This is a genomic window from Caulobacter sp. GW822-FHT01G02, from assembly GCF_058802865.1.
The window spans coordinates 1-56662 of sequence record NZ_JBXAON010000008.1; the positions used below are offsets into that span (position 1 = coordinate 1).

General features: G+C 65.7%; 52 protein-coding genes (1 of these 52 cut by a window edge). 25 read left to right on the forward strand and 27 right to left on the reverse strand.

The features are described from left to right. Positions 1 to 196: 196 nt before the first annotated feature. Entirely contained in the window at positions 197 to 1411 is a 1215-nt protein-coding gene (locus AC1RNC_RS21420) for a glycoside hydrolase family 27 protein (protein WP_492888272.1), read from the reverse strand. Between the two features lie 674 nt (positions 1412 to 2085). On the opposite strand from AC1RNC_RS21420, the gene AC1RNC_RS21425 reads away from it, so the two are divergent. Continuing rightward, positions 2086 to 2289 (forward strand): hypothetical protein, encoded by a 204-nt coding sequence (locus tag AC1RNC_RS21425; RefSeq protein ID WP_062097789.1) that lies wholly within the window; start codon positions 2086 to 2088, stop codon positions 2287 to 2289. Between the two features lie 36 nt (positions 2290 to 2325). Here AC1RNC_RS21425 and AC1RNC_RS21430 read toward each other — a convergent pair whose 3' ends face one another. Beyond that, on the reverse strand, positions 2326 to 2586 hold the full coding sequence (locus AC1RNC_RS21430) for a S1/P1 nuclease (RefSeq protein ID WP_231737527.1): 261 nt from the start codon (positions 2584 to 2586) through the stop codon (positions 2326 to 2328). A 46-nt stretch (positions 2587 to 2632) separates the two neighbouring features. On the opposite strand from AC1RNC_RS21430, the gene AC1RNC_RS21435 reads away from it, so the two are divergent. The 3 genes from AC1RNC_RS21435 (at position 2633) to AC1RNC_RS21445 (ending at position 7061) form a co-directional block, all read left to right on the forward strand. Next, complete coding sequence (locus AC1RNC_RS21435; protein WP_099582479.1) at positions 2633 to 3037, forward strand: helix-turn-helix transcriptional regulator; 405 nt, start codon at positions 2633 to 2635, stop codon at positions 3035 to 3037. Between the two features lie 29 nt (positions 3038 to 3066). Next, positions 3067 to 5391 carry a TonB-dependent receptor gene (locus AC1RNC_RS21440; RefSeq protein ID WP_492888273.1) on the forward strand — a complete coding sequence of 775 codons (2325 nt, stop codon included), beginning with the start codon at positions 3067 to 3069 and terminating at the stop codon, positions 5389 to 5391. A gap of 398 nt (positions 5392 to 5789) precedes the next feature. Then, positions 5790 to 7061, forward strand: coding sequence for a GntR family transcriptional regulator (locus AC1RNC_RS21445; RefSeq protein WP_492888274.1), 1272 nt, complete (start codon positions 5790 to 5792; stop codon positions 7059 to 7061). A 141-nt stretch (positions 7062 to 7202) separates the two neighbouring features. On the opposite strand, the gene AC1RNC_RS21450 is transcribed toward AC1RNC_RS21445, so the two are convergent. Then, positions 7203 to 8882, reverse strand: coding sequence for a tannase/feruloyl esterase family alpha/beta hydrolase (locus AC1RNC_RS21450; protein WP_492888275.1), 1680 nt, complete (start codon positions 8880 to 8882; stop codon positions 7203 to 7205). A 230-nt stretch (positions 8883 to 9112) separates the two neighbouring features. Further along, complete coding sequence (locus tag AC1RNC_RS21455; RefSeq protein ID WP_492888276.1) at positions 9113 to 11203, reverse strand: hypothetical protein; 2091 nt, start codon at positions 11201 to 11203, stop codon at positions 9113 to 9115. 363 nt (positions 11204 to 11566) lie between these two features. Here AC1RNC_RS21455 and AC1RNC_RS21460 point away from each other — a divergent pair, with 363 nt between their 5' ends. Next, positions 11567 to 12463: a bestrophin family protein gene (locus AC1RNC_RS21460; protein ID WP_492888277.1), complete on the forward strand. Its 897-nt coding sequence runs from the start codon at positions 11567 to 11569 to the stop codon at positions 12461 to 12463. On the opposite strand, the gene AC1RNC_RS21465 is transcribed toward AC1RNC_RS21460, so the two are convergent. The 3 genes from AC1RNC_RS21465 to AC1RNC_RS21475 form a co-directional block, all read right to left on the reverse strand. Further along, positions 12460 to 12945 carry a universal stress protein gene (locus AC1RNC_RS21465; protein WP_492888278.1) on the reverse strand — a complete coding sequence of 162 codons (486 nt, stop codon included), beginning with the start codon at positions 12943 to 12945 and terminating at the stop codon, positions 12460 to 12462. The genes AC1RNC_RS21460 and AC1RNC_RS21465 overlap by 4 nt on opposite strands. 172 nt (positions 12946 to 13117) lie before the next feature. Then, positions 13118 to 13891 (reverse strand): SDR family NAD(P)-dependent oxidoreductase, encoded by a 774-nt coding sequence (locus AC1RNC_RS21470; protein ID WP_492888279.1) that lies wholly within the window; start codon positions 13889 to 13891, stop codon positions 13118 to 13120. Positions 13892 to 13919: 28 nt separating this feature from the next. Then, entirely contained in the window at positions 13920 to 15131 is a 1212-nt protein-coding gene (locus tag AC1RNC_RS21475; RefSeq protein ID WP_492888280.1) for a CynX/NimT family MFS transporter, read from the reverse strand. A gap of 102 nt (positions 15132 to 15233) precedes the next feature. Here AC1RNC_RS21475 and AC1RNC_RS21480 point away from each other — a divergent pair, with 102 nt between their 5' ends. Beyond that, complete coding sequence (locus tag AC1RNC_RS21480; RefSeq protein ID WP_492888281.1) at positions 15234 to 16262, forward strand: amidohydrolase family protein; 1029 nt, start codon at positions 15234 to 15236, stop codon at positions 16260 to 16262. Between the two features lie 109 nt (positions 16263 to 16371). Here the strand turns inward: AC1RNC_RS21480 and AC1RNC_RS21485 are convergent, their stop codons facing one another. Then, a complete protein-coding gene (locus tag AC1RNC_RS21485; RefSeq protein ID WP_492838795.1) occupies positions 16372 to 17064 on the reverse strand; it encodes a helix-turn-helix domain-containing protein in 693 nt (230 codons plus the stop codon). Between the two features lie 331 nt (positions 17065 to 17395). Here AC1RNC_RS21485 and AC1RNC_RS21490 point away from each other — a divergent pair, with 331 nt between their 5' ends. Then, entirely contained in the window at positions 17396 to 18235 is an 840-nt protein-coding gene (locus AC1RNC_RS21490; protein WP_492888282.1) for an SDR family NAD(P)-dependent oxidoreductase, read from the forward strand. A 16-nt stretch (positions 18236 to 18251) separates the two neighbouring features. Here the strand turns inward: AC1RNC_RS21490 and AC1RNC_RS21495 are convergent, their stop codons facing one another. Further along, complete coding sequence (locus AC1RNC_RS21495; RefSeq protein ID WP_492888283.1) at positions 18252 to 19628, reverse strand: MFS transporter; 1377 nt, start codon at positions 19626 to 19628, stop codon at positions 18252 to 18254. Between the two features lie 285 nt (positions 19629 to 19913). Between AC1RNC_RS21495 and AC1RNC_RS21500 the strand changes: the two genes are divergently transcribed. The 3 genes from AC1RNC_RS21500 to AC1RNC_RS21510 all read left to right on the forward strand — a co-directional run bounded on the left by AC1RNC_RS21500 (position 19914) and on the right by AC1RNC_RS21510 (position 22388). Further along, positions 19914 to 20990, forward strand: a complete 1077-nt coding sequence (locus AC1RNC_RS21500; RefSeq protein WP_099582468.1) for an amidohydrolase family protein — start codon at positions 19914 to 19916, stop codon at positions 20988 to 20990. An 86-nt stretch (positions 20991 to 21076) separates the two neighbouring features. Next, positions 21077 to 21523 (forward strand): hypothetical protein, encoded by a 447-nt coding sequence (locus AC1RNC_RS21505; protein ID WP_492888284.1) that lies wholly within the window; start codon positions 21077 to 21079, stop codon positions 21521 to 21523. Between the two features lie 19 nt (positions 21524 to 21542). After that, positions 21543 to 22388 carry a fumarylacetoacetate hydrolase family protein gene (locus AC1RNC_RS21510; RefSeq protein ID WP_492888285.1) on the forward strand — a complete coding sequence of 282 codons (846 nt, stop codon included), beginning with the start codon at positions 21543 to 21545 and terminating at the stop codon, positions 22386 to 22388. A gap of 7 nt (positions 22389 to 22395) precedes the next feature. Here the strand turns inward: AC1RNC_RS21510 and AC1RNC_RS21515 are convergent, their stop codons facing one another. Beyond that, a complete protein-coding gene (locus AC1RNC_RS21515) occupies positions 22396 to 23070 on the reverse strand; it encodes a TetR/AcrR family transcriptional regulator (protein WP_492838790.1) in 675 nt (224 codons plus the stop codon). A gap of 164 nt (positions 23071 to 23234) precedes the next feature. Between AC1RNC_RS21515 and AC1RNC_RS21520 the strand changes: the two genes are divergently transcribed. Beyond that, positions 23235 to 24098, forward strand: a complete 864-nt coding sequence (locus tag AC1RNC_RS21520; protein ID WP_099582464.1) for an SDR family oxidoreductase — start codon at positions 23235 to 23237, stop codon at positions 24096 to 24098. Positions 24099 to 24171: 73 nt separating this feature from the next. On the opposite strand, the gene AC1RNC_RS21525 is transcribed toward AC1RNC_RS21520, so the two are convergent. Genes AC1RNC_RS21525 through AC1RNC_RS21555 form a run of 7 tightly spaced genes read right to left on the reverse strand, consistent with a single transcriptional unit; the run spans position 24172 to position 29847 of the window. After that, positions 24172 to 24885: an SDR family oxidoreductase gene (locus AC1RNC_RS21525; RefSeq protein WP_099582463.1), complete on the reverse strand. Its 714-nt coding sequence runs from the start codon at positions 24883 to 24885 to the stop codon at positions 24172 to 24174. After that, a complete protein-coding gene (locus tag AC1RNC_RS21530) occupies positions 24876 to 25703 on the reverse strand; it encodes an SDR family NAD(P)-dependent oxidoreductase (protein ID WP_062097830.1) in 828 nt (275 codons plus the stop codon). The genes AC1RNC_RS21525 and AC1RNC_RS21530 overlap by 10 nt, the downstream gene beginning before the upstream one ends. A gap of 22 nt (positions 25704 to 25725) precedes the next feature. Continuing rightward, complete coding sequence (locus tag AC1RNC_RS21535; protein WP_492838786.1) at positions 25726 to 26538, reverse strand: SDR family NAD(P)-dependent oxidoreductase; 813 nt, start codon at positions 26536 to 26538, stop codon at positions 25726 to 25728. Next, positions 26538 to 27452, reverse strand: coding sequence for a VOC family protein (locus AC1RNC_RS21540; RefSeq protein ID WP_492888286.1), 915 nt, complete (start codon positions 27450 to 27452; stop codon positions 26538 to 26540). The genes AC1RNC_RS21535 and AC1RNC_RS21540 overlap by 1 nt, the downstream gene beginning before the upstream one ends. Positions 27453 to 27479: 27 nt before the next feature. After that, entirely contained in the window at positions 27480 to 28238 is a 759-nt protein-coding gene (locus tag AC1RNC_RS21545) for an SDR family NAD(P)-dependent oxidoreductase (protein ID WP_492888287.1), read from the reverse strand. Next, positions 28235 to 29632 (reverse strand): MFS transporter, encoded by a 1398-nt coding sequence (locus tag AC1RNC_RS21550; RefSeq protein WP_492888288.1) that lies wholly within the window; start codon positions 29630 to 29632, stop codon positions 28235 to 28237. Before AC1RNC_RS21550 ends, AC1RNC_RS21545 begins: the two co-directional genes overlap by 4 nt. Further along, complete coding sequence (locus tag AC1RNC_RS21555) at positions 29629 to 29847, reverse strand: ferredoxin (RefSeq protein ID WP_062097838.1); 219 nt, start codon at positions 29845 to 29847, stop codon at positions 29629 to 29631. The genes AC1RNC_RS21550 and AC1RNC_RS21555 overlap by 4 nt, the downstream gene beginning before the upstream one ends. 149 nt (positions 29848 to 29996) lie before the next feature. Here AC1RNC_RS21555 and AC1RNC_RS21560 point away from each other — a divergent pair, with 149 nt between their 5' ends. The 3 genes from AC1RNC_RS21560 (at position 29997) to AC1RNC_RS21570 (ending at position 32993) form a co-directional block, all read left to right on the forward strand. Then, positions 29997 to 31373, forward strand: coding sequence for an aromatic ring-hydroxylating dioxygenase subunit alpha (locus AC1RNC_RS21560; protein WP_062097840.1), 1377 nt, complete (start codon positions 29997 to 29999; stop codon positions 31371 to 31373). A gap of 31 nt (positions 31374 to 31404) precedes the next feature. Beyond that, positions 31405 to 31983, forward strand: coding sequence for a 3-phenylpropionate/cinnamic acid dioxygenase subunit beta (locus AC1RNC_RS21565; protein ID WP_492888289.1), 579 nt, complete (start codon positions 31405 to 31407; stop codon positions 31981 to 31983). Positions 31984 to 32066: 83 nt separating this feature from the next. After that, complete coding sequence (locus AC1RNC_RS21570; RefSeq protein WP_492888290.1) at positions 32067 to 32993, forward strand: quinone oxidoreductase family protein; 927 nt, start codon at positions 32067 to 32069, stop codon at positions 32991 to 32993. A 47-nt stretch (positions 32994 to 33040) separates the two neighbouring features. Here the strand turns inward: AC1RNC_RS21570 and AC1RNC_RS21575 are convergent, their stop codons facing one another. Next, a complete protein-coding gene (locus tag AC1RNC_RS21575; RefSeq protein WP_492888291.1) occupies positions 33041 to 33589 on the reverse strand; it encodes a glutathione peroxidase in 549 nt (182 codons plus the stop codon). Positions 33590 to 33603: 14 nt separating this feature from the next. On the opposite strand from AC1RNC_RS21575, the gene AC1RNC_RS21580 reads away from it, so the two are divergent. Both AC1RNC_RS21580 and AC1RNC_RS21585 read left to right on the forward strand, forming a co-directional pair. After that, a complete protein-coding gene (locus AC1RNC_RS21580; RefSeq protein ID WP_492888292.1) occupies positions 33604 to 34143 on the forward strand; it encodes a limonene-1,2-epoxide hydrolase family protein in 540 nt (179 codons plus the stop codon). A 67-nt stretch (positions 34144 to 34210) separates the two neighbouring features. Next, a complete protein-coding gene (locus tag AC1RNC_RS21585) occupies positions 34211 to 35491 on the forward strand; it encodes a cytochrome P450 (protein ID WP_492888293.1) in 1281 nt (426 codons plus the stop codon). Positions 35492 to 35663: 172 nt separating this feature from the next. On the opposite strand, the gene AC1RNC_RS21590 is transcribed toward AC1RNC_RS21585, so the two are convergent. After that, positions 35664 to 38099 carry a TonB-dependent receptor gene (locus tag AC1RNC_RS21590; protein ID WP_492838781.1) on the reverse strand — a complete coding sequence of 812 codons (2436 nt, stop codon included), beginning with the start codon at positions 38097 to 38099 and terminating at the stop codon, positions 35664 to 35666. Between the two features lie 257 nt (positions 38100 to 38356). Here AC1RNC_RS21590 and AC1RNC_RS21595 point away from each other — a divergent pair, with 257 nt between their 5' ends. After that, a complete protein-coding gene (locus tag AC1RNC_RS21595; RefSeq protein WP_492838780.1) occupies positions 38357 to 39130 on the forward strand; it encodes an SDR family NAD(P)-dependent oxidoreductase in 774 nt (257 codons plus the stop codon). Here AC1RNC_RS21595 and AC1RNC_RS21600 read toward each other — a convergent pair. From AC1RNC_RS21600 to AC1RNC_RS21615, 4 genes are all read right to left on the reverse strand, one after another. Continuing rightward, on the reverse strand, positions 39127 to 40017 hold the full coding sequence (locus tag AC1RNC_RS21600; protein WP_492888294.1) for a fumarylacetoacetate hydrolase family protein: 891 nt from the start codon (positions 40015 to 40017) through the stop codon (positions 39127 to 39129). The genes AC1RNC_RS21595 and AC1RNC_RS21600 overlap by 4 nt on opposite strands. 91 nt (positions 40018 to 40108) lie before the next feature. Further along, complete coding sequence (locus tag AC1RNC_RS21605; RefSeq protein ID WP_492888295.1) at positions 40109 to 42403, reverse strand: TonB-dependent receptor; 2295 nt, start codon at positions 42401 to 42403, stop codon at positions 40109 to 40111. 175 nt (positions 42404 to 42578) lie between these two features. Next, complete coding sequence (locus tag AC1RNC_RS21610) at positions 42579 to 44201, reverse strand: AMP-binding protein (protein ID WP_062099286.1); 1623 nt, start codon at positions 44199 to 44201, stop codon at positions 42579 to 42581. A 208-nt stretch (positions 44202 to 44409) separates the two neighbouring features. Further along, positions 44410 to 45432, reverse strand: a complete 1023-nt coding sequence (locus AC1RNC_RS21615; protein WP_492888296.1) for an NADPH:quinone oxidoreductase family protein — start codon at positions 45430 to 45432, stop codon at positions 44410 to 44412. 242 nt (positions 45433 to 45674) lie between these two features. Here AC1RNC_RS21615 and AC1RNC_RS21620 point away from each other — a divergent pair, with 242 nt between their 5' ends. From AC1RNC_RS21620 to AC1RNC_RS21650, 7 genes are all read left to right on the forward strand, one after another. Further along, positions 45675 to 46955 carry an MFS transporter gene (locus AC1RNC_RS21620; protein WP_492888297.1) on the forward strand — a complete coding sequence of 427 codons (1281 nt, stop codon included), beginning with the start codon at positions 45675 to 45677 and terminating at the stop codon, positions 46953 to 46955. A 76-nt stretch (positions 46956 to 47031) separates the two neighbouring features. Then, complete coding sequence (locus tag AC1RNC_RS21625; RefSeq protein WP_156447815.1) at positions 47032 to 47826, forward strand: enoyl-CoA hydratase/isomerase family protein; 795 nt, start codon at positions 47032 to 47034, stop codon at positions 47824 to 47826. Positions 47827 to 47861: 35 nt separating this feature from the next. Next, positions 47862 to 48260: a Zn-ribbon domain-containing OB-fold protein gene (locus AC1RNC_RS21630; protein WP_062099292.1), complete on the forward strand. Its 399-nt coding sequence runs from the start codon at positions 47862 to 47864 to the stop codon at positions 48258 to 48260. Continuing rightward, positions 48260 to 49450, forward strand: coding sequence for a thiolase family protein (locus AC1RNC_RS21635; protein ID WP_062099299.1), 1191 nt, complete (start codon positions 48260 to 48262; stop codon positions 49448 to 49450). Before AC1RNC_RS21630 ends, AC1RNC_RS21635 begins: the two co-directional genes overlap by 1 nt. A gap of 50 nt (positions 49451 to 49500) precedes the next feature. Beyond that, entirely contained in the window at positions 49501 to 50469 is a 969-nt protein-coding gene (locus AC1RNC_RS21640; RefSeq protein WP_062099301.1) for a VOC family protein, read from the forward strand. 2 nt (positions 50470 to 50471) lie between these two features. Further along, positions 50472 to 50993, forward strand: a complete 522-nt coding sequence (locus AC1RNC_RS21645; RefSeq protein WP_062099303.1) for a carboxymuconolactone decarboxylase family protein — start codon at positions 50472 to 50474, stop codon at positions 50991 to 50993. Continuing rightward, positions 50990 to 51961, forward strand: a complete 972-nt coding sequence (locus tag AC1RNC_RS21650; protein ID WP_231737574.1) for a DMT family transporter — start codon at positions 50990 to 50992, stop codon at positions 51959 to 51961. The genes AC1RNC_RS21645 and AC1RNC_RS21650 overlap by 4 nt, the downstream gene beginning before the upstream one ends. Before the next feature lie 12 nt (positions 51962 to 51973). On the opposite strand, the gene AC1RNC_RS21655 is transcribed toward AC1RNC_RS21650, so the two are convergent. From AC1RNC_RS21655 to AC1RNC_RS21670, 4 genes are read right to left on the reverse strand one after another with little or no spacing between them, the layout of a single operon-like run. Beyond that, positions 51974 to 52642, reverse strand: coding sequence for an SDR family NAD(P)-dependent oxidoreductase (locus AC1RNC_RS21655; RefSeq protein ID WP_062099305.1), 669 nt, complete (start codon positions 52640 to 52642; stop codon positions 51974 to 51976). 18 nt (positions 52643 to 52660) lie between these two features. Next, positions 52661 to 53302 carry a glutathione S-transferase family protein gene (locus AC1RNC_RS21660; protein WP_082749719.1) on the reverse strand — a complete coding sequence of 214 codons (642 nt, stop codon included), beginning with the start codon at positions 53300 to 53302 and terminating at the stop codon, positions 52661 to 52663. Then, a complete protein-coding gene (locus AC1RNC_RS21665; RefSeq protein WP_062099309.1) occupies positions 53299 to 54495 on the reverse strand; it encodes a thiolase family protein in 1197 nt (398 codons plus the stop codon). Before AC1RNC_RS21665 ends, AC1RNC_RS21660 begins: the two co-directional genes overlap by 4 nt. Further along, entirely contained in the window at positions 54492 to 55382 is an 891-nt protein-coding gene (locus AC1RNC_RS21670; protein ID WP_082749720.1) for a 3-hydroxyacyl-CoA dehydrogenase, read from the reverse strand. Before AC1RNC_RS21670 ends, AC1RNC_RS21665 begins: the two co-directional genes overlap by 4 nt. Before the next feature lie 253 nt (positions 55383 to 55635). On the opposite strand from AC1RNC_RS21670, the gene AC1RNC_RS21675 reads away from it, so the two are divergent. Beyond that, positions 55636 to 56662 carry the 5' portion of an acyl-CoA dehydrogenase family protein gene (locus tag AC1RNC_RS21675; protein ID WP_295106404.1) on the forward strand. It continues 125 nt past the right edge of the window, so the window shows 1027 of its 1152 coding nt (coding positions 1-1027); the start codon lies at positions 55636 to 55638; its stop codon lies off the right edge, out of view.

Genomic DNA, 56662 nt, shown 5'->3' on the forward strand with positions numbered 1-56662 from the left:
GCCGCCCGTCTTCCGACAGGGCCGCGGCCTCGATCTTCGTGCCGCCAAAATCGATGCCGATCCGAACCATGGCGCGCCTCGCCTCCCTAAGCTGGACGCGCGGCCGATGGCCAACGGTCTCTTGCCCTGGCTTACCCGTGCGAAACCGGGCCGCCAAGGGATTTAGAAAAATATTTTTGCTTATTTTACACCGAGGTCACGGCTGGACTTTTAACATGACGACGCCATGCGACGCCGCGGTCGCCTGGTACCGGCCCGTATGGATCCCGACGTCCTTGCCCGCCCAGAGATCGCGAACCTTGGCCTGCAGCGTCGCCGGGTAATCCATCTGGCTCCAGTCGAGGCTGATCTGGGCCGGCGCCGCGCCGCGATTGAGCAGGACGACGGCCCTGCCCCCGCCCTGCAAAGGCCGGATCCAGACTTCCAGGTCGCCTTCCTTGGACACCCGTCGCGCCTGTTGGCCGAGCGGATCCTGATCCACCGCGATGACCTCGCGGTTGGTGAGGATCGCCTGGGTCGAGGCGTCCATGCTGACGATGTCGTTGCCGGCGATCAGCGGCGCGGCCAGCATCGCCCAGAGGCTGAAGTGCGAGCGATACTCCTCGGCGGTCATGCCCCCGTTGCCCACCTCCAGCATGTCCGGGTCGTTCCAGTGGCCAGGACGGGCGTAGGGATAGAGTTCGGCCTGCTTGTCGACGATGTTCATCACGCCGGAGCTGTAGTCGCGCACACCCTCCCACTTGTCGTAGATGTCGCCGGTGGTGCGCCAGAGATTGCCGACCTTGTCGGCCCACAGCCAGGGCTTGGAAGTCCCCCACTCACAGATCGACAGCACGATATCGCGGCCGCTCGCCTGCAGGGCCGCCGACATGATGTAGTAGGCCGAGCGGGCGTCCTGCGCGCCGGCCATGCACCAGTCGTACTTCAGATAGTCCACGCCCCAGGCCGCATATTGCTTGGCGTCCTGATACTCATGCCCCCAGCTGCCGGGGCGGCCGCCGCAGGTCTTCAGGCCCGCGTCCGAATAGATGCCGAACTTCAAGCCCTTGGCGTGGATGTAGTCGCCCAAGGCCTTCATGCCGCTGGGGAAGCGCTTGGCGTCGGGCTGGATATCGCCGTGCGCGTCGCGCGCGCCGTGCCAGCAGTCGTCGATCACCACGTACTGATAGCCCGCCTCGCGCATGCCGGAACTGACCATCGCGTCGGCGGTCTTGCGGATCAGCGTCTCGTCGACATCGCAGGCGAACCTGTTCCAGCTGTTCCAGCCCATCGGCGGCGTGCGCGCCAGACCATTGTCCTTGAGCGGCGGCGGCGGATCGTCCGCCCGCGCCAAGCCGGCGGCCGCCAGGAGGGAAAGCGCCGCGATCCCTGGGACCACCCAACGACGTTTAGGTCTCAACTGGCGATCCATGGCGATGATCCTCCCCGCTTTTTTGACGCTGACCACAAGCCAGAGCCACGAAATTCACCTCAATCCACGCTTAGTGGCAATTATAAAAATAACTTCATTTTATTATCATGCCGACCGAACGCCTTTGATCTCGTGGACACCAACCGTTCCGACGCCAAGCTGCGTTGAAGCAGCCGCTGATCGCCCCAATGGTCCGCCCGCTCTTGCGGCGCCAAACCCGCTTTCGAATCCGATTGACTTTCTTGCCTCGCGGGATGAGAACAATTCAAGAACTCGAAGTCGCCATGTCCGCTTCACGCGCCTTCAGCGCGCGCCCCAACCCCGAGCGGATCATCCGCCGCATGACCGTCAAGCTGCAGCGCGTGCGCCAGTGGCGGCGCCGCTTGGCCGCACCCTAATGTTCACCTTCGAGGCGGCACGCGCCGCGCCCGTGATCTGCCGCGACAGGATCGCGTCCCCCCCCGTGCGCATTGGTAACAGCCGCCTATCGACAGTATTTTCCAGGTCGATGGCGCGCAGCATGCTCCCCCGAAGCTTGAGCTTTAGAGCTAGAAGTGTTCCCGCCTGAATTGCAAGTTTTGAAAACTCAAAACCAGGAGGTGCTCATCGTGGGTCGCCTTGAAAGCGTCACCAATCGGGCGCGACGTCGCGCTCTCGCGCTGACAGGAGGAAACATGCGCAAGTCCCTCGCTCTCGCCGCCGCCATGGTCATGGCGCTTTCCGCATCCAGCGCGGCCCTGGCCGCCGCCCCGTGCCGCGACGCCAAAGGCAAGTTCATCAAGTGTCCGGCTGCGGCTGCTCCGGCCAAACCGAACATGTGCAAGGACGCCAAGGGCAAGTTCGCCAAGTGCGGCGCGCCGGGCGCCAAGCCCGCCTGACCTCGGCGATCGAGAGGCGGTGGCGACACCGCCCCTCTACTTGAACGCCTCGTTGAGCAGCAGAGCCAGGCGAACGCCGGCGCGCTCCACCTGCAGGGCGACAGCCTCTTTGGCCTGGGCCTCATAGCCGTCGGGCAACGCCAGGGGAGCGGCGTCGCTGGCGCATCCGGGCTTTGACCCGAGCGTGTAGACCTTGGCGCGGGCGACATCGAACGCTTCCATCGCCCAGGTCGTCGCGTCGCACCTAGACGCCTCCGGTTGGCGCAGCACGCCTTGCGAGCTGCGCGCCTGAGCCAAGCCCGGGATCTGGCGGCGGCAGGGCCGTCTGATCCTAGAGGCGCCGATGAGACAGTTCCTGACCACCGAGGAGGTCTCCGAGCGCTACCGCGGTCAGATCTCGACGGGGACGCTGGAGAATTGGCGCACCCAGCGGATCGGTCCGCCCTTCGTCAAGATCGGCAGAGCCGTGCTCTATCCGCGCGACGAACTGGACGCCTGGAACAAGCGCAACCTGGTGACCTGCGCCAACGGCAAGATGGAAGGCCGCCGGCGCCGGCGGACCGTCGAACGCCCGGCCGAGCCGCGCTCTTTCGGCGGACGCCATCGGCTTCCAGCGCGCCGGGACGGGCAGACACAGTCTGCCGCCCGTTCCTTCTCTATTGAGAAGCACATTCTTGTACAGCTCAAAAACATGTGCATAGGATGCGTTCAAGTCAGGCGCCTTAAAATGGCGATCCGGCATCAGTGATCGGTGCTCAGGCCGACGGGGAGGAAAACATGAACCAGCCGAAATTCGGCGCGGGCGAAGTCGTGCGCGCTGTGCGCAAGGTCGGCCTTTTCTGGCTCTGCGCGAGCAGTTGCCTGACCTTGCCATCCATCGCCCTGGCCCAGACCACGTCCACAGCGCCCGCGGCCAACACGCTAGAAGAGGTGGTGGTCACGGCTCGCCGGCGCGAAGAGCGGCTGCAGGACGTGCCGATCGCTGTGGTGGCGGTGAGCGAGCGTCAGCTGGAAGAAAAGAACATCAAGAACGTCAACGACCTGACCGTCGTCGCGCCAGGCCTTTCCATCCAGAACACCACGGGCAACCGCAACAACGTCACCTATTCCATCCGGGGGCAGGGACAGGCGTTCGGACAGAATTCGCCGGGCGTCGTCGCCTATTTCGCCGAAGTGCCCGACTTCTCGAGCGCGATCTTCGACCTTCAGAGCGTGCAGGTTCTCAAAGGGCCGCAGGGGACGTTGTTTGGGCGAAACACCACCGGCGGCGCTGTGCTGTTCTCGCCGCAACGTCCGACGGAGACCCTCAGCGGCTACGTCGTCGGGCGAGTCGGCGACCTGAACCGGCACGATCTTGAATTCGCCGTCGGCGGCCCGATCATCGGCGACAAGCTCATGGTCCGCGTCGCGGGTCAGACCCTCAATCGCGACGGATACACCAAGAACCTCTACAACGGGCGAAAGCTCGACGACGAGAACCGCCGAAGCGTTCGCGCCAGCGTGCTTCTCCGGCCCTTCGACGGGTTCGAGAACCTCACCATCTATCAGGATGACGAGGTCAAGGAGAGCGGCTCGGGCTCGAGCCTCGCCTTCGTGGCGCCCAATATCAACAACGCCCCGATCCTGTCGCAGCTGCAAGGCTACCTGGCGGCCCAAAAGGCGCGCGGGCCGCGTGTCATCAACGCCAGTTGGCCCGACTATACGGTCCTCGATGGTCACGGGATCCTCAACTCGACCTCCCTACGCCTGACCGACCACATCACGCTGAAGAACATCGTCAGCAACCGTCACTACACCGGCGGGCAGTCCTACGACCTGGACTCCACGCCGCTCGACCTTCTGAACGTCACCAACCCGCCGGGTAAGAAGATCGAGTCCACGACGGAGGAGTTCCAGATCCAGACCAGCTGGAACGCGGTCAACACCGTGGTCGGTTACTACCGGGAGAACACAAAATCGCCGGTCAATGTGGGCTTCGACACCAAGCAGTTCTTCTCCGCGCCCGTGCTGGGCGCCCTGGCGCCGCCCTTGGCGCTGGCCTTCCCCAATGGCGTCGCCATCCAGGCCATCGCCTATGGCAACAGCTCCAACTCGTCCGAGGCCGTCTTCGGCCAGGTGGACTGGAAGGCGACCCAGAAGCTGACCCTGACAGGCGGGATCCGCCGGACGGAAGACTATCGGCGCTCGTTCTCCCAGACCTTCCTGGTCCTGCCTGGACAACCCGTGCCCACCGGCCCCACCGCGACGGGCCCGTCCTCGTCGGGCGTCTTCAAGGCCACGACCTGGAACGTCGCAGCCAACTACACCTTCACGCCCAACCTCAGCGCCTATGCGACGGTGCGGCGCGGCTACAAATCCGGCGGCTTCAACGGCACGGCGCTCTCGGCGGCGGACAAGTATTTCCAGCCTGAGTTCGTCACCGACCACGAAGTCGGCGTGAAGGGTCAAACCACCCTGGGCGACATGCATTTCCGCTACGCCGTCGACGCCTTCTACGACGACTACACCAACATCCAGCGCTTCATTAACCTGCCCACGACCCCCGCCTCGACCGTCACGCGCAACGCCGCGTCCGGGAGCATCAAGGGGCTCGACGTCGATGTGGCGGCCCAGCTGGCGGCCCATTTCGACGTCTCGCTGATCTACACCTACATGGACGCCAGCTACGACAAATACGAAGATCCGGTGCAGGGCGATCTGACCTCCAGCCGGTTCCCCAACACGCCCAAGCACCAGCTGACCCTGACGCCGCGCTTCACCTACGACCTGGCCGGCGACTGGGGCTCGCTGAGCGCCCTGGCCAGCATCTACTACCAAAGCGGCATGGCGCTGGATCCGGCCAACAAGCCCAACGGTAATCCCGCCGTGGCCCTCTCGGCGATGGGCGCCAATGTGCCCGGCTACACGCGGGTCGATCTGCGGGTCGACTGGCGCGATATCCGCCAAAGCCCGGTCAGCGCGGCCTTCTATGTCCGCAACGCCTTCGACAAGGACTACGTGGTGGGCAGCAACAATCAGCTCTCAACGCAGTTCGGCGTCGGGACCTTCCTCTACGGGGCGCCGCGCCAGGTGGTCTTCGAGCTTCGCTACGCGTTCCATTGATCCCTGTGTCGCGCCGGTCCAACGCCGGCGCGCCACGTCACGACGCGATGAGCGCCGCCTCCCGGGGCGGCGCACTTTTTTTGACCCAGACCCTCGCGGAGATGCTGGCGTTGGCGGACCGCTGACGGGCGTCTTGGCCCTCGATCCGCTGCTGAGGCGCCCCGCCCTTAGCCAATCTGGAAGGCGGGGCCAGTAGGCTAAAATAGGCGCCTGTTTTCATCCGACGCCAATCTGTCTACTAGGAAGAAGGGCAGATTGGGCCGGGGTCTCCGCAGTTGACGACAGAACCGTTTGACGCCGTGTCGCCACCGGCGGATTTCGGGCCGGATTCGGCGGGCGCTCGGCTGGCGGAAAGAATCGCGCGCGAGGTGCTGAGCGCCCGCTCGCCCCCCGGAACGGTGATCGCATCGCAACAGGACCTGCGCGCCTCGCATGGCGCAGGACGCGCCGTCTTCCGCCAGGCCGTACGCATCCTGGAGGAACGGGGCGTGGCCTACATGCGGCGCGGCCCCGGCGGTGGGTTGGTGGTGGCCGAGCCGAATCCGGACTTCGTCGCGCGCTCGCTGTCGATCTTGGTCGAGAGCCTGACCCGCGACATCCAGCAATTGGGCGTCCTGCCCTACGCGCTCGAGACCCACCTTTTTCTCCATGGAGCGCCCCGTCTAGGCCCAGAAGCCTGCGAGCGGATCCGGGGCCTGATCCATCGCCTCGATCGGATGGCCGAGGCCCAATTTCAGGCGGTGGGGGGCCACCGCCTACTGCATCAGGCGATCCGGACCGCCTCGCGCGAACCGGCGGTGCTGCTCGCCAATCGGACGGCCAGCGAGTTCGCCAGCGACATCATGCCTTACAGCATCAATGTCAGCGTTGAGAGCGAGCGCGGAGAAGCCTGGCGCATCACGCGCGAAGCCGCTGAAGCGCTGATCGCCGGCGATACGCCCACGCTGTTCGACTGTCGCCGCCGGATGCTGGCGATGTTCCACGCCAGGTGGCCGACCTGGAACGAGACCGACCACGACCCGGGCTCGCCGCCGAAGACCGGCGATCCGGGTCGGCCCGAGTTCAACCGCGCGGGCAACCAAGCCGAACGCCTGACCCGCGAAATTCTGCGCGAGATCCGCTCCAAGGGCTGGCGAGCCGGAGAGCGTATCGGCAGCGGCGCCGAATTGATGGCGCGATATGGCGCCAGCACGACCATCCTGCGCCAGGCCGTGCGAATGCTCGAGGAGCACTCGGCGGTGGAGTTCATCCGGGGCCGCAAGGGCGGGCTCTATGTCGCCACCCCCAACCGCGCGCGGACCATCGCCCAGGCCGCAGCCTTCCTTGCACGCAGCGCGCCGGCTCCCGCCGACATCCACGCCTTTCTGACCCAATTGATCCTGGAAGGCCTGAACCAGGCTCGCGCGGCAAGGCTGGCTGGCGGGCGCAAACAGCCCCAGGCCCGCGAGACGATCGCCTTTGGTGATTTTTGCACGTTCGCCGCGACGCAGTGCGCCAACCCGATGGTCGAGCTGTTCGTCGAGATTCTCTTGCCGTTCGGGGTCCAGCAAAGTCAGGCCGCAACCCAGCCCGGCGCCGTCCTTGACGCCTTTACGGCGGGCGATCTGGCCACCCGACGGCGCCTGTTCCTGACGGCGGCCTGGAAGGCGGACGGCTCGGAGGCGCGTTGACGATCGTCCGGACCGCCTCTGAAGGCGTTCTGTGAGGCGATGTCGGCTGGCGCGCCGGACAGTGGGGTCGGCGTGGCGGGACCGCCTTGCACGGCGCGATGCGGACCGGCCCCGGCTTGAGCGCCGGGGCCGGCGATCGATCTAGCGGGACGCCACCTTGACCGGCGCCTTGCAGGACCAGTTGTGGGCCTCGCCAACCGCGCCCGGGACGCTGGCCTTCGAGCGGTCGAAACTCGCGACCAGCGGATAGGGGCAGAGCAGGAAGTCGCGGGCCTCGCCGGTCGGCGGCGGCACCAGAACACCGGAGACCTGCTTGGTCTTGGGATCGGCGAAGGTCAGCTGCACGCGATCGGCGCCGCGGTGGGCGACGGCCGGGCCGGGCTTTTGGCTTTTTTCCACCCAGTTGATCAGCTGGTCGAGCAGCACGTCGGGGGCGTCTTGCGGGCCGGTGCCGCCGCCGCAATGGCCCATGCCAGGAACACGGTAGAAGCTGGCGAACTCACGCAGGGCCGCCATGCCGCCGACCTTGGCCGCGGCGTCGGCGTAGTACTGCTGCATTTCGGTGTCGATGCAGCAAGGATCGCTGACACCGTTCCACATCAGCACCTTGCCCCCGCTCTTCTGCAGGCCGCGCAGATCGGCGCTATAGGGGTAGCCATAGCCGACCCTTTGGGCCGCCTTCCACCAGGCGTCGATCTGATCCTGGTTGTTGAAGTCGAAGTCCTTCAACGCGTCGAAGTCCTTGCCGAAATAGACCTTGGCCAGCGAGCTGCCGATGACGTAGCCGGCCGAGGACTTGGCGATGTTCTCGTTGGTCGGCGCGTCCGACCAAGGCGGCGGCACCATGCCCAGGAACCCGGCCCAAATGCCGATGTTGGAAACGGGGAAGCCGACCTTGATCGCGCCCTTGGGTCCGCGCGGACCGGCCACGATCGCCTGCAAGGTCTTCAGTTCGGCGGCGGTCAGGCATTCGGGGCCATCGGCCGACGCGCACTTGATCTTGGTGAAGTCGAAGCGGCAGGCGGTGTGGTCCCAGATGACGCCGTCCTTGGCGCCGTCGAGTTCATCGCAATCGGCCGTGACCTTGCGATCGACCATGGCCAGCTTGGCCGGCGACAGCCAGGCGCCCGGTTCGCGCTGGGCTTGCTGGGCGGCGTTGATGAACGCCAGCATGGTCGCCGAACTGCGCCCGCCGGGCGCGCCCAGCAGGACCCCGTCGAAATCACCCGGATATCGCTGGATGGATTCGGTCGCCATGCGCCCGCCGCCCGAACAGCCCGAGAAGTAGCGATAGAAGGTCGGCCCGCCGTAATAGGCGCGGGTGATTTGCTGGGTGGCCACGGCCGTGGCGTGGGCGGCCAGATGGATGTGGTCCTCAGCCAGCACCGGGTCGCTGAGGAAGCCCCAATCCAGCATGTTGCCCTGGTGGCCGGTATCGGTGCCGGCGACGGCGAAACCCTTGACCAGGGGATTGCCGCCGGGGATTTGGGAATCGGTCGGCACATAGCCGGCCGAACCGCCCATGCCGATGAAATAGTAGCGCTTGGTCCAGCCCTCGTCGGGCAACTGGAGCCGGAAATTGGCCTTGTTGGTCGCGCCGCCGGCATGGGTCGTGGTCACATAGCCGTCGATCTTGCAGTGCGGCGTCGGCGCGGCGGTCGGCACGGCCGAAACAATGGTGGTGTCCGCCGGCGAGATGGCTTGGATGGCCTTCACGTCGCACGTCGCCGCGGCGGCCGCAGAGGATGGCGACCCGTACAGCGTCGCCGCGCCGGCGATCATGGCGCAGATCGCCAGCTGAAGTTTCAGTCTGTCTTTCACCGCTTGCTCCCTAAGGTTTCGCCGACTGTGTTCGGCTTGCTCGTTCTTGGCGGGGCGTCGCGACGGCTGGCCTAAACCGTGACCTCAATTCCCATTTCGGGATCGCACGCCCTTGGCCATTAGAGGCCTTTGGAGAACGGTGTCCAGTCAAGAGTTCTGTATCTAGAATCTCGTTCTGAATATTTAGATCCGGTAACCCGGCCTGCGGCCGGGTTACTGGACGCGGCGGACTAGCTCACGACGATGCGGGCCGACGCCACGTTTTCGATTTGCCGGCGAGCTGTCGGGTCACCCTCGCGGTTCAACTTCACCCGGGCCGTGGCGAAATACGTACCCGGCCGGTCATAGGCATAGGCGAGCGACAGGGTCAGTTCGGTCTGGCCCGGCGCGATCGGCTGATTGACGGCGAAGCTCCCCGAACCATCCAGGTCCCAATCGACCCGCGTGAAGGTTCCCGCACCGGGCGGCGCCTCGGCCCTCACCGTCAGCTCGACCTGTCCGCCGGGCGAGATCTGGCGGCGCAAGGCGCCGTCGGCGGTCACCGACACCACGGGCTGAGTGCCCCCGCGCGCCTTGGCGGTCGGCGGCAGGCTGATCTTGCCGTCGACGAAGCTATACTGCGTCTCGGGGGGAGCCACGCCCTTCTCCACCCAGGCAGCGAGATCGACCAGCCCTTGTTCGACGCTGGGCATGTAGTCGATCAGCCAAGTGGCGGTGGCGCGTTTGGGGTCGGAAGGCAGGAGCATCGGCGGGACATGCTCAGCGTTCTGGGTCCACTGCAGCCGGAACCGTTCACGAGCCTTTTCCGCACCTTGGGCCTGCTCCACGGCGCGTTTGTAGATCACGCCCTGAGGCGGCCAGAGCGAGGCGTCGTGGGTGTGGTGGATCCACAGGAGCTTGCCCTCGTACTGCCCCGAATAGGGCACGCCCATAAGCGGCGACTGCATCGGCAGGCCGTGCTGGGGATAGATCGGCTGGCCATCGACCCGGAGGAAGTCGTTCAGGGGATCATCGGAAATATGGTGCCGGTAAGCGTAGCAGAAGGCCAGGAAGGCGTGGTTGTCGACATGCACCTCGTCGCCGACCTGGACGCCGCGGAACCGCTTCAGATTGGCTTCGGCGCGGCCATCACAGAACAGCATGTCGCCGATCGACTTGGTGCAGTAGAGCTGACGTCCTTGCGCGGCGCCGGAAACGACACGAACGCCGGTCCCGCTGCGGTAGCCCTCGCCCAAGCCCTTGACCTCGACGCCGATGGGCATGTCGAACTGCCCCGTCGAGGAGGCCATGAACATCGCCATCGGCTTGGCGTCGGCGAATTCGGGACCCGCGAAATCCTCTCCGCTCAGCAGGTCCTGAGCGGTGATGACGCGGGTGACGGGCAGGACCTGGTCGATCAGATCGTCGCGCACGGCTTCTGGCTGATCGAAACCGACATAGCCTGGCTGGGTCCAGAAGGCCTTAAAGTAATCGGCGTCCTCTTCCAGCAACATGTCGGCGATAGACGACCACAGCCAGATCTGGCCCATGGGCTTGGCGATCATGAATTCGTCGCCGCGGGGATATCCCAGCCGATAGAGGTTGGCCAACTCCTCGCGTTCGTGGGTGTTCAGCCCCAGGAAGGGATCGCCGCCGCCGCCGGGTTGCATGGCGTCGATGACGCGTTCGAGCTTGCCGCCGCGCAGCAGGCGCTGAACGTTGAACATCGCGCCAAACGATAAGGGCTGCTCGCTCCGCACGCGCGAATTGGTGCCGTGCGGCTCGATGTTGCCGCCGCCCATGAACGGGAGGGCGCCGTCATAGACGCCGTCGCAGTATTCGAGGCACAAGGGCGAGCGGCGGCCGCCGCCGCTGCCGCCCCAGACATAGCTGAAATCCGGCTCCCGACCGTAGACCTGCTTGGCGATATGCTTGGAGAAGCGGGCGCTCTCGACGCTGGCGCGATAGCCATAGAGACCCGGATCGACGCCGGCCCTTGGATCCACGTCGTCGCCGATATGGCCCGAATTGGATTCGACCATGTAGCCGCCCAGCTTGGTCATCATCTCCAGTCCGCCAAGAATGGCGCCCATGGCGCCGGCGAACGCTTCTTCATGGCCCGCGTGCGCGCCCTCGAGCGGGTGGTACATGCGCCCGCCCCACTCGCCCGCGTCCGGAAAATAGAAGGTGAAGCGCGTGTCGGTGTTTTCGAACCCGCCGTGGACGTTGCGGTGGGGATAGGGCTGCTGGCGAAGCTCATCGCGATCGATGTATGGCCGGCCGAAATAGGCGTCTCTGACGGTGTAACCCTTGGTGTCGAGGCTGGATTTAGCTTCTGACATCACACTCCCCAATCTGTGACCTCTATGCGTCCGATCCTTGGCGCCGGCGCGTCTCACGGGTAGTGCCAAGCCGGCGCCTCCGTCAATCACCGCGCTTGGCGATTTCCGATAAAGAGCCCACTAATTTCCGCTATTTTTCCAAATGATCACGACGCTACGGTAAGCCATTTCGAAACTGGGGCGCTTAAATAGCTTCGCGCGCGCAGCGCACCGCGATATCGAGATCAGGGAAAACCGACGCCCTATTCAAGCATCCGCGCACGCGACGGCCCTCACAAGCGCTGGGCGTCCGTCCCGAGGCTGACGCCCAGTCCGCGCCTCATTGCTCGCGTAAGGCACGATCGATTGAGAGGGTGAGCGTCGATGATCGTCAGAGACAGACCAGGACTGGGCGAGGTCCTGACGGCGATGCACGGCTCCATCGTTCCCAAGATCGCCGGCCGCTTGCTGATATTGGCGGCGATCTCAGTCGGCGCGGTCTTACTCCACCGCACCTTGCCCGAGCCCATGGGTCACCTTGGCGCCATGCCCTTCACCTTGATCGGCCTGGCGCTGTCGATCTTCATGAGCTTCCGCAACAACGCTTGCTATGATCGCTGGTGGGAAGCGCGCAAGCTCTGGGGGCGATTGATCATCGCCGCCCGGTCCTTCGCGCGCCAGACCGCCGTCCTCGACGCCGAGGTCCGAGAGCCCCTGCTGCTGGGTCTCTGCGGCTTCGCCCATGGCCTTGCCGCCCGGCTGCGGGATCAGGACGAATCCGCCGCGATCAGGCCCTGGATCGCCGCCGACGACGAGCCTGAACCGCCCAACCCCACTGATGCGGTGCTGGCCGAGGTCGGCGCGCAATGCGCGCGATTGGCGGCGCAAAAGGCGCTCTCCGACATCCACTATGCGGTTTTGGAAAGTCAGCTATCGGACCTTAGCCAGGTCCAGGCCGGCTGCGAGCGGATCAAGACAACGCCCCTGCCCTTCGCATATTCGCTGCTGCTGCATCGGACGGCCTTGCTGTTTTGCCTGCTGCTGCCGTTCGCCCTGGCGCCGGCGTTAGGCTGGTGGACGCCGCTGCTGGTGCTGATCGCCAGCTACACTTTCTTTGGCCTGGACGCGCTGGGAGACCAGCTGGAGGATCCGTTCGGAACCGACCACAACGACCTTCCACTCGACGCCCTGGTGCGCACCGTTGAGCGCGAGCTTCTACACGCCATCGGGCGATCCGACCTGCCGCCGCCGCTGGCCCCGCTCCGTTATCGGCTCACCTAGGCGTTTAGGTGCTGGGCGGCTTTGGAAAACTCGGCCTCGAAGTCCTGATCGCTGATGTCGCTTCGCGCCACCAGCAGGCTGCAATCGAGATTATCGACGATGTAGGCCCCGTTGGCGCCGCTCCACCAACGCTCAAGCAAGCTACGCTTGCGGTGACCGACCACGACCAAATCGGCGCGGACCTTTCTGGCGTAGTCTCCGATCTGCTGGGCCGGCTCGCCGCGAACCAGCGCGCCGGTTGAATCCAAGCCCAGCATCTCCAGCTTTCGAAGCCCTTCGTCGAGGACGGCGCGATAGGCTTCCAAGTGGCCGTGGGCCGCGCCGACATGCGCGCCCTCGGCGAGAGCCAAGCCGCCGCTTTCGGCCAGGACCGACAGCAGGAAGACCTTGGCGCCGCATCGCTTGGCCAGCAACGCGCCCTCTCGCAACGCCGCGCGCCCCGCCTTGGTGCTGTCATAGGCCAGAACAATCCGCCGATACATGATGAAGCCCTATTCCTTGCGCGCTCGGGCGCTGAACGCGGCGGCGCCGGAAACCCCCGACGCCAGCCTTCGAAACCGATCTTCTAATCTTGAACGAAATTGACAAGCTTGTTCAGCTTTTCGTTGGCTCCGTCGCGGGCTCGCTCGCCAGGCGCTGCATGGGCGCCGCCGCTCAGGCCGACATCATCACCCCCGAATGGAGCGCCATCTGCCCGCCGTCGGCGTTGAGGATCAGCCCCGTGAGATAGGAGGCTTCGTCAGAGGCCAGGAAGGCGATCGCCTCGGCCTGCTCCTGCGCGGTCCCCATGCGCCCGAGCGGGACGCGCGCGATCCGGGCGCGCAGCCGCTCGGAAGCCATGCCATCGGCCCCGGTGGTCAGGTCGGTGGCCGTAATGCCCGGACACACGCAGTTGACCCGCAGGCCATAGCGTCCCCATTCGACCGCCAAGGACCGCGTCAGGCCGATCACGCCATGCTTGGAGACCACGTAGCCCAGTTGATGGGGCACAGCGGCCAGGCCGGCAATGGAGGCGACATTGATGATCGCGCCCCGCGCGGCCGGGATCATCGCCGCCTTGGCGACCGCCTTCGACCAGAAAAATTGCGAATAGAGATTGATGCGCAGCACCCGGTCCCAGGCCACGAAATCCTCGGCGGGCGCGACGACCGACAAGCCGGCGTTGTTCACTAGGATGTCGATCCGATCGCGGGCCTGCATCACCTCGGCGACGGCCTGCGCCGCTACCGTCTCGTCGGAGGCGTCGCCCGGTATGGCGAGGGCTTGGCCGCCCGCCGAGCGGATGTCGGCGACGCTCGATAGGGCGGCGGCCTCGTCAAGGTCGTTGACGGCGACGAACGCCCCTTGCGCCGCCAACAGCAGCGCCGTGACCTTGCCAATGCCGCCGCCGGCTCCCGTCACGATGGCGACCTTGTTTGCGAACCGCATGGTGACTCCGTCCTGAGCGTTCATCCCGTTAGGCCCGCGCCAGCTTGACCGAGGTCGGCGACACCTGGGCCGAGACTAGGCTGGCGCGGCCGGCGATCAGGCCGGTGACGACCAGACCGGCCCCGATAACCACCACTAGGCCGGCGACGGCCTGGAACCCGCCCGTCCACTGACGGACGAGCCCGACGCTGAGCGGCGCAAACGCGGCCGGGACGTAGCCAACGCTTTGGGCCATGCCTGACAGGTGCGATGCGACATGGCTGTTGGGCGAGCGCAGCAGGACCATGGTCAAGGCCAAGGCGAACAATCCCCCCTGAGCCAGCCCCTGGATGACCGCCCAGACCCAGACGCCGGAAAGCGGCGCCAGCAGCAGGCCCAATAGTCCGGCCGCCGCGGCCACCGAAAGCACGACCGCGATCATCGACTGAGCCGGCTTGCGCGTGGCGAGCGAGGGCACGGTGAGCGAGGTCGCCAACTGGACTACGATCAGGACGGACAGCACCAGTCCCGCCGTCACCGCGTCCAATCCCCGTTCCCGCAGGATCGGCGCCAACCAGCCCAGCACGCAAAACGCGAGCGCCGACTGCAGGCCCATGAACAGGGCCACGCTCCATGCCAGTCGATCGCGCCACAGGCCCACGACCGGTTCGACGACCAGATCGTCGCGCTCGACCTTTCGCCCCAGCTGTAGCGACCACAGCAGCAAGGCCCCCACCACCGGCGCCGCCCAGATCGACAGGCCCACGCGCCAGCCACCGCCCAGCGCGGTCTCGATAGGCACGGTGACGGCGGCCGCCAAGGCCGCGCCGCCCGAGATCGCCGTGACATAGGCGCCGGTCAGGATTGCGGTCCGATCCTCGAAATCCCGCTTTACCAGGGTCGGCAGCAAGACGTTGGCTATGGCGATCGCCGCGCCGGCGAGGATGGAAAAGGCAAACAGGGCCCACACCGCCCCGAGCGCGCGCCCGGCGGTTCCAAGCCCGATCAGCGCCAAGGCGCCAAAAAGCGCGCGCTCGGTCCCCAGCCGATGGGCCAACCGCGGCGCCAAGGGCGCGCACAGGCCAAGACACAGCACCGGCAAGGTGGCCAGCAGCCCGACCTGCCAGGCGGTCATTCCGGTCTCATGCACGACCTCGGGCAAGCGCACCGACAGGCTGGCGAACACCAGGCGCAGGCAAAATGCGGCGCCGACAATGCCGGTCGCCAGCATGAGACGGCCGCTGGGCTTGATCTGCTGCATCGCTCGCCTCCCCACGCGCCATACGAGATTCTGCCGGCACGGGTTGCCACAGATCATTCGACGGTGAGAATATCAATCTAATAACAGATCGACGAGGAAACCATGCTGATCGACGTGCACGCCCACCTCTTCACGCCAGGCATGATGAAGCGACACCCGTTCTGGGGCCCCTTCATGAAGCCCCAGGGCCTGACGGTCGGGCACTTCTCCCTGGGCACCAAGCAGCCCGCCGAGGCCAAGGACGACGCAGAGGCCGAAGCGAACCTGCTGGCCCGCATGACCCATTCGGCGAGACTGGCGGTCATGGAGCAGCGCGGCGTCGACAAGCTGGTTCTGTCCACGCCTTCGCACGCCTTCATGTACTGGGCCGGCGCGTTCGGCACCGAATACGCCAGGATCTGCAACGACGAACTCTCGGCCTTCTGCCAGGTGATGCCCGACAAGTTCGACTTCTGGTCCCACGCCAACTTGGCCGATCCGGATGCGGCGGTCGAGGAGATCGACCGCGCCGTGCGCGTTCTGGGCGCCAAGGGCCTTTGTGTCGGCGGCACTAATTTCGACGGGCTTCAAACCTACGACGAGCGCCTGTTTCCCGTCTGGGCCAAGCTGGCTGAACTCGATGTTCCCATCATGGTGCACGGGTTCAACCAGTCGATCTATCTGGGCGAGCGCCATCACGAGGATCGGTTCGAAACGACGTCCATCGTGGGCGACTGCGTCGATGAGACCCTGTTCTTCTGGTACCTTATCTGTGGTGGAGCCCTGGACGCCTTCCCGACTCTGAAGACCTACATCACCCACGCTGGCGGCATGGCGGTGTTCCAGCTGGGCCGGCTGTCTGAATTGAACGGGGCAATGGCCCCCGATGCGCGTAACCAGCGTCCGCTCATGGACTATATGAAGAACTTCTACTTCGATCTCGATGTCCACCACCCGGCCCTGCGGCGGGCCGTGGTGGAGGTGATCGGTCCAGACCAGCTGCTCTATGGCACCAACTTCGGCGGGGCCTACGACCATGGCGACCTCACCGCCGGGATCGACCTTTCCGAAACCGATCGCGAGAAGATCCGCAGTGGCAACGCCATGCGGTTGCTCAAGCTCGATATGGGCCAGGCGGTGCGGGCCGACTGATCCCGGGTGTCGGTCCGGCGATACGGCGCAAGGGCGTCGACATCGCTGGCCAGATCCCCGGGGGACCCCCGGACGGCGCGCCCCGCGAGCCTTCGTCGATGTCACGAAATCAGCCCGTCGGCGCCGCCGGACGGCCGGGCCGGCGGCTTGCGCCGGCCATGTCGTCGACCAAGGCTGGCTGGGCCGGGGGACCGCGGAAATCGGCGCGCGGCTCGGCCGAGAAGGGACACGTCAGGACCGCGAGGGCGGCCTCGAAGATGTCGCTGTGGTACTGTTGGTGGCTGACATAGCCGCCAGGCGACAACTTCAGCTTTCCGCCCAGCTCCGAAATGCCGTTTAGGAATATGCTAGCGCTCAATGCGAGCCGGCGACGAAACACGTCCGCCCCCAGATGCGACAGGCTTTCGCTCAATTTGCTGCGGATTTCGGTGGAGGCCGGCGAAATGTCGGCCGAGCGTTCGAACGGATGCTCCTCCGGTTCCAGCTGCATGACGGCGAGCGTGAAGCGCGCATAGTCCCTCATGGCCTGTACTTCCAACATCGTCACGAGCGGCGAGAACAGACAGCTGAGCAGCCGCGGCACGCTGAAATCGCCCTCGGCCCGCGCGACCTCGAGCAGGGTCTGGCGATGGGCTTCCATGGCCGGCAATCGCATCTCGGACACGGCCTGGATCAGGCCCAGCTTGGAGCCGAAGTAATGCTGAACCACGTAGTTGTTGGCCTGCCCCGCGGCCGTCGCCAGCTGCCGTAGCGAGACCCCGTCAAGACCGTGCTGACCATACAGGCGCTCGGCGACCAGCATCAGCTTTTGGGCGGTCCTGGGGTACTCCTGAAAACGTCTCGGCATGCTCGATCCTTGCCCGACTGCCAGCGAAAATAGAAGCCGGCGCTCGACGATCAGACGCCGGAACCTGCCTCATTAAGTCACTTGACTTATAGTAGGGATAAATCTTCCATGCCGCGAGGCGTTCGTTCGCTGCGGCGCGCCGCCACAAACAGGCCTCGAACGAGACCGCCCATGCGCTGGAAGGGATCGCGGTCCGCCAGCGTCCGGTCAGGGATGGCGGGATGTGCGCGATGGCGGCGCGTGGACACGTGCGGAAGCAACCACCCTATGAGAACGGCAGAGATCCATGACACGTTTGACCGGCAAGACCGCTGTCATCACCGGGGCCGGCTCGGGGATCGGTCGCGCCTCGGCGCTGAAGTTCGCCGCCGAAGGCGCCGCCGTGGCTGTCACGGACATCCTGGGCGACACCGCCCAGGCCGTCGCCGAGGAAATTCGAAGCGCCGGCGGACGGGCCGTGGGCTTCGCGGTCGACGTCGCCGATGACCAGGCCTTGAAAGGCATGGTCGAGCGGGCCATCGCCGAGTTCGGCCACCTCGACATCCTGTTCAACAACGCGGTCAATACGGCGGCGGGCAAGCGCAAACGAGACGTGGACTTCCTGGAGTTCGATCCAGCGGTCTTCCAGGAGATCGTTCAGGTCAACGTGCTGGGCGGGGTTTTGGCCTCCAAGTACGCCCTGCCGCACATGCTCGAGCGCGGCGGCGGCTGCATCCTGTTCACCTCCTCGACCAGCGCCCTGGGCGGGGATGTCGCGCAGTTTTCCTATGGCGCGTCAAAGGCGATGGTGAACTGGTACGTCAAAACCATCGCCACCAACTACGGCAAGCAGGGCGTGCGGTGCAACGCGGTGATCCCCGGGGTGATCGAGACCCCGGCTATGAAGGCGTGGGCCAGTCCCGAGATGCATTCGGCATTCATGAAGCTGCAGAAAGCACCGCGTCTGGGTCGCCCTGAGGACATCGCCAACCTTGCCGCCTATCTGGCTTCGGATGAAGCCGCCTTCATGAACGGCGGACTGTACAAGTGCGATGGCGGGATGACCGCGCCTCTGCCCTTCGCTCAACTGCAGCTCGACTATCTGATCCCCCAGCACAAGCCAGCCGCCGATCGCGTGGCCCCTTGATCCGCGGCGCTGGCCGTCAGGACCGCGCCGTATCGGCTTCCGCCGCCGCCTCCAAGGCCTCCAAGGCCTCCAAGGTGCGCTGGTAGGGTTTCAGCCCCGACCAGGTCAGCCATAGGCCGAGAAGCGCGATGGGGCCGCCGACGACGGCGAGCGCATAGGGCAGCCCCGCATCGTCCTTAAAGACATGATCCGTGACCAGGGCGACCGACATCGGTCCAAAGCCGATGCCCACCAAGCCGCCGATGAGCAGATAGATCGCCACCGCCTTGCCTCGCATACGGTTCGGCGTAATCGCCTGCACGGCCGTCGGCGCGGCGGCTTGGGCCATCGCGAAGCCGGTGACGACCACCGTCAGCAAGGCGAAGCTGAGCCACGGCGCGCCGACGAGGGACCATAGGCTCACCGTTGGCAAGACCAGCAGCCAGGCCAGCATCGCCACGCGAAGCCGCGCGGCGGGCACGCGCTTGGCGGCCCAACGATCGCTGAGCCAGCCGCTGATCAGGGTCCCGACAAGGCCGCCGGCCGCGACCAGCACCCCGATGATCAAGCCCGAGGTCTTGGTCGGAATACCAAAGCGGCGATCAAAGAGGGTCGGCGCCCAGGCCAGGGTCCCATAGCCGATCACGGCGACCACGCCCGGATAGGTCAGCACGCGCGAAAAAGCGGCGGCATGGCGTTTGAGATAGCTGAAGAAGTCTCCCCAGCCGGCGCTCGTCTTCGACAGAAGCACGCTCACCGCGTCCCGGCGCACGGGCTCGCGGATGGTCAGCAAGAGCAGGGCCAGCGCCAGACCCGGCGCGCCAGCGACCAGAAAGGTCAACCGCCAGGGCGACATCAGCCCAACGCCCGGCAGGTTGAGACCCGCATCGGGGATGATCCGTGCGATCAGCGCGCCCAAGATCAAGGATGCGCCCGAACCAATGGCCAAGGACAGATAGTAGACGCTGAACGCGCGCCCCCTCCGTTCGGGCGAGACGTAGTCGGCGATTATCGAATAGGCGGCCGGCGCTAGCACGGCCTCGCCGATCCCCACGCCCATCCGGGTCAACACCAGCGCGTCGTAGCTCTGCGCAAAACCCGACAGAACCGTCATCACGCTCCACAGAACCATGCCGACGATGATCAGATTTCGCCGGATCGTGCGGTCGATCAGCCAGCCGAACGGCAGCCCGGCAAAGGTGTAGAAGAGGGCGAAGGCGTATCCCTGAAGGAAGCTGAAGGCGGTGTCGGAAATGCCAAACTCGGCGCGGATGGGGCGCACCAGCAGCGCGGGCAGCTGCCGGTCCAGTTGCGAAAGCAACGTCGCCACGAACAGGACGCCGATCACGTACCAGGCATAGCGGATCGGAGGATAGGACGTCTCGGTCGCCGTCGCGCTCGCCTGTCCGTGCATTGTCCGTATCCTCCGCCAATAAACGCCCTTTGGGGCCCCGGGCGCTCCGTCGCAGAGTCGACGTCGCCTCTTTCGCCTCGCGCGCTCAAACGCCGCGACGCGTCGAACGATAGGCGATCTGGCCTCGGCGCTGTCAAGGTTTGTTTTGACAGCCGAATTACATTCGCGCTAGAGAATACGCTGAACACTATCGACCAAACCGTTCAAAAAATGCGATAGTCGCGCCAGGGAACGCACATGGCTCGAAGAGCTCCGCCAGGGGGCCTCGACGCAGGAGGAAATCAGATGCTGATCGATCTTCACGCTCACGCCCCGCTGCCGGGCTACTACAACCAAGATCCGCACTGGGGCCCCTTCTTCGAAAAGCACGACGACGGCCATATCCGCCTGCGGGTCGGCGAATGGGTGCTGACTCTGGGCTCGCCAGAGCGTCGCGCCGCGGTCAAGCGGGGCGAGACGATGGAAGTGGCCGAGTTCATGTCGAAGTGGAACGATCCCAAGCACCGCCTGGCCGGCATGGACGCTCTGGGTCAGGACGCCCAAGTCCTCTCGGTGCCGTCGCACTGCTACATGTACTGGGCCGAGCCGGAGTTCGCCAACCGGTTCTCGACCACGGTCAATGATACCCTGGCCGAATACTGCAGCCGTTCGGACGGCCGGTTGATGATGTGGGCCACGGCCGCCCTGCAAGACCCGGTCAACGCGGCCAAGGAAATCCGTCGCGCCTGCACCGAGCTGGGGGCCAAGGGCCTCAGCGCCGGCGGTTCGAACTTCGGCGGCCTCGAGTTCGACGATCCGCGCATGGACCCGATCTGGGAGACCCTCTGCGACCTCGATCTGCCGATGTTCGTACACGGCTACAATCAGTCTGTGACCTGGGGGTCCAAAGCCAACACTGACAAGTACGAGACGACGGCCATCGTCGGCATGAACTATGACGAGACCAAGTGCTTCTGGTACCTGATCTGCGGCGGCGTCCTCGATCGCTTCCCTAAGCTGAAGGTCTATATCACCCACGCGGGCGGCTTCGTGCCCTACCAGCTTGGCCGCCTGGCCCAGACCATCAAGAACCTGGACGTGGTCCACAACAAGAAGGACCTCGAGGAGTACCTGCCGAACTTCTGGTTCGATCCGGAACTGCATGAACTGCCGATGCGTCAGGCCCTGGTCGAGGTCATCGGCGCGGACCGGCTGGTCTATGGCACCAATTTCGGCGGCAGCGACGCGATCCGTGGCGACCTTACCGACGGCCTGCGGATTTCTCCGGAAGATCTCGAAAAGATCCGCTGGAAGAATGCGGTCGACCTGCTGAATATCGACCTGGACAAGATGGGTCGCGCGACCAAATCGATCGCCGCCTAATTCCAGTCTCCGGCGCGGCGGCTCCTTGAAGAGCCGCCGCTTGCCGTTCCGAGCCGTCGCCGGCTTGGCGCGAGGTCCAGGACCCCATGACCCATCCGACCGACTGCAAGATCTGTGGAATGCTGCATGCCGCGGCGACCGAAGACGTCGTGCTTGCCGGCCCGCATTGGGCCGTCGTGGCCATGCAGGATGTCCCCGGAATGCTGATGGCCTTCACCCGCGATCATGATCGCGGCGTGGGCTTCCTGTCAGATGGAGCCGCGGCCGAGCTTGGCCCGTTAATCAACGCCCTTTCCGCCAGACTGGTCGCGACCGGGGCGTTCGAAAGGACCTCCGTCATCTATCTGGGCGACAGCAACGCCCATACCCATTTCATGCTGCTGGGTCGCAAGCCTGGGGATGAGCGCGTGTTCGACAATGCGCCCCTGCTGGCTCGGTTCGCCGCCAAGGACCGCGATCGCGCGCGGGCCATTGTCGCCGATTTGCGCGACACTCTTGGAGGGACGCTCGCGCCCGCCGCTGCCTCAGCCTAGCCAACGTCGAGGAAAGCCGATGAAACTTGCTCGATGCACGGATGGCGGCGACGCGTTCTGGGCGCTCGTCGATCCCGACGCCGACACGGCTCAGCCGATCGCCGGCGGCGTGTCGGACTGGGGACCCGATGTGACGCGGGGCGGCGGCCAGGACGCCCTCACCTTCAAGGCCCCGGTACGCGCCCTGTCGTCGCTACGCCTGCTGGCGCCGTGCGAGAACACCAGCAAGGTCGTCATCGCCGGCGCCAACTACAGCAAGCACCTGGTCGAATTCGGCGTCGCTGCGCCAACCCAGCCCATCGCCTTTCTCAAGGCGTATGGCGCCTTGATCGGCGCCGCCGATCCGATCCGCTATCCGCCGCTGACCGAGCAACTGGACTATGAGTGCGAGCTCGTTGTGGTGATCGGCGACGCGGCGATCGACCTGGACGATCCTCTCGCCTGCGTGCTCGGCTACACGGCGGGCAATGATGTCAGCGCGCGAGATCTGCAGCGCAGCGGCCCGCCGGGCATCGGCATGGACCTCTATGCCGCCAAGAGCCAGGACAAGGCCACGCCGGTCGGCCCGTGGATCGTCACCCGTGATGAATTTGCGCCGGGCAGCCCGGCCTTGCGCCTGTCGACGACGGTCAATGGCGAAGTCCGGCAAGACGGCACCACCGCCGACATGACGTGGGACGTTCCCGAGCTGATCCGGTTCGTGCATCAGCGTGTCAGCTTCGGCGTCGGCGACCTGCTGTTCACCGGCACCCCCGAGGGCGTGGCCCAGGCGTCCGGCCGCTATCTGAATCCCGGCGACCTGGTCGAGGTCTCGCTCGAGGGCGTGGGCGTCCTGCGAAATCAGATTGCGCCCCGCGCCGGCTGACGCCCGCTCATCTCGCTTTGCGCGCGTTCAGGATCTTGTCGACCGTCTGCTGCAGCCTTAGCGCCAAGGGTTGGCCCTCGCGAGGGGAGACCACGGTCTCGCTGAGCGCCAGACGCACCATCATTTCGGCGATGGCGCTGCGATCGACCGAGACACCGATATCTTTCTCCCAGGCGTCGAACACCGTTTCCAGCGCCGACAATACGCGCGCGATGAAATGGTCGAAGTTCGACTCGAAGTACTGCAGCACGAACGCCGGCTCGACGTGCAGGAACTGAGACCCTCTGCGGGTCTCATTGTTGGAGACGCTGTAGCGCAGAAAGGCCCCGAACCGTTCGGCCGGCGTTTCGCATCCCTCCATCGCGTGGCTCAACTCGTCATCGGTCTCGGTCCTGAGCCGCAGCAGCACCGCTTCCAGGACCGCTTCCATCGACGGGAAATACCGATAGAGCGTCCCGCGCGAGACGCGGGCTTCGTCGCAAACCTCCTGCGCGGTGATCCGAGGGGTGCCATGGTTCATCATCACGTTCTGCGCGGCGTTGATGATGTTCTCGATGGTCTTGGCCGCCCTCGGGTCGGGTCGGCGCGGACGAACGTCGACGTTGGAAGCGGAAGCTTCCGCGCGTCTGGCCGAGCGCCTGGCCAGGATGTCCGGACGAGCCGTCCGGGCGCTGGAGGTCATGCTTGGGGTGCTCCGATATACAATCTTCAGCCTAACTTGCGTCGCCTCGGCGCGCAAACCGCGTACGGCTCGCTTTCGGAAAATAAACGAGACAAAAATCGGAGCTTTGACTAGAAAATATCGACATCGGACAGCTCGTCAGAAGCTTCGAGGAAACATCGGACATGCATATCGATCTGAGCGCCAAACGGGTGATTGTGACCGGCGCGAGCCGAGGAATCGGGCGGGCCACGGCCGCGGCCTTCGCCCGCGAAGGCGTGCGGCTGGCGATCTGCTCGCGCAACCCCGACACGCTGTCGGCCGTCGCTGAAGACATGCGCGTGCTTGGCGCCGCGGAGGTCATCGCGGTCGCGCTCGATGTGCGCAATACCGCCGCCGTTCGCGCCTTCGTCAATCAGGTCGCCGAAACCTGGGGCGGCGTCGACGTGCTGGTCAACAACGCCGGCCAGGGCAAGGGCGGCAGCCTCGAAACCTTGGAGCCCGAGGATATCCTCGACCACGCCAACAACATCCAGATCGCCCATTTCCGGTTCGTCCAGGCGGTCGTGCCTCACATGCGCGCGCAACAGTGGGGGCGGATCATCAACATCAACGCCCTGGCCGGGGCCCTGCCGACGCCGGACGGCATTCCCTCGGTGACCAACCGCGCCGCGGGGATCGCCCTGGCCAAGCTCTTGGGCCAGCAGCTGGCCAAGGACAACATCCTGGTCAACAGCCTGAACATGGGTTGGATCGATACGGGCCAGTGGGATCGCCACTACAAGGAGATGCCCCCGTCCATCTCGCGCGAGGAGTTCCTCGAAATGGTGGTCAAGGTCGTGCCCCTCGGTCGGTTCGGCCGTCCCGAGGAGGTGGCCAATGTCTGCCTGTTCCTGGCCAGCGACCTTGCGACCTTCCTGAGCGCGGCCTCGATCGATGTCTCGGGCGGCCTACAGGGCGCGATCGCCTACTATCCCACCCTCAAGCGCGAAATGCAGGAAATGGGGCTGGAGCGTCAGGCCACTCTCGAAGCGGCCTCCGCCGCCTAGGGCCGCACCGCGCCGGGTCGTCATCCCCGCACCGCCGCGGGGATGACGCATCGCGGCCTTGGAGAGGCCCGGCTTAGTGGGCTTCGCTTTGCGGATAGATCGCCAGGCGCGCGATGGTCGCGTGGTCGGGCTGCTCAAGCATGAACCGGATGGCCCGAGCGATATCTTCGGGATCGAGCGCGACCGGATCTTCGATCTTCGCCGCCGCCATCATCCTGTCGAACATCTCGCTTGAGGTCGAACCCGGCGCGATCGATCCGACCTTGACGCCGGCGCCGGCCAGTTCGATCCGCAGCGATTGGGTGAAGGCCTCGAGCGCATGCTTGAGCCCCCCATAGACGCCGCCCGCCCGGGAGATCAGGTAGGCGCTGATGCTCGACACGTTGATGATCGCGCCAGACGACTGACCGCGAAACTCTCGGGCGAACACGTAGGACGAGCGCACCACGGCCTCGAAGTTAACCCGGATCATGTAGCTGACGGCGTCGAGATCGATGGTGTCCATCGTGCCGACGGCCATGACACCGGCATTGTTGATCACCACGTCGGCGCGCCCAAATCGCGCCTTGGCCAACGCCAGAAGTTGCTCTGGAACATCGGGCTCGGCGATATCCGCCGCCAGCAAGGCGCTGGGGCCCGGCAAGGTCGCGGCCAGCGCCTCGAGCTTCTCCAGCCGGCGGCTCGTCAGCACCAGATTGCACCCGGCGTTGCTCAGATCGAGCGCCGTCGCCGCGCCAATGCCGGCGGAGGCCCCGGTCAGGACGACGGTTTTTCCCTTCAACTCCATTGGCCGGGCGCCTTTCTCATGCCTTCGATAGTGGGCCGCATGTCGGCCACGCTGGGCAGGTGCGCGGTGAACCCGCCGTCGACGGAGAGGATCTGGCCGGTGACGTAGGAGCTGAGGTCGGACGCCAGGAACACCACCATGTTGGCGATGTCGCGCGGGGTCCCCAGGCGCGGCACCAGGCAATGGCTCAGGAAGATGTTCTGGATGTGCGCGGGCAGCCGTTGCTCCATGCCCGGCTGGATGATCAGACCTGCGGCGATGGCGTTGACCCGCACGCCCTTGGGGCTATATGCGGTCGCCAGGTGACGGGTCAGGGCGTTCACTGCGGCCTTGCCCGCCGCATAGGCGAAATTGCTGACGTCGCCCGAAAGGGACTGGCCCGACGAGATGTTGACAATCGATCCACCGCCCCGCGCCAGCATCGACGGGATGGCGTGCTTGCAAAACAGCATCGGCGCGCGGGCGTTGATCGACTGGACCTGATCCCAAAGCTCGACGGGCATCTCAGGGATGTCCAGGTCGCGGGATGAAAAGCCCGTCGCGCCGGCGTTGTTGTCGAGGATGTCGACGCCGCCGAAGGTCGCGACGGCGAACTCGACCACCGCCCGGATGTCGTCCTCGTCGGTGATGTCCCCGACCTTGCAGGCCACCTCGTGACCTTGCGCCTGCAAGCGATCGGTGACCGCTGAAAGCTCCGGAGCCCGAAGGTCGGTCAGCACGACCCGCGCGCCCTTTTCGGCCAGCGCCAGCGCCGTCTCCGAGCCGATAGAGCCGGCCGCGCCGGTGACCAGCGCCACCTTGCCGTCCAGTAAACCCATCTGTGTCTCCCCTTGGACGGCTCTAGCCGCCTTGTTGTTCCATCTCCGCGACGTTCGGCGGACGCGACTGGTAGCCTGGCATGTGCAGACCGCCATCGACGTTGATCAGTTCGCCGGTCACGAAGCGCGACATCTCCGAGGCCAGGAACACCGCGACGGGCGCGATATCCTCTTCAGGGTCGCCGTTGCGCAGCAGAGGCTTGCGCGAGGCCGCCATCTCGGCGAAGCCCGGCATGGCTTCGGCCATGCGGTGAAAGACCGTGCCCATCGCCGCCGGCGACAGCAGGTTGACCCGGATGTTGAACCGCCCCCACTCGTGGGCGGCGCTGCGCGTGAGGCCGCGGAGCGCCGATTTGGTGATGTTGTAGTCGGCGTTCAGCCAGGCGGCTGTCTCCACGTCGATCGAATAGAAGTTGATGATCGAGCCGCCGCCGCGGGCGGCCATGTGGGGCCGCGCGGCTTGCATGGCCCACCACCCCGCCCAGAGCCCCGAATGCAGGGTGCTGTCCAGCATCTCGTCGGTCTTCTGCTCGAGCAGGACCTTGGGGCTGAGGGTGAAGGCGTTGTTGACGAGGATGTCGAGGCCGCCGAACAGATCGACCGCCTTCTGCACCGCGCCCTGGATCTGGTCCTTAACGCGCACATCGGCCTTAAGCACTTCGGCCCGCCCGCCCAGCTCCTCGGTCAGCTCCGCCTTGATGGTCGCGCAATAGTCCTCGTTGAATTCGGCGACCAGGACGGTCGCGCCTTCCCGGATGAAACGGCGGGCGATGCCGCGGCCGATGCCGCCGCCGCCGCCCGTGACCAAGGCGACCTTGCCGTCGAGCAGCCCCATCAGCGCAGCTCCTCGGGCGTGCGGATGGTCGTGCCGAGGATGGGCCCGACCAGCTGGTGCCCCCAGTAGCTCAGGCGCTCGGCGTTCAGTTCGAAGGGATCGCCGGGCCAGGGATGGGTTTCGGCGATCACTTCGACGGCGAAGCCCGAAGGGCTGAAGTGGTAGAAGGAGAAATGCGGGTCCTGGGTGTGTTGCCCCAGGGTCATCTGCACTTGGATCTGGCGCTTGTTGACGATGTCCCAGGTCTCGCCGACATCACGAAGATCGCCGGTCAACAGGCCGATGTGCTGGATGCCCATCCGACCGGGGGCGTGGCCATAGCCGATGTCGTGGCTGGTCAGGTTGTTGAGCCCGGCGCGATAGAACCCGGTCCGGCCCTTGCCCGCGCCCGATCCATACCATTGGAAGCCCATGATATTGATCAGGAAGTCGTCCAGCTCCGGGCCATATTCCGGGGTCATCACCACGACATGGCCAAAGCCCCGGCCGTAGGTGTTGAAGCCGCCATGGCGACGGCCCGGCACAAACGAGCCAGGCTCGCCCTTCTGGCCGTAGAACAGCTCGTACTGATAGCCCACGGGATCCTTGAATCGGACCACATCGCGCACCCCGCGGCGAACCTTGAGGTCGTCGCCGCCCTGCTCCACGGCGATGCCCGCGTCGTGGAGCTTTTTGACGGCCTTTTCGAACGCGATCCGGTTGACGCATTCCCAGCCGATATAGGCCAGCTTGTCGATCGGCCCGGGCTGGAAAGCGAAACGATAGCGCCGATCGTCCATCTTCAGATAGAGCGCGTCCGGCTCGTCCTCCGGCGAGGGCGCGATGGCCAGACCCAGGACTTCGGGTCCGTAGCTGCGCCAGGCCTCGATGTTGGGGCTTTCAAAGCCCAGATAGCCGATACCCCGGATATCCATGGTCCTGCTCCTCGTCTTGTCGCTTGGCTAACAGGCGGTCGTGCCGCCATCGATGATGATGTCCGCGCCCGTGATGAAGGCCGCCTCGTCGGTGGCCAGGAAGGCGGCCATGCCGACGATATCCTCCGGCTCGCCTGGACGGCCGAGCGGAATATTGGCGGTCAGCTGGGCGCGGACGGTGGGGTTTTCGACAAAGGCGCGCGTTCCCGGCGTGACGACGAAGCCGGGGCTGATGCTGTTGGCGCGGATGCCGACCGCCGCGCCCTCCAGCGCCATCTGCCGGGTCATCGCCACCACACCGCCCTTGGTGGCGTTGTGGGCGATCGTTCCGTTGCCGCGCGAACCCTGCCATCCCGCCGTGGACGCCACATTGATGATCACCCCCCCGTGCTTGGCCAGATGGGGCCAGGCGAACTTCGTCGTCAGGAAGACGAGGTCGAGCTCGTTTCGCAGGGTGTAGCGCCAGTCCTCGATCGAAAGCTCGGCGATCAAGCCGAACTTCGCGGCCGAGGCGTTGTTGTAGAGAATATCGATCTTGCCATAGTCGGCGACGGCCTGGTCGATCCAGGCCCGCGCGCCGTCAAGGTCGCCAAGATCGCAGGCCATGGTGGTCATGCGCCCTCCCGCTTGGGCGACCAGCCGCGCGGTCTCGGCGTCGGCCTCGGCGTTGACGTCGCATCCGGCGACCACCGCGCCCTCCGCGACGAACCGAAGCGCCGCGGCCCGGCCCTGGCCGCCCCCCGTGCCGGAGATGAGCGCGACCCGCCCTTCCAGTCGACGCGTCATGCCGGTCCTCCGCTCGCCGCGTCACGCGCGTCCAGCTCAAGGCGGATAGCCGCATGCTTTTCGCGCGTCAGCGGGTAGGTGAGGGCTAGCCACGCCCCCAGGAGGAACAGCGCCGCCGAAGGCCCCGCAAACACCATTTCCAAGCCAGTGATGGCTTGTGGTGTGTTCGCGCCCAAAAGCGCGGGCTTGTAGCCGACCAGGGCCAGGGCGGCGAAGGCCAGGCCGACCGCCAGGGCGCCGCCCAACTTCCAGCTGCTGATCAACAGCGCATAGAGCACGGCGGTTTGATCCGAGCCGGATTCGAGCCGCAGTTCGTCGCCCGCATCAGCCATCATCGCGCGCGGCAGCAGGTTGAAGGCGCCGAACGACAGCCCCCACCCCATCATGCCCAGCGCCATCGCCGGCAGGTTGTGGTCAGGCAGGAAGATGAACGCCACGCTGACGATGGCGGCCAGAAGGCCCGATATTCCCAGCACGAAATGCTTGTCGAGCCGCCGCGCCAGCCAGGCTACGGCGGGTACGGTGATCATGGCCGTGACCACCTGGGCGATCAGCACGACGCCGACGGCGCTGCGCTCCAGCCCTTTGGCGGCGGTCACGAAGAACACCAGCATCGCCGAGGCGGTGCCAAACCCAAGGCCAAACAGGAGATCGATGGCGGCGATCCTGAAGACGGCCTTGCGGCCAACCACGGCCAGATAGGCTCTGATCCCGACGATATGCCTTTGGGCGACGAGCGGGGTCTCCGGAACGCGCCAGGCGGCCAAAGCCACCGCCGGCGCGGTCAGGACGATGATGATCCACCCCATGAGCTGGGTGGGCGGCAAGCCGGTTCCGCCAAGCTTGGCCGAGATGATCGGAAAACCCATCACGGTCAGGATGCCGAGCAGGGAGGCGAACTGAAGCCAGGCATAGACCCGCGAGCGCTCGTCGTAGCCAGCCGCCAGGCCGGAGGCGAGCGCCAGTTGCGCCAGCGACAGCACCGACCACCCCAGAAAACTGGCCGTCAGGGTCACCAGGAGATAGAGCGGTCCCACGCCTGGCTTGGCCATGAACAACAGGTAGACGGCCAACATGAGCGCCGGAGCGCCCAGGACCAGCCATGGGCGATAGCGGCCCCAGCGGGTTCGGGTTCGATCCATCGCCGCGCCGAGCAGCGGATCGACGACGATGTCGAACACGCGCACGCCGGTGAAGATCAGGCCGATCACCGCCAGCGGCAGGCCCAGAACGGTCGCATAGTGTTCCGGAATCATGACGACGAGCGGCAGCGACAGCGCCGTTAGCGGCACGCCCAACAAGGACAGCGACAACAGCCCGGGCAGCCTTGGCCGGCCGGAAGCGCGGGTTGGGGCGGCGACCGCGCTGCTCGCAACGTCTGAGACGGCCGTCATCCCTCGACGGCTTCCACGACGATGGCGCCTTGGGGGCAGGACTCCGCGCCTTCGATCGCCCGTTCCAACAGCTCGGCGGGCACGATGTCAGTGGTCACAACCACAAGCCCCCCCTCGAGCTGATAGATCTCGGGGCAGATCTCCACGCAGGTGCCATAGCCGCAGCAGGCGCTTCGGTCCGCCCTGACGCGATGCGGGGTCGCTTCTGAACTCATAACCTTCCTCCGTGCCGGGCGCCCCTTTGGGGCTTCTCCGGAGGGCCAGCGGCCCGTCGTTCCTCACTGAATCGAACAGTTGCATTTTCTATACAGAAATGCCACCTCTGTTCAAAATTATATGGCGCCTAGCGCTGCGGAGGACACCCATGCTGGACCGGACACGGACGACGCTTTCCGACGGGACGACGATCGACGACTTGATCAACGTGCAGACGCGCGAGGTCCAACTTCGGGCGATCTCGGACCCGGAACTCTACGACATCGAGATGCGCAAGGTGTTCGGGAAGACCTGGCTGCTGCTGGGCCACGAGAGCGAGATCCCGAACTCGGGCGACTTCATCACGCGACTGATGGGCTCGGACCCGGTGCTGATCACGCGTCAGAAGGACGGCTCGATTCGGGTTATGCTCAACGTGTGCCCGCACCGGGGCATGCGCGTGTGCACCAGCGACGCGGGCAACGCCAAGGTTCACACCTGCATCTATCACGGCTGGGCGTTCAAGAACGACGGCGACTTCATTGGCGCGCCCGTCGCCGCCGAGCAGATGCACGGCACGATTTTGCCCAAGGAAAAGCTCGGCCTGACCCAGGCGCGCACCCACCTCTACGGGGGCCTGATCTTCGCGACCTGGAATCTTGACGGCCCCTCGTTCGACGAGTTCCTCGGCGAGATGAAGTGGTACTACGACATGCTGTTCCAGCGCACGGATCGGGGCCTGGAAGTTCTCGGCCCTCCGCAGCGCTTCACGATTAAAGCCAACTGGAAGACCGCCTGCGAACAGTCGGCCGCCGACGGCTTCCACACCCTGACGCTGCACCGTTGGCTTGGCGAGTTCGCCAAGTTCGGCGATGGCGACCTGACCACCTCGATGTACGGCACCGAAGTCAGTTCGCTCCAGGGCCATGCGTTGCGGTGCATGCCCGCGGCGAACAAGTTCAAGCAGGCCGCCGGCTTCCGCGACGGGAACCTGACGCTCGAGGAGAAGCTGGCGATCGTGCCGCCGCCCGGCATCACCAAGGAAATGCTGCCCCAGCTGATCCGCAACCTGACGCCTGAACAGCTGGGCCTGCTGGTCGACAGCCCGCCGCAGGTCGGCGGGATGTTCCCCAACGTCCTGATCGCCTTCATCTATGTGCCTCAGCCCGATGGCGAGATCATCGGCCTGACCTCCCTGCACACCTATATTCCTAAGGGTCCGGACGAGCTGGAGTTCTGCAACTTCATCCTGGCCGAGAAGGACGCCCCCGAAGAGCACAAGCAAAAGGCCCTGCAGTTCGCGGTCCGGATGCTGGGCACCTCGGGCATGGTCGAGCAGGACGACTCCGACACCTGGCCCCACATCACCCAAACGGCCAAGGGCGCGGCCGCGCGCAACATCACGATGAAGTATCAGGCCGTCTGCACCACGCCTCCGCGGGCCGACTGGCCCGGCCCGGCCCTGGTCTACGAAGGGTTCACCAAGGACGACACCCAGTGGAACTGGTGGCTGGCCTACCGCGACCTGATGAACAGCTCGCTCTGATCATCGCCGCCATCATCAGGACCTGACCGCCATGACCATCGACGTCACCGCTCCCGCCGACACCGCCGTCGCGCCGGACGCTTTCCGAGCCAATCGCGTGCCCGTGGGCTCGCCCGCCTATAATCAGATCGCCGAGTTTCTCTATGAGGAGGCCTGGCTGCTCGACGAGATCCGGCTCGCCGAATGGCTCGAGCGCCTCGACACCGATCTGCGTTACACCTGCCCGGTGCGCCAAACCCGGCCCCTGAGCCAGAACGCGGCCTCCATCGTCCGGACCGTGATGCACTTCGACGAAACCTACGCCTCGATCCGGGGCCGGGTCGGACGCATCACCGACACCCGCAGCGCCTGGGCCGAGGATCCGCCGTCTCGCACGCGACGTCTGATCACCAACATTCTGGTCGAGTCGACGGACAATCCCGACGAGTTCGAGGTGAAGAGCTACCTGCTCTGCAGCCGCAGCCGCTTCGAGGAAACCAATCTGCTGTTCCTCAGCTGCGTCCGGCACGACCTGCTGCGACGCCATGGCGCCAGCTTCAAGCTGGCGCGGCGGGAAATCATCGTCGACCAGACGGTGCTGGGCTTCCCGAACCTCGCCATCTTCCTCTGAGCTGACACAGCCCTGATCGGTGGCGGTCCGGTGAGCCAGGCCGCCGCCAATCTTGGCTCCAAGACCAATCCAGGATTTGCCACATGCGCGCCGCCGTCATCTCCGGCAACGGAGTCGCTCCGGTCCTTCAGGATTTTCCCGAACCGACGGCGCGGGCGGGATCGGTCCTTATCGACGTCGACACCGCCGGGCTCGGGGGCTGGGACGTCCTGGGCGCCTATCGTCTCGGCGTTGAATATCCCTGCGTCATCCGCGGCGAGGGCGTTGGCCGCGCTGAGGATGGACGGCGGGTCTATTTCGGCGAACGCTCGATCGCGCCGTGGGGGGCCTGGGCGGAAAAGACCCTGGTCCCGGCGGCGGAGGTCTGGGATGTCCCCGACGACATCGACGATCGCACCGCCATCACCATGGGCATCGCAGGCACCGGGATTCTGGTGCCGTTGGAAGCGGCTAACATCCAGCCCGGGGAGAGCGTGCTGATCCTCGGCGCCACGGGCGTCCTGGGACAGATCGGCCTGCAGTTGGCCCGAAGCCTCGGGGCGGGTCGCATCGTGGCCGCCGCCCGCAACCCGGCCGCCTTGGATCGGCTCGTCGAACGCGGCCTGGCCGACGCCGGCGTCGCCCTGGGCGGCGAGAACGACACCGAAGCGCTCAAGGCCGCCAGCGGCGGGGATGGCTTCGACATCGTGCTCGATCTTGTCTTCGGCAAGCCGTTCTTGTCGGCGGTCAAGGCCACCAAGTGGGGCGCGCGGCTGATCACCATCGGCACCGGCGCGGGCCGGGTGGTTGAACTCAACATCGGCGACCTGCTGTTTCGCACCCTCACCTGCATCGGCACCGGACAGCGTCCGCCCGCCGATCGCGAAGCGATCTGGCGGCGGCTGTTGGCAATGCAGAAGGCTCAGAAGCTGATCATCGACTATGTCGACTATGACTTCGCCGACGCCTCCGCGGCCTGGGCCGCCCAGGTGTCGGGTCCCCACGCAAAAATCACCGCGAAGGTGCGCTAGGCGCCATGGCGAAGGGCCCCCTCCCCCTTCGCCATGGGCGGCGGACCTCAGTCCGCCGACAGCGCCTTGTTCACCGCGCTGACCAGACGCGGGTCGGCCGCGTCGACATCCGGTGCGAACCGGTCGATGACCTGGCCATCACGGCCGACCAGGAATTTTTCGAAGTTCCAGACCACCTCGCCCGGACCGCCCGTGGCGATGCCATACCCTTTCAACCGCTCGCGCATCGGCCCATCGCCGGTCGCCTCCGGCTTCAAGGCCGTGAGCCCCGCGTACAGCGGGTGGATGTCGTCGCCCTTGACGCTGATCTTGGCGTAGAGCGGAAAGCTGACGTCGTAGCTGGTCTTGCAGAAGCTGGCGATTTCGTCGTCGGCGCCCGGTTCCTGGCCGTTGAAGTTGTTGGCCGGGAACGCCAACACTTCCAGACCCTCGGCCTGCTTGGCGCGATAGAGCGCCTCGAGCCCCTCGTATTGCGGCGTCAATCCGCATTTGGAAGCGACATTGACGATCAGCAGAACCTTGCCGGCATGGTTGGCCAGGACGTCCGGCTCGCCGCCGATGCGGGTCAGGGGGATGGCGGTGATCGCGTCGGTCATGTGGGCTCCATCGGTTGCCTGCGGCGCTCGCCGCCGTCGGCGCGCAGCCTAGCAAAGCGCCATCGGCATCGCGCCATGAAATTCAATTCCAGTTTCAGAATTTTCAAGGAATGCGCCCGATGAGCCGCGCGCCGATCGATATTGTCCGAGCCTTTCTGGACGCCTGGTCCGAGGGACCCGCGCGGCTCGAGCAGGCCATCCGCGATCTTTTTCGGGCCGATACGGAATGGATCAATATGGGCCTGTCGCGCACGGTCGGCGCCGAGGAGGCCCTGGCGCTGGGCGCGAAGTTCGAGGCCAGCATGGGCTATGCGAAAATCATCGCGGAAACGCTACATATCGCCGCGACCGGCAATGTCGTCCTGACCGAGCGCGTTGATCGCCTCCTGGCCGCCGACGGGCGCGAGATCGGCGCCTTCTCGATCGCGGGCGTCTTCGAGTTGGACGACGACGGCCGGCTCGTTCGATGGCGAGACTACACCGATCCGGGCGCGGTCAGCGCGATCCACGGCACTGAAGACCCGAAGCCCAATTCCCATGGACTTCTTTTCTAGAATACCATTCTGCATTTGAAATAATCCGAGTCCGCGCAGCGGGCCGAACTTCCGGGAAGGAACACCGATGAGCACCGCCCAGATAGCTCCGAACAAGGATCTCGCCGACGGCTTCGCCCACGTCGGCGCCCTGTTCGCGGGCAACGACAAGAACCTCGAGGCGATCTATCGCCACCATCGAAACAACCTGCCCGTGATGGAGGGCGACATCTGCGCCGAACTGGGCGCGGCCTCCTTCGCGGGCCAGACCGGCCGACCGATCTATACGATCTTCAAGCACGCCGACGTCATGAAGGTGTTGCGCGACACCAAGACCTTCACCAGCGGGATCCTGATGGAGACGGGCCTGGGTCCGTTCCTCGACGGGCTGATGATCACGGGGCTGGACGGCGATGAGCACCGGCAGCTGCGCGGCATCTTGCAACCCTCGTTCACGCCCGCGGTCATGGAAGAATGGCGCGAGACCTATATCCGCCCCCTGATCAAGCGCTCGTTCGTTGAGCCGCTCGTGCCGCTGGGCAAGGCCGAGCTGATCGGCAGCGTCGGCGTGATGTTCCCCATCCACGTGGTCTACGCTGTCCTGGGCTTCCAGGACGACGATCCCGCCGCGCTCGAAGCCTTCGCCACCAAGGCGCTGAAGGTGCTGGGCGGCATGGCCAACGACCCGGAGGCGAAACGCGCCGCCTTTCAGGCCTTCCAAGAGCTCTATGACCCGACCCTGGCCGCCGTCCAGGCCCGCCGGGCTTCCGGCGCCGAGGGCGCGGACCTGATCAGCCGGCTGATCCGAGCCGAGTTCGAGGGCCGAACCCTGAACGATCATCAGATCACCAATTTCGTGCGGATGATGCTGCCCGCCGCGTCGGAAACCACCTCCAGGACCTTCGCGATCATGATGACCCATCTGTTCGACCACCCCGAGGTGCTCGAGCGCCTGCGAGCGGATCGGACCTTGATGCGGAAGGTCTTGGACGAAAGCGTTCGCCACGACGCGGTGGCCACGTTCAAGGTCCGCGAGTGCCAGACCGAGGTCACGCTGCAGGACGTGACCATCCCCAAGGGCGCGATCATTTCGGCCTGCGTCGCCTCGGCCAACCGCGACGAGGCCGTGTTCGACAATCCCGACGCGTTCGACATCGACCGCAAGCAGATGGCGGCCTTCGGGTTTGGTTTTGGCGCACACATGTGCGTCGGGATGTGGCTGGCCAAGGTGGAGATCGAGGAGGCGGTCGGTCTCCTTCTGGACATGCTGCCCAATCTGCGTCTGGACCCGGCTCACCCCCGTCCGGAGGTGCGAGGTGTCTCCCTGCGCGGCCCGGACGCGGTCCATGTGGTGTGGGACGCCCCCTAGGCGCTCGCGCCCCATTTCCGCTGCGCCGCGGCGCGAAGCGCAGGGCCCCCATCGCGCGATGGGGGCCCTTTTTGCGTCGGCGAAACTCTTTTCGGCCGGACGTTGCGCATGAAAAAGGCCGCCGGACCGTTAAGCGGTCGACGGCCAGTCAGCCCCGAGCGGAACTGCGGGATTAGAAACGCTTGGTGAGGGAGGCTCCGTAGGTTCGCGGCTCGCCGATGAAGTCCGTCGCAAAGCCAAGACCCGCGGCATAGACGTCGGCGAACTGGCGGACGTTGTATTCCTTCTTGGTCAGGTTCTTCCCGTAGATGGCCAGTTCGATGTTGTGAGCGTCGAATTCGACGGTAAAGCGGGCGTTCAGCAGACCATAGCCTGGCGTGCGGGTCAGGACGTTCGCCGTCGCATAGATGCCCTGGGTCGTGGCCGATTGCTGGGCGGCCGGCGTGACCGGATTATAGAACTGCTTGCCCAGATAGGCGTAGTCGGCGTGCAGCGACACGCGCCCGAACGAGGTGGGCAGGGTCTGGGTGGCGCCCAGGTTGAATTGAACCTTGGGAAGCTGCGGCAATTCCTCGCCGCTCCGGTCCACCGGGCAGATCGACGAGGCGCCCGCGGCCTTGCAGCCCGTCAAGGACGCGCCCGGCACGGACTGCTGCTCGATGAACGATCCGCTCTTATACTTGCCGTTCATCAGGCTGAGGCTGCTGGTCAGCTCCATGCCCGTCCACGGACGGTAGGCGCCTTCCAGCTCCACGCCATAGACCCGGGCGTCGCCGGCGTTGACGATGAATTGGGTGCTGGCCCCAGCCGGCGTCAGCGCCGCGGCGTTGCGCTGAACGTCCGACTGCCAGGAGTGGAAGACGGCGATGTTCGTGCGCAGGCGGTTTTCCAACCATGTGGCCTTTAGGCCCGCTTCGACGTCCCGCGTGGTCTCGGGCCGGAAGGCCGGAAGGCCGCCGGCGCGCGTGTTCCAGCCGCCAGACTTGGACGCCCGCCGCGTCTGCACATAGGCGAACACATCGTCATTGACCTGCCAGTCGATGCCGAATGTCCAAGCGGGATAGTCGAAGCTGGTCTTCTGGGTCTGGGCGCATACGCCCGCGACATCCGGGTTGGGCAGGTTGCACGTCGTGGCGACGCCCCAAGTGGAATAATTATACAGCTTGGTGTCGCGATCGTCCCAGGTCCAGCGAAGCCCGCCCGCGAGCCGGACGGCCTCGGTCAGCTGATAGTAGCCCTGACCGAAGACGCCGACCGAGCGATTGTGCACGTCGGCGAGGTTTTGCCCGGCCAGGCCGGCATAGGGACGGGTGGTGGCCGAATACGGCAGGAAGCCGAAGTTCTGCGACCGGCTGAATTCCTGGCCCTTCTCATCGGAGAAATAGCCGCCCGCGATGTAGGTGAACTTCTCGCCGACGCCCCCGTTGATCTGGAGTTCCTGCGACCATTGCTTGGAGCTGTAGCCGGCCCAGGTCGTCAGGATCGGGGCGGGCGTGCCGTCAGTGTCGACGACGCCGTCGGTATCGCTGAAGCGATAGCCAGTGATCGACTTCAGGGTCACGCCGCCCAGGTCCACCGAACCGTTGAGGCCAAAGCCATAGGCCTCCAGGCGATTGCCCAGCGGCATCGAGTACATGGCCCGGACATTGGCCGGCAGGCTGGCGAAGTTGGGATTGCTCGTCGGGACGAAGAAGCCCGTCGCGTAACTGTCGTAGAAGCCGCGATTGTGCAGGGAGGCGTTCAAGGTCGAAGCCAGACCGAACGGCCCGAACGAGCCGGTGGGTCCAAACAGCTCCGGCGCATAGGCATGCAGCGCGGTGAACTGGCCGTTGTCCTTGATCTTGTTGTAGTCGCCCGACAGGATCAGGCGAACCGGACCGTCTTCGTATTTGAGCTTGGCGCGAACGAAATCGCTGTCCTGGGCCCAGATGTCGCGGCCCAGCGGAATGTCCTGGCCGTACCCGTCGCGGCTCTTGGTGTTGGCGACCAGCCGGCCGGAGATCTTGTCGGTCAGGCCGCCATTGAGCACGAGGCTGGCGCCGTACTGGCCGTAGTTGCCCGCCTCGATCTTCACCAGGCCGCTGTACTCCCCGGTCGGGTCAGCGGACAGGATGTTGACCGCGCCGCCGATGGTGTTGCGGCCAAACAGCGTTCCCTGCGGCCCGCGCAGGACTTCGACGCGCTGCAGGTCGAGCAGGTCGGTGAGCCCTTGGGAGGGCCGCGGAATGTAGACGCCATCGACATAGATGGCGACGGCCGGGTCGTTGGAGACCAGGGCCTGCAGGTTGCCTTGGCCGCGCATAGCCACGAAGGCGAAACCCGACGCGGAAGGCGCGCCGGTGGCGATCGAGAGGCTGGGCGTTGTGCGTTGGAGATCGGTGACGTCGGCCACCTGGGCGCGCTCCAGCGCGGCGGCCCCGATCGCGGTGACCGCGACCGGCGTGCTCTGGAGATTTTCCTCCTGCCGGCGGGCGGTGACGACGACTTCTTCCAGCTGGTCCGACTGGGGCGAGGCTTGAGGCGCGGCGCTCTGGGCGAACGCAGGCGCCGTCAGCGCCGTGCAGGCCAGCAGGCCCAGCGCGCTTCCGCGCCACAGAAATTTGGACACAGGTTGATTGGTCCTGAATGGCATCGAAACCTCCCCTCGGGGGTCTAGCGCCCCCGCATTTTATGGCCGCCAGCGACCACTATGTTTACGGTCAAACTAAACAGAATTGGAAATCTGTCGCAAGAATAAAAATCTGAGATAAGAAGATCATTCCATAGAGCGACGATCGGTCGCGCTTTCGCCACACGCGCCGCCAAACCTCATCAAGCGCCCGCCAAACGCCACCACTTCTCCGCACACGGACAGACGAGACCGGCATGACAGACACAGCCACCCTTTCGGGAAAGAAGATCATCGTCACGGGCGCGGCGCGCGGCATCGGCGCCAGCGCCGCCAGGGCGTTGGCCGCAGCCGGCGCGAGAGTCTGCGGTCTGGATGTTTCGGTCGCCGCGGCCGGCGCGCCAGAGGTTAGGGACGCTGGGCGGCTGACCTTCGATCTGTGTGACGTGTCCTCGCGCGCTTCGGCGACGACGGCCATCGATCGGGCCGTCGATGAGATGGGGGGGCTTGATGTCCTGGTCCATGTCGCCGGGATCCAGCGCTACACGCCAGCGGAGGCGATCACCGACGAGGAGTGGGACCTTGTGGTTGGCGTTAACGCCAAGGGCACGATGATCGCCAACCAAGCCGCCTTCCCCCACCTCAAGGCGCGCGGCGGCCGTATCGTCAATTTCGCATCCGCGGCCGGCGCCACGGGCCTGCGCGGCTGCGCCCACTACGCCGCGTCGAAGGGCGCGGTCCTGGCCTGGACGCGCACGATCGCCCAGGAGTGGGGACGCTATGGCGTCTCGGTCAACGCGGTCGCGCCCGGCATGTGGACGCCGATGTACGACACGACCCGCGCGGGCATGTCGCCCGAGCAGCTTGAGGCCCACGACCGGGGCATGGCCATGATGATCCCGCTGGGCGGCCGGCTCGGCGACCCGGACACGGATATGGCGCCGGTGCTGGTGTTCCTGGCCAGCGACGCCTCGCGCTTCATCACCGGCCAGACCCTGGCTGTGGATGGCGGTCTGATGATGGTGCGCTAGCCTTGGTCGCCCGCCCCTGCCCGGGGCGCGTCCACGATCGGATTAACCAGCGTCCCGACGCCCTCGATCTCCACGCGCACCACGTCGCCCGGCGTCAACCACTGGGGGCTGGCCGACGCCGCCGCGCAGCCGGAAGGCGTTCCGGTGGCGATCAAGTCGCCGGGATAGAGCGTGAAGATCGTCGACATCAGGTGAACCAGGTGCGCGACGTCCCAATGCATTTCGGCGATGTCGGCGCCCTGCCGCAGCTCGCCGTTGACGTGGGTGGTGAGCCGCAAGCCCTTGCAGCCTGGCGGCAACTCGTCAGCGGTGACGATCTCGGGACCGAGCCCGCCGGTGTTGAGGAAGTTCTTACCGGCGGTGACCGCCGAAGGAATGTAGTTGTAGGCGCGGACGCTGCCGTCGTTGTGGCAGGCATAGCCGGCGACGTGCTCGAGCGCGCTTTCGCGCGGAATCATCCGCCCGCCCCGGCCAATGACAACCATCAGTTCGCCCTCGTAGTCGAGGGTGTCGGAGACTTCCGGCCGCCAGATAGGCCGGTTGTGGGCGACCATGGAATCGGGCGCGCGCAGGAACATGCCTGGAAACGTCGACGCCTCGGCGTTCATTTCGGCGACGTGCTTCATGTAGGTCTTGCCCAGGCCGATAATCTTGTCCGGTCGAGGGATGGGCACCAGGTGGCGCACGCTCTCGAGCGGGTGACGGGCGTGGCCGGGCGCGGCGGCGGCGGCGCGTTCGGCCGCCGCCAGGGCCTGGGGACCAGCCGCCAGCAACCCGCGGAGGTCTCGCGGCAAATCCGGCGCGGCGACACCCAGATCGATCACCTCATCGCCGAGACGCACGCCAGCGGTCGGCGCGCCGTTCAGATCAAAGGACAACAATCGCATCGTGATTTCCTTGCGATCGGCAGGCGAGCCGGGAAGCGCGGTCCGCCCGGATCACCGCGCCGCAGAGTTTGGCGCGAGCCGGGCGCGTTTGTCAGAAGGCGTAGGAGACACTGGCCCCGTAGGTGCGCGGCGCGCCGATCACCACCGTGTTGAAGTTGCTGGCGGCGAAGGATCCCGAGCGCGCGCCGAAATATTCGTTGGTGAGGTTCTTGCCGTAGAAGGCCACGGTGACCGGCGCCCGCGCCAGCGTGAAGGACGCCTGGGCGTTCAACAGCCCGTAGCCGCCCTGACGAACGGAATTTCGCTGAAAGTCGGTCAGGGGAACCGGGCCCGCTCCAGTGATGGTGACGGTGTTGAGGAAGTAGACTTCGGAGCGGTGATTGTAGTCGACATGCAGGTCCAACCGCCCGGCCGACAGGTCGACCGGGTAGTCGGCGCTGAGCGCCACGGTCGTCTTGGCCACGGTTGGCACCGCCGATCCCTTGTAGGGCCCGTCGGTGAATTCCGGATGGATCAAGCCAAGCGCCGCGTTGAGGCGCAGGCGGCCCACAAGCGCGGTCGCCTCGAACTCGCCGCCATAAATCTCGGCCTTACCCGAATTCAGCACGGCGATGATCACCGGGCTGGCCGAAAGAATGGCGTTCTGCTGAATTCCCGAGAAGGTCGAGAAATAGCCGCTCGCGCCGATCCTGAGGCGCTTGTCGAAGAAGGTGAGCTTGGCGCCGGCCTCATAGCTTCCCACGCTCTCCTCGCCGAACGGCGTGTAGAACGCGGCGGTCGTGCCGCTGGCCTGCTGAAAGCCGCCCGACCGGTAGCCCTTGGAGAATTTGCCATACAGCAGACCATCTCCAGGGAGCCGGTAGTCGACGCCGAGCGTGAACGGAACGGTGTTGAAGTGGATGTCGCGCGGCGTGTAGAGGCAGCCGCCGGGCGCGGCGTTGAGGCCGATGGCCGTAAAGGGGCAGGCCGCCGGCGTCACCGCCGAGGCGGGCGGTTCGGGATTGGTCGAATTGGCCGCCGAGACGGCAAAGCGCGCGGGCGTATAGACCATGCTGCGCGTGTCCTTGACCGCCCGCAGCCCGGCGGTGAGACGCAGGCGCGGCAGGACTTCCAGGCCGATCTGGCCAAACAGGCTGACCGATTCATTGGTCGGTCGGATCGTGTTGTCCTGAATGGCGGTGGGCACGCGGGTGATGGGCGAATTGCGGATCTTCTCGCGGAAATAGTACGCCCCGGCGGTCCAGGTCAGCCGGTCGGCGAGGGTGGTCCCATAGAGTTGAAGCTCCTGCGAAACCTGGTGGCCGTCCAATTCGAAGGTGCGGACGTCAGCGGTCGGGAAGGGCGTGCCGTCCAGGTCCGCCGCGCCCTCGAAATCGATGTTGCGATACCCTGAGATCGCCTTGAGGGTGGCGAAGCCGAGGTCGGCGGTGAGCGTGCCGGTCCAGTCGTAGACCTTGGACTGGTTGAGGGGATTGTAGCCCGCGTAGCTGGTGCGCGACTTCGGCGCGGCCACATAGGGCGCATATTGCGCGGCCGTCAGGCCAGGCTGATAGGCGTTGAGCACCCACAGCGGCTGATGGTTGGCGCCGGCATAGTGATCGAAGCTGACGTCAAGCCGCATCCGGGAGGTCAGGTCCGCGCGGAGGCTGGCGCGGATATAGTCGTCGTTCTGATCGGCGACATCGCTCGCGAGCGTGGGATTGTAGCCGTATCCGTCGTGCTCGACGTGGCTGTAGACCAGTCGGGCCGCCAGCTTGTCGGCGATGATCGGCAGATTGACCACGCCGGTTCCGGAGATGGCGTTGTAGTTGCCGTATCCCAGCTTCAGCGACCCGCCAAAGTCGTAAGTCGGCTTGTTGGTCGTGATGTTCAGCGCCCCACCGATGGTGTTGCGGCCAAACAGCGTGCCTTGCGGACCGCGCAGGACCTCGGCCGAGGCGATGTCCACCATGGCCAGATTGCTGCCCTCAGGACGGGCGTAGTAGATGCCGTCGACATAGGTGCCTACCGCCTGATCCACGTTGGGCAGGACGCCGCCGGGCGCGACGCCACGGATCGCCAGGATCAGGTCGTTGTTCCCATAGGGCGTGGCCGTAAAGGTGATCGACGGCGCGTTCTCGGTCAGGGCGCGGACGTCCGTGATCTGGCGCCGTTCCAGCTCGCGCGCGCCGAAGGCCGTCACCGCGACGGGCACGTCCGCCAAGCGCTCCTCCCGGCGCTGGGCGGTGACGATCACCTCCTCAAGGCCGGTGGGCGCGGCCTGAGGAGCGGCCTGAGGAGCGGCCTGAGGAGCGGCCTGAGGAGCGGCCTGAGCGCTAGCGATCGAGGGCAGGAAAACAAGCGAAACGCCCGCGCAAAGCGCCGATTTCCAGCTGGAATTGGTCATGGATCGTCCCTCCCTTGAGCGCTATGCGCGGCCACGATCTGGACGATTTCAACGAACTCGCACGATCGCTTATAAGCGGAAGGGAACTCAGCTCCGCATTTAAGTCAATCGCTTTAATCTGATGGAAGAATTTAATTCTGCTGTCAGGATAAAATACCTCGCAGCTGGCCTTGAGTTATCGGCTTGGTTTGATGTCCGTGGTCTCGATGTCCCAGGTGTTTGGCGTCGCGCCCTCGTCGCGAAGCTGGAACTTCAGCACCCGCCCCTGCGGATTGACCGGCAGCTCCGCACGAAACTCGATGTAGCGCGGCACCGCGTAGTAGGGGACGCGTTCGATTAGCCATCGGCAGAGCGCCTCCTCCGACAGGACGGCGCCCGGCTTCAACTTGGCCGTCACCTTGAGGTCGTCTTCCTGGAGCTTCGATGGCACGGCGTGCACGGCCACCTGCTCGATCGCTGGGTGGGCCAGGATCGAGGTCTCCATCTCGAAGCTGGAGATGTTCTCGCCGCGCCGGCGAAGGTAGTCCTTCTTGCGATCGACAAAATAGAAGAAACCATCCTCGTCGAACCGGCCGATATCGCCGGTATGGAACCACATGTTGCCCATGACCTTGAGGGTGTCCTCGGGTCGACGCCAATAACCCTTGAAAATGATGTCGGGCATCAGCGGGCGGCACACGACCTCGCCGGACACTCCGACCGGCACTTCGTTGTCGTTGTCGTCGAAAATGCGCACGTCTAGCTCTGGCGCGGCCTTGCCCGACGAGCCTTCCGCATAGGCGCCGTCGGCCGGCATCGAGGTCAGCAATCCCTCGGTCAGACCATAGACGTTGGATCCGATCTTCTTAGCGCCAAAGCGCTCGCGCCAGATCTGCTTGATGTCTTCGGGGAAAGGATTGCCTTTCACCGTGTGGACCTGGCCAAAGCAGCGCGCCATGGCTTCATGCTCCTCGGCGCGCGCGAGCAAGGTCCCCAGCGAGCCCAGGATAGAGACAACGGTCGCGCCGGACGCTTCGATCGCCGGCCAGAAGCCGGAGACCGAGAACTTGGGCGCGAACGAAATCGTGGCCCCGACCAGCATCACCGACACCACCCCGGTGGCGATGGCGTTCATGTGGAACAGCGGCAAGGGCGTCCAGTAGATGTCGTCCGGTCCGAACGGCGCTGACCGCGTCAGCATGCGCGCGAAGTGACACATCTGATTGCCGGTGATCATGCACCCCTTGGAGGGGCCCGTGGTCCCCGAGGTGTAGATCAGCGCATTGAGCGCTCCGGGATCGGGCAGATCCTCGAACGCGCTGTCGTCGCCACCCCGGTGGTCGTCGAGCGAGACGATCGTCAGGGCCGAACCTGGCGCGGGCTCGAAGGCGCCGCGGACCAACACCGTCTTTAGCGCTGTCAGTTGATCCTCGATATCGAGGACGCGCTGCAGGTAGCGCGCCTCGCAGACCAGCAGGAGCGCGCCAGCGTCCTCGATCTGGTGGCGCAAAAACTGCCCAACCAGCGCGGTGTTCAGCGGCACGCTGATCGCGGAGATCTTGTTGGCCGCGATCCAGGTCGTGACCGCGTCGACATTGTTGTCGAGCATCGAGACGATCGGCGTTCCGGCGGCCAAGCCCAGGGCCTTCAACTCGTGAGCGAAACGGTTGCTCGCCAGATCGAACGCGGCGTAGGTGTGCTTTTCGCCACTGAAGTCCAGAAAGACTTTGTCGGGATGCGCGGCGACGGCGCGGCGCAAAGCGGCGACCGGCGTGTCGCGAGGGCCAGTCCGCCATCCTGCTTCGATCGTCTTGGTCATCTTGATCTTTCCGTCCACCTGGCGATCATCCGCCGCCCGTCGCCACAGCCCAGGCGGCGAAGGAGACAGACATCACGTTCCGTCCCTGGACTTGCGCCAACGCCATTCAGTTGCCCTGAAGGCGGGCCAAACCCGCGCGCTTCGCCATGCGAGGCCACTGGGTCACCCATAGTTGGGCGGGCCTCTTTGGTCCAGAACAATTCTGATATTAGTCTTTCGTTCTGTTTTCAGAACTTGATACGGTTACGACAATCTTGCCGGTCACACCCCGCGCGCCCAGCCGCGCGATCGCCCTTCCACCTTCCTCCAACGCATAGCGCTCGGAGATGCGCGGCCGGATCTTGCCCGCCTGATAGAGGTCCAGCAACGCCTTCATGTCCCGCGCGCCGGATTGAGGGTCGCGCGCCATGTAGGCCCCCCAGAAAACGCCGATGATCTGGGCGGCCTTGAGCAGGACGAGATTGAGCGGGATCGCCGGGATTCCGGCCGCAAAGCCCACGACCAGATACCGCCCCTGCGCGGCGATGGCGCGGAATGCCGGCTCTGCATAGGCTCCCCCGACCGGGTCGATGACGACATTGACCCCTTCCCCGCCGCTGGCGGCCCGCACGGCCTCGGTAAAGGCCCTCGCCTGAGCGACACCCTCGAACGCGCCCGGATAATGCACGAGCGCATCGGCGGCGGCCGCGCGGGCGGCTTCGAGCTTGTCGTGCGAAGACGCCGCGGCGACCACGCGAGCGCCTAGGGCCTTCCCCAATTCCACGGCCGCGAGGCCGACACCGCCGCCGGCGCCCAGAACCAGGAGCGTTTCCCCCGGCCGCATGCCTGCGCAGCCCACCAGGGCGTGAAAGACGGTTCCATAGGTCACCTGCAACGCCGCAGCTTCCTCGATGGACATGGCGTCAGGCAGAACAGTGCACCGGTCCGCCGCCACGATGGCCACCTCGGCCATCGCGCCGAACGGCAGCGACGCCGAAACCCGATCACCCACGCCCGGCGCGGTGACACCCTCGCCGATCGCGCGCACCACGCCGGCCAATTCGCTGCCCGGCGAAAACGGCCGCGCCGGCCGCAGTTGATACTTATCCTCAATGACCAGCAGATCCGGGAAATTGACCCCGCAGGCCTGGACGGCAACAGCGACTTGACCTGGCCCAGGCGAAGGCTCGTCCACATCGCGGATCTTCAGGGTTTCAGGGCCGCCAGGCTCAAAGCTCGTCAGCGCGCGCACGGGAACCTCGCGTGAATGGCGCGAACGCCTGATGGTCCGCAGGACTCTATCTAGTCAGCGGACCGACGGGAAACAATCGCATTATTCTGATACCAGAAGTGCGTTTCGCTTGCCGAATTACGTCGGCCGTTCTAGCGTCACCGAAAGAGACGCTGCCCAGACCGCGTCCGGAGGATACCCGTGATCGTCAGCCTACGCACGCCCCCCCAACCTCGTTGCCAACGCATGGCGGGCTCGCGGTCGTGAACGCGTCCCCTCCTCCCGCGCTGGTCAAGGGCGCCTGGTACACCCTTGTGATCCTGACACTCGTCTACGTCTCGAACTCGATCGATCGGACAGCCATGTCGATCCTGATCGAGCCGGTGAAGGCCGAATTCAAGCTCTCGGATGGTCAGCTGGGCCTGCTGACGGGGCTAGCCTTCGGGCTAACCTATGCGCTTACCGGCCTGCCGATGGGATGGCTGATCGACCGGGTCAACCGGACCAAGCTGCTGGCGGCCGTCGTCGCGGTCTGGAGCCTTTGCACCGCCATGTGCGGGCTTGCGCAAAACTACACCGCCTTGGTCTTGGCCCGGCTTGCTGTCGGCGCCTCTGAATCAGCGGCCGCGCCCACGGCGATGTCGATGATCGCCGACCTCTTTCCCAAGAGCCGCCGCTCCACCGCCATGGGCGTGTTCTGGACCAGCACCGCCTTCGGAACGGCCATCAGCCTCGTGCTTGGCGGCGTGATCGCCGCCCACTATGGCTGGCGAGCCGCCTTCTTCGTCGCCGGCGCACCGGGGCTGATCTTGGCGATCCTGATCATCCTGACTGTTCGCGAGCCGCGGCGGGAACGGGATTTGGCCCAAGGCGGCGCGGGCCCCGCGCCGTCCTTTCTCCAGACCCTGCGGTTTGTCTCCGCCAACCCAGCGGTCTTCCACGCCTTCGTCGGCATTGGCCTGGCCTCCTTGGCCATGTCGGGCGTGCCGGTGTGGGCCGCCTCCTTCCTGGTGCGCACCCAAGGCTTCACCCTCCCTCAGGCCGGCCTGATGGCGGGCCTGGGCGTGGGCCTCTTTGGCGCCTTGGGCTCTCTGGTCGGCGGTCCCGTTGGGGACGCGGTTGTCCGTCGCTGGGGCGTCCAGGCCTTGCCGGCCGCTCCAATGGTCGCGTGCGCTCTGGCTTGCGCTTCGGGTCTCGTCTTCGCCTTGGGTTCTTCCCTAACCGTCGTGGCTGTAGCCTTCATCGTCTTCGAGATCGTCTCGCGCGGGTTTACGGCCCCCGCCTATGCGATCTTGGTCACCGGCGTGGAGCCGCGCATGCGGGGCGTTGTCGTCTCCGCCGTGCAGGCCGTGACCAATCTTGTCGGCTACGGCGTTGGTCCGTTGGTCGTCGGCGTGGTCAGCGATCGCGTTGGCGGTCCCCATTCCCTGAAGATCGGCATCGCCGCGGTGATGGGCTTTAGCCTGTGGTCGGGCGTGCATTTCTTGGCCGCCTGGCTGGCCGCGCGCCGCTCCCAGCGCTTTGCCGTCGAGGCCGCGGCATGAGTTTCCCACCTCGCAATTCCCAGGACAGCGAATGCGGCCGCGCACGGCTGGCCGGTCGCGTCGGAGCATGATGACCATGGCGGATGGAGCCATCGAACAAACCGTCCAGATCGAGCGCGTCAATCGCGTGGGCTGGATCGTTCTGAACCGCCCTGGGCAGATCAACGCCATCAATCCCGCCCTGCGTCTCGAAGTCACCCAGGCGCTGGAGCAGCTGGACAGCGATCCCGAAATGGGCGTGATCGTCATCCGGGGCGCTGGCGAGCGCGGCTTTTGCGCCGGCGCCGACATCAAGGCGCAAAGCGACGCGACCTCCCTGCCGACGCTCAGGGCTGGGATGACTCCCGGCTGGATCGAGGCCTTGGATCGGGTCCGCAAACCGGTGATCGCCGCCATTCACGGCTTTTGCCTGGGTGGCGGCCTCGAGATCGCCATGGCGTGCGATATGAGGATCGCCGCGCCAAGCGCGGTGTTCGGCCTGCCCGAAACCAGCCTCGGCTTGATCCCGGGCGGCGGCGGCACGCAACGCCTGCCGCGGATCGTCGGCCTTGGCCGGGCGCTCGATCTCTTGCTGACCGGCGAGCGGATCGACGCGGCGGAAGCCCATCGCATCGGCCTGGTTTCACGCTTGGCGACGGCGGGTGATCACCTGATCGACGAAGTCCAGGTCTTGGCCGAGCGCATCGCCGCCAAGCCCGCCTCGGCTCTGGCCTACGTCAAGGAGGCCGCACGCGATGGTCTTGAAATGGATCTTCGCGCCGGACTGAAACTCGAGAAGGATCTATTCGTCCTCCTGATGTCGACCGACGACCGCCGCGAAGCCGCCGCCGCCTTCAAGGAAAAACGCCAACCCGTCTTCACGGGCCGTTAGATGGCCGCCCTTCAACACATTCGGGAGGCGCGGCGATGAGAAAACTTCCCCTGCTCAACGCCGAGACGCAGCCGTTCTGGACCGGCGGCGAGGTCGGTGAACTGCGGATGCACCGCTGCGGCGACTGCGCGCAATTCTTTCACCCTCCAGCGCCGATCTGTCGCCATTGCTCCAGCCTCAACGTCGCGCCCACGGCGGTGTCGGGACGCGGTCGGGTGTTGACGTTCACCATCAATCACCAGGCTTGGACTCCCGACCTCAGCGAGCCCTATGTCGTCGCCATCGTCGAGCTGGAGGAGCAGGCGGGCCTGCGCTTTCTGTCCAACATCGTGAATTGTCCGCCTCAGGCGGTCGAGATCGGCATGCCCGTGACGGTCGTGTTCGAGAACATCGAGGACGTCTGGGTGCCTCTGTTCGAAAGGGCGCAAGCCTAATGGGCGCTCGGATCCTCGAAAAGGACGTCGCCATCGTCGGCGTAGGGCAGTCCGAAGTGGGCCGCCCATCGTCGCGTTCGGCCATGGAGCTGACGGTGGATGCCGCGCTGGAGGCTATCGCCGACGCCGGCCTCACTCCCAAGGACATCGACGGCGTCTGTTCCTGGCCTGGCGACAACGCCAACGGCAGCAGTTTCTCGCCCGTCGGTCCCTTGGCGGTGTTGAGCATGCTGGGCCTGCAATGCAACTGGTTCAGCGGCGGCTATGAGGCGGCCGGGCCGCTCGCCGGCGTGATGAACGGCGCCATGGCGATCGCCACGGGCCTGGCCAAGAACGTTCTGGTCTTTCGCACCATCACCGAGTCGAGCAACCGCCTGAGCGGCAGCAAGGACCAGAGTCTCGCGGCGAAGTCCGGCGCGCGCGACGGCAATTTCATGTGGCAGTGGTGCACGCCGTTCAACGTGCTGTCGGTGGTCAACATCACCGCCATGTACGCCCACAGCCACATGCGCAAGTACGGCACCACGCCCGAGCAATTGGCCCAGATCGCCCTCAACGCCCGTCGCAACGCCCTGCTCAACCCCAAGGCCGTCATGCGCAAGCCGATGACGATGGACGACTACTTCGCCTCGAAGATGATCTCCACGCCGCTGCGGATGTTCGACTGCGATGTCCACTGCGATGCTTCGACCGCCATCGTCTTGTCGCGCAAGGACATCGCCAAGGATCTGCGCAATCGACCGGTGCGTATCGAGGCGATCGGGGCGGCGATGAACCAGCCCTATCTCTGGGATCAGGTCGATCTCACCGCCAACGCAGCGCCCGACGCCGCCGCGGCCATGTGGGCTCGCACCGATTTCAAGCCCGCCGACGTGGACACCGCCCAGCTCTATGACGGCTTTAGCATTCTGACGCTGATGTGGCTTGAGGGGTTGGGCCTTTGTCCCGTGGGGCAGAGCGGCGCCTTCGTGGAGGGCGGCCACCGCATCGCGCTGGATGGCGAACTGCCCTTGAACACCAACGGGGGTCAGTTGTCGGGCGGACGAACACACGGGCTGGGCTACGTGCACGAGGCGTGCACCCAGCTTTGGGGGCGCGCGGGCGAACGCCAGATCCGCGATCCGCGCGTAGCGGTCTGCGCCGCCGGCGGCGGGCCGCTCGCGGGCAGCCTGTTGCTGGTCAGGGACTGAAGACAACGAACGGCCAGCGCGCCGCGCGGCCGACGCTAAGGGAGAACAAGATGAGCCTCTATGACCTGCTGCTCAGCGGCGATCTGATGGTCCACGACGCCGACAAGACGGCCGAACAGATCGTCAGCAAACTGGAAATCCACGGCCATGCGAACTGGCGCCAGGCCTTTCCGGGTCATCCCTATATCGCCCACTTCCTGAGGGTGCACAAATCGCTGGCGGTGTCGCCCACGCGCGTCGAACCCCAGGGCCACCTGGACTTCCCCAATCAGGGCGATCCGATGTTCCCAGGCTTTCTCAAGAGTCTCGAGGATTTTCAGGGCCCGTTCCGGCCCATCAAGACCCACGCCACGGTCCTGGTCTCCGACAACATCGGCGGCGTGATCGAGCACCTGCAGAGCAAGGGTCAGCCCTTCCGTCTGGCCCAGCTGACGCCGGAAATGCCGTTCGATCGACTGTGGGTCGGCTGCACGCCGGAAAAGCCCGTCTATGAGCCGTCCGTCGATGGCGGGCTGTGCATCGAGGTCATCCCCCTGGCGGCCATTCAAATGCCGGCCGAGGCGTTCAACGTCCCCCCGCCGCGCCCTCGCGACCCCAAGCCTGGCGACATGGTGCGGGTCGTCGGCCGTGGCTTCCTGGTGCGCGACCTCGACGATGTCCTGCGCCGTCTAGACCTGAACCTGGATCTACAACCGGCCGGTTCGGTCGAGCAATTGGACCGCGAGGGCTACAAACGCGCCCGCATCGGCTTCAATCTGGGAACCAGCGCGACGCTCGATGTCATCCAACCCACGAAGTGGGACAGCCCGACGGGCCGCTACCTGCACAATTGGGGGCCAGGGCCGCACTACATCCGCATTTCGGTCAACGGCCTTGAGGCCAAGGCTGAACGCTTGGCCGCCCTGGGCGTGAAATTCGAACACATCGAGGACTGCCAGGCCGTCGGCGGCGCTCTGCTGCGCGTCGATCCGGCCGAACTGGGCGGGGCGATCTTCGAATTCTGCGAAGACGAGGGCTGATCGTGGCCCGCGTCGCGCCCCTGCCCCTGGAGGCCCTGCCAGAACCGCTCAGCGCTTCGATCGAACGAGGAACCGCGACGCGGATGCTTTCCAACACCTTACCGGTGCAGATCTGGGCTCACCGGCCGGCCGCGGCCAACGCCTGGCTCGCGACGATGGCGGAGATTCACGAGCGCGGTGTCTTACCGGACCGCCTTCGGGAATTGGTCCGCCTGAAGATCGCCTCGATCACCACCTGTCCGGTCTGCCAAATCGCCCGCAAGTCCGACGACGTCAGCGAGGCTGAGGTCGTCGCCTGCAGCGACTGGTCCGATCCGCGCTTCAGTCCGTCCGAACAGGCCGCCCTGCGTTTCGCCGAACTTTTCGCCGGCGATTATTTTTCGCTTGGCGACGAGGTCTACGACCATTTGCGCCTACATTTCAGCGAGGAGCAGATCGTCGAGCTCCACCTGTTCAGCGGCCTGATGCTGGCTGGCGGCCGCATGACCTATGTGCTGAAGGGTTATGAGGACACATCCGCTTGAAGGGCCCCTTCTCGCGCCTGGCGCCCAACGTTCAGGGCGCCGTGTGGCTGCTGCTCTCGGCCGTTACCTTCGTCGGCATGACCACCCTGGTGAAGCACCTCAGCGGCGACTACCCCTCGCACCTGCAGAACTTCTATAGGCAGACCGGGTCGCTGATCGTCGCCATCCCCTTCATGCTCCGCAGCCCGCGGCAGGTGCTGCTGGTGCCCCGCGCGACGATGCCCGCCCTGTTCGTGCGCTCACTGCTCGCCACGGTGGGCATGGTCCTGCTGCTCTACACCTACGAAGCCATGCCAATGGCCGAGGCCAACGCCCTGTCGTTCACCCGGCCGCTATGGGTCGTGCTGCTGGCGGCGCTGTTCCTTCGCGAAACGATCGGCCCAAGCCGGATCGCCGCAGTGGTGGTCGGCTTCATCGGCGTCGTCATCATCATGCGCCCTTGGGGCGCGGACACCGCCTTGGGCTGGCCTCACCTGGCCGCGCTCGTCTCGGCCCTGTGCTTGGCCGGCACGATCACGGGCGTGAAATCCCTGACCCGGGATCTGTCGGCGAGCTCGATCCTGGTCTGGTCCAGTATCATGGGCGAGTTGCTATGCTTGCCGTTGGCCCTGGCCGACTGGCGCTGGCCCAGCCCCGCCGATCTTATCCCGCTGTTTCTGATCGGCCTGCTCAGCGCCGCCAACCAAGTGCTGTTCATCAAAGGGATGGCGGTCGGCGAGGCCGCCGTCCTGGCCCCGATCGACTATGCTCGGCTGGTGTTGTCGATCATCGCGGGTCTGGTCGTATTCGGCGAATGGCCCGACGCCTTCACCTATGTCGGAGCCGGGGTGATCGTGGTCTCGACGCTCTACATCACGATCCGGGAAATCCAGAGCAAGCGGGCCAAGACGCTGGCCATCGACGCTGGCCAGCCGGACGCCTCGAACCCGCTGGGGCTCGGCGCCGCTGACGACAACCGGGCCGGCTGAAAATCTCCGCCCCTAGGAAACGGCCAGGGTAATGCCGGATCCGTTGATCGCCACGGCGGCGTCAGACAGCAGAAAGGCGATGACCTCCGCCGCGTCGGCCGGCTTGATCCATTCGGCGGGGTTGGCGTCGGGCATATCCTGGCGATTGGTCGGCGTGTCGAGGATCGTCGGCAGGATGGCGTTGACGCGAACGCCCGTGCCGCGAAGTTCGGCCGCCAGGCTCCGGGTCATGGCCATCACCCCGGCCTTGGAGGCGGCATAGGGCGCCATGCCGGTCGCTGGATCGATGGCGCCGGCCGCGCCGACATTGACGATCGCGCCCCCCTGCTTCAGCAGACTGGGAAGCGCCGCGCGGCTGGCCAGGGCGGCCGTCAGAAGGTTGGTGCGGAACATGCGATCCCAGGTGCCGGCTTCGCCACCGACGACTGGCTCCCAAACGAAGCCGCCGGCGATGTTGGCCAACCCGTTCACCGACCCCAAGGTCGACGCCACGGCCTCAAACGCCGCCCCCACCGCCGCGGCGTCGGCGAGATCCACCTTCGGCAGCACCAGATCCGCATCGATCTCCATGACGGGCGCGGCGTCCACGGCCGCGACGGCGAAGCCGTCGGCCTTCAAACGCATGACCACGGCCCGACCCAAGGCGCCGGACGCTCCGGTGACGATGACGACATTGGTCATGGCAGGCCTCTTCGTTGCTCAAGACGGAAATGGCGGCGTCTTCTCGCGCGCCATGGCGCGCTGAACGCCAGGCCGTTCGGCCATGCGACGCGCTAGCGCTGAAAAATGCTTCAACTCGGCCATCGGATAGTCGCCCGCGACGCCCCAGGCGTAGAACACCAGCGCATAGGCGTCGGCGACCGAGAGGCGATCGCCCACCAGCCAGTCTCGACCGGTCAGCAACCCGTCGACCTTCCGCAGATTGGCTTCGAACCGACGTCGCCCCTCGGCGCTCAGCGCCTCATGGGTCGTCTGGTCAGGCGTGAAGCGGAACGGGGCTCTCGCCATCCGGCCAGTGATGTGGACGGTGCTCGCGAACCAGGCGGTCAGAGACAGCGCGCTGGCCTGATCGAACCCATCGTCAGGCAGAAGCTGGGCGTGCGGCGCCAGATGCGCGACATGGTGGAGGATGGCGACGTTCTCAGTCAGCAGACGCTCGTCGCACATCAGCGCGGGCACCCCGCCCGCGGGGTTTGTCCGTCGCCAGATCTCGACCGCCTCGGGATCGTGAAGCCGCACCCGGCTGGCTTCGAACGGCAGCCCCGACTCCTCGAGCGCGACATGGGACGCCAGAGAGCAGGTCGTGGGCGTATAGTAGTAGGTGAGTTTGGGCATAGTCATACGACCGCGGGCGCGGCCGACGCGTCCAGATTTTCGTACACGGTGGCGGTCGCCAGGCCGCCAGCGCAGCAGATGGCCTGCAGCCCGTATCGTTGGCCGGTGCGGCGCAACTCGTGGATCAGGCTGGTGGCGATCCGCGCGCCCGTCGCGCCCAACGGATGGCCCAAGGCGATGGCCCCGCCGTTGACGTTCAGTCGATCGGCGTCCACGCCGGTCGCCTGCATCCACATCATCGGCACGCTGGCGAAGGCTTCATTGACCTCGAACAGCGCGATATCGTCAAACGCGAGACCCGCCAGCGCCGCCGCCTTACGGCTGGCGGCGATCGGGCCCTCCAGCATCAGGGTCGGATCCGCCCCGACGACGGCGACGGAGCGGATTCGCGCCAGCGGAGTCAGGTTGAAGCGTTTGACGGCGGCTTCAGAGGCGAGCAGCACCACCGCCGCCCCGTCGGAGATTTGCGAAGCGTTGCCCGCGGTGATGCGCCCCTGCTCACGGAAGCTGGTTTTCAGCGTCGAAAGTTTCTCGCGGCTGGTGTCGCGGCGGATGGTCTGGTCGGCCTCGAGAGGGTCACGCGGCCCCTCCCAGTCTTTTTCGCAGAGCTCGGCGACCGGAACGGCGACGGTTTCGGCGACGAAGCGCCCGGCGTCCGTGGCGGCGGCGGCGCGGCGATGGGACTCGGCGGCGAAATCGTCCAACACGTCACGATCAAAGCCATACTTATCAGCGATCCGCTCGGCCGCCTCGCCCTGCGAAGTCGTCTCGTAGCGATCCGAAACCATCCAGCCGAACGCCTCGCCATGGATGGCTCGATTGGATCCCATCGGCACGCGCGACATTGCCTCGGCGCCGCCGGCGACGACCAGGTCGCTCACGCCAGCGGCGATCTGAGCCGCGCCGATATGGATCGCGGCTTCCGACGATCCGCACTTTCGGTCCACCGTCATGGCTGGAATGCTCTCGGGCCAGCCCGCGCCGAGCAGCGAGGTCCGCGCGATGTTTGCCGACTGCTCGCCGATCTGGGTGACACATCCGAAGATCACGTCGTCGATGTGTTCTGCGCCCACGCCGGCGCGGGCGACCAGCTTATTCAGCGCGTGGGCGCCCAGGTGGTCGGCGCGCACCCCGGCCAACGCACCCCGGAACCGGCCGATCGGCGTACGCACCGCGGCGACCACATAGACCGGGTTCACAGCTGGCTCCCGCGCATTCCCGAGCCTGGCACCTTCACGCCATTCTCGTACTTGTAGACGCCCCAGCCGACCTTGCGGCCGTAGCGGCCAGCCTTGACCATCTTGATGATCAGCGGACAGGGCCGGAACTTGTCGCCGAGGGTGGCGTGCAGATAGTGCAGCACCGACAGGCGCGTATCCCAGCCGGTAAGGTCGCCCAGTTCGAGTGGTCCCATGGGGTGGTTGAAGCCCATCCTCAAGGCGGTGTCGATGTCTTCGGCGCTCGCGGCGCCTTCTTGCAGCATCCACATCGCTTCGTTGCCGGCCATGGCCGACATCCTGCTCGTGGTCAGCCCGGGCGTTTCGTTGACGACGATCGCGGTCTTGCCCAGCTGGGCGACATAGTCACGGCATAGCGCCACGGCTTCGTCCGTGGTGGCCAGCCCGCGAACCAGCTCCACCAGCTTCATCTTCTGGACGGGGTTGAAGAAGTGCATGCCGATGACCCGCGTCGGGTCCTGGCAGGCGGCCGCGATCTCGGTCACGCTGAGCGCGGAGGTGTTGGTGGCGATCAGGCCCGTCGGGGCCATGACGGCTTCGGCCTTACGCACCACATCGATCTTGATCGCCAGATTTTCCGAAACGGTCTCGACCAGGAGATCGACGCCGACCGCCCCGTCGGACACGCTCTCGGAGGTCGTCAGCGCCGCCAGGGCGGCGGCCGCGACGCCTTCGTCGACCTTACCAAGCCGAACCCCGTCGGCGAGAATGCCCGCGATCGTCTTTTCGGCCTTGGCCAACTGCTCGGATGAAACATCGATCAGGCGCACCTGGTGCCCCGAGGACGCGAACGCGTGCGCGATCCCCACGCCCATCAGGCCAGCGCCTACCACTGCTACCTTGGCCAAAATGTCTTCCCCTTGTTGAACCGGACCGCTCGCGTTGTCGCGAGCGCCGATGCGCCGATGACCGCCGGCGCCGCCGGTCGCGTCAGACGCTGCTCCTCCCGTGCGCGACGGATTCACCGCCGCATCGCCCGCTGAACAGTAAGGGGAAACTCGACCCGGCCGCAAACAAAATTCTCTGTTCAGAACGATATTCTAGCGTGTATAAGTCCAGTCGCTCCAAAGAGAGCCGATCCAACGTCCCTGGGGAGCCCTCGTGAACCTGCTTGATCAGTTCGGCCCGCCTGTTTTGCCGCCAGGCCTGGAGCCGTTGCGCGCGGAGGTTCGCGACTTTCTGGCAAAATGGGGCGCGACCTATCCGGCGGAAAAACGCGCCCTGTCGTGGATGGGTTTTGATCCCGATTTCAGCCGCGCCTTGGGCGCGAAAGGCTGGCTCGGCCTGAGCATCCCGAAGGAATACGGGGGCCACGACGCCTCGCCTTTTGAAAGGTTCGTGGTCAACGAGGAGCTCCTGGCGGCGGGCGCGCCTGTCACCGCCCATTGGATCGCCGATCGGCAAAGCGCGCCTCTCCTGCTGCGCCATGGCACGCCGCCTCAGAAGCAACGTTTTCTCCCGGCCATATGCGCCGGCGAAATGTACTTCTGTATTGGGATGAGCGAGCCTGCGTCGGGCTCGGACCTTGCTTCGGTGCGCACGAAGGCTGAGCGTCAGGGCGACGGCGCCTGGCTGCTGAATGGCCGCAAGGTCTGGACCACCAATGCCGACCGATGCCAAGCCATGATCGCTTTGGTGCGCACCGACGCCGCCAGCGAACGCCATGACGGCTTATCTCAGTTTCTCGTCGATCTCGCGCTTCCCGGCGTGATGATACGACCGATCAAGGATCTGTCCGGCCACGAACATTTCAACGAGGTCACTTTCGAGGACGTGCGGCTGGACGCCGACGCTCTGATCGGGGTCGAGGGCGAGGGTTGGGCGCAGGCCACCTCGGAGTTGGCGTTCGAGCGGAGCGGTCCGGAGCGCTTTCTAAGCGCCATGACGCTGTTCCGCTGCCTTGTCGCGGCGGTGGGTCCCGAACCGGACGCTCGCCAGGCTTTCGAGATCGGGCGCCTGGCGGCCTGGCTGGTGGCTCTAAGGTCGATGTCGATCTCGGTCACCGCGCAGTTGGCGGCCGGCCACGATCCTGTCTGGGCCGCCTCGTGCGTGAAGGATATCGGCACCGGCTACGAGCAGGACACGGTCGAGGTGGCGATGCGGTTGATCGATTCTCTGCCGCCCGGCG

What these genes read in the sequence shown, in the direction of transcription:
- AC1RNC_RS21420 (WP_492888272.1), bottom strand. Translation starts at nt 1,411, where the DNA reads ATGGATCGCCAGTTGAGACCTAAACGTCGTTGGGTGGTCCCAGGGATC.
- AC1RNC_RS21425 (WP_062097789.1), top strand. Translation starts at nt 2,086, where the DNA reads ATGCGCAAGTCCCTCGCTCTCGCCGCCGCCATGGTCATGGCGCTTTCC.
- AC1RNC_RS21435 (WP_099582479.1), top strand. Translation starts at nt 2,633, where the DNA reads ATGAGACAGTTCCTGACCACCGAGGAGGTCTCCGAGCGCTACCGCGGT.
- AC1RNC_RS21440 (WP_492888273.1), top strand. Translation starts at nt 3,067, where the DNA reads ATGAACCAGCCGAAATTCGGCGCGGGCGAAGTCGTGCGCGCTGTGCGC.
- AC1RNC_RS21455 (WP_492888276.1), bottom strand. Translation starts at nt 11,203, where the DNA reads ATGTCAGAAGCTAAATCCAGCCTCGACACCAAGGGTTACACCGTCAGA.
- AC1RNC_RS21460 (WP_492888277.1), top strand. Translation starts at nt 11,567, where the DNA reads ATGATCGTCAGAGACAGACCAGGACTGGGCGAGGTCCTGACGGCGATG.
- AC1RNC_RS21465 (WP_492888278.1), bottom strand. Translation starts at nt 12,945, where the DNA reads ATGTATCGGCGGATTGTTCTGGCCTATGACAGCACCAAGGCGGGGCGC.
- AC1RNC_RS21470 (WP_492888279.1), bottom strand. Translation starts at nt 13,891, where the DNA reads ATGCGGTTCGCAAACAAGGTCGCCATCGTGACGGGAGCCGGCGGCGGC.
- AC1RNC_RS21475 (WP_492888280.1), bottom strand. Translation starts at nt 15,131, where the DNA reads ATGCAGCAGATCAAGCCCAGCGGCCGTCTCATGCTGGCGACCGGCATT.
- AC1RNC_RS21480 (WP_492888281.1), top strand. Translation starts at nt 15,234, where the DNA reads ATGCTGATCGACGTGCACGCCCACCTCTTCACGCCAGGCATGATGAAG.
- AC1RNC_RS21485 (WP_492838795.1), bottom strand. Translation starts at nt 17,064, where the DNA reads ATGCTGGTCGCCGAGCGCCTGTATGGTCAGCACGGTCTTGACGGGGTC.
- AC1RNC_RS21490 (WP_492888282.1), top strand. Translation starts at nt 17,396, where the DNA reads ATGACACGTTTGACCGGCAAGACCGCTGTCATCACCGGGGCCGGCTCG.
- AC1RNC_RS21495 (WP_492888283.1), bottom strand. Translation starts at nt 19,628, where the DNA reads ATGCACGGACAGGCGAGCGCGACGGCGACCGAGACGTCCTATCCTCCG.
- AC1RNC_RS21500 (WP_099582468.1), top strand. Translation starts at nt 19,914, where the DNA reads ATGCTGATCGATCTTCACGCTCACGCCCCGCTGCCGGGCTACTACAAC.
- AC1RNC_RS21505 (WP_492888284.1), top strand. Translation starts at nt 21,077, where the DNA reads ATGACCCATCCGACCGACTGCAAGATCTGTGGAATGCTGCATGCCGCG.
- AC1RNC_RS21510 (WP_492888285.1), top strand. Translation starts at nt 21,543, where the DNA reads ATGAAACTTGCTCGATGCACGGATGGCGGCGACGCGTTCTGGGCGCTC.
- AC1RNC_RS21515 (WP_492838790.1), bottom strand. Translation starts at nt 23,070, where the DNA reads ATGACCTCCAGCGCCCGGACGGCTCGTCCGGACATCCTGGCCAGGCGC.
- AC1RNC_RS21520 (WP_099582464.1), top strand. Translation starts at nt 23,235, where the DNA reads ATGCATATCGATCTGAGCGCCAAACGGGTGATTGTGACCGGCGCGAGC.
- AC1RNC_RS21525 (WP_099582463.1), bottom strand. Translation starts at nt 24,885, where the DNA reads ATGGAGTTGAAGGGAAAAACCGTCGTCCTGACCGGGGCCTCCGCCGGC.
- AC1RNC_RS21530 (WP_062097830.1), bottom strand. Translation starts at nt 25,703, where the DNA reads ATGGGTTTACTGGACGGCAAGGTGGCGCTGGTCACCGGCGCGGCCGGC.
- AC1RNC_RS21535 (WP_492838786.1), bottom strand. Translation starts at nt 26,538, where the DNA reads ATGGGGCTGCTCGACGGCAAGGTCGCCTTGGTCACGGGCGGCGGCGGC.
- AC1RNC_RS21540 (WP_492888286.1), bottom strand. Translation starts at nt 27,452, where the DNA reads ATGGATATCCGGGGTATCGGCTATCTGGGCTTTGAAAGCCCCAACATC.
- AC1RNC_RS21545 (WP_492888287.1), bottom strand. Translation starts at nt 28,238, where the DNA reads ATGACGCGTCGACTGGAAGGGCGGGTCGCGCTCATCTCCGGCACGGGG.
- AC1RNC_RS21550 (WP_492888288.1), bottom strand. Translation starts at nt 29,632, where the DNA reads ATGACGGCCGTCTCAGACGTTGCGAGCAGCGCGGTCGCCGCCCCAACC.
- AC1RNC_RS21555 (WP_062097838.1), bottom strand. Translation starts at nt 29,847, where the DNA reads ATGAGTTCAGAAGCGACCCCGCATCGCGTCAGGGCGGACCGAAGCGCC.
- AC1RNC_RS21560 (WP_062097840.1), top strand. Translation starts at nt 29,997, where the DNA reads ATGCTGGACCGGACACGGACGACGCTTTCCGACGGGACGACGATCGAC.
- AC1RNC_RS21565 (WP_492888289.1), top strand. Translation starts at nt 31,405, where the DNA reads ATGACCATCGACGTCACCGCTCCCGCCGACACCGCCGTCGCGCCGGAC.
- AC1RNC_RS21570 (WP_492888290.1), top strand. Translation starts at nt 32,067, where the DNA reads ATGCGCGCCGCCGTCATCTCCGGCAACGGAGTCGCTCCGGTCCTTCAG.
- AC1RNC_RS21575 (WP_492888291.1), bottom strand. Translation starts at nt 33,589, where the DNA reads ATGACCGACGCGATCACCGCCATCCCCCTGACCCGCATCGGCGGCGAG.
- AC1RNC_RS21585 (WP_492888293.1), top strand. Translation starts at nt 34,211, where the DNA reads ATGAGCACCGCCCAGATAGCTCCGAACAAGGATCTCGCCGACGGCTTC.
- AC1RNC_RS21595 (WP_492838780.1), top strand. Translation starts at nt 38,357, where the DNA reads ATGACAGACACAGCCACCCTTTCGGGAAAGAAGATCATCGTCACGGGC.
- AC1RNC_RS21600 (WP_492888294.1), bottom strand. Translation starts at nt 40,017, where the DNA reads ATGCGATTGTTGTCCTTTGATCTGAACGGCGCGCCGACCGCTGGCGTG.
- AC1RNC_RS21605 (WP_492888295.1), bottom strand. Translation starts at nt 42,403, where the DNA reads ATGACCAATTCCAGCTGGAAATCGGCGCTTTGCGCGGGCGTTTCGCTT.
- AC1RNC_RS21610 (WP_062099286.1), bottom strand. Translation starts at nt 44,201, where the DNA reads ATGACCAAGACGATCGAAGCAGGATGGCGGACTGGCCCTCGCGACACG.
- AC1RNC_RS21625 (WP_156447815.1), top strand. Translation starts at nt 47,032, where the DNA reads ATGGCGGATGGAGCCATCGAACAAACCGTCCAGATCGAGCGCGTCAAT.
- AC1RNC_RS21630 (WP_062099292.1), top strand. Translation starts at nt 47,862, where the DNA reads ATGAGAAAACTTCCCCTGCTCAACGCCGAGACGCAGCCGTTCTGGACC.
- AC1RNC_RS21635 (WP_062099299.1), top strand. Translation starts at nt 48,260, where the DNA reads ATGGGCGCTCGGATCCTCGAAAAGGACGTCGCCATCGTCGGCGTAGGG.
- AC1RNC_RS21640 (WP_062099301.1), top strand. Translation starts at nt 49,501, where the DNA reads ATGAGCCTCTATGACCTGCTGCTCAGCGGCGATCTGATGGTCCACGAC.
- AC1RNC_RS21655 (WP_062099305.1), bottom strand. Translation starts at nt 52,642, where the DNA reads ATGACCAATGTCGTCATCGTCACCGGAGCGTCCGGCGCCTTGGGTCGG.
- AC1RNC_RS21660 (WP_082749719.1), bottom strand. Translation starts at nt 53,302, where the DNA reads ATGACTATGCCCAAACTCACCTACTACTATACGCCCACGACCTGCTCT.